Raw genomic sequence first — 57,671 nt, 5'->3', positions numbered from 1 at the left:
CTGCTCGGAAGATTGGACAGCGACTTAACGAACAGGCCCTGCGGGCAGGCACAACAATCGAGTGGCTGACCATGCAACAGTTCAGCGAATACGATTGGCGCATTATGCCGACAGATATTGATCTCTATAATGGAAACACTGGGATTGCGCTCTTCCTGGCTTATCTGGGTCACATCACACACGAGCAACACTATACAGCCTTCGCACAGGATATCCTGGCTGCGACCCGCGAGCAGTTCCAGAATGTCCTACAACATGCAGAGCGGTATCGTATCGGAGCCTTTACTGGCTTGAGTTCTTATGTCTATCTCTTGCTACAACTTGGCTCGCTCTGGCAGGACCAGACACTCCATCAGGAGGCCGAGGCGCTGATCCCACAACTTGCAGCCCTTGTCGAGCAAGATCAATTGTTGGATATCGTTGGCGGGACGGCAGGTTTTCTAGCTATCCTGACCAGCTTTTATACAGTGTTGCCGTCGTCAACTATCTTAACGGCGGCTATCCAATGTGGGGATCATTTGCTCGCGCAGATGCAGCATACCAGCGAGGGAAGCGGATGGCTTTCCCGTCCTTATAAGCTCCCTTTGACTGGATTTTCTCAGGGGAATGCAGGGATCGCGTGGAGCTTGTGTCAACTCTTTGAGATCAGTGGGAAGGCACGTTTCCGCAGGAGCGCGTTTGTTGCCTGGGAATATGAGCGCAAATTGTATTCACAGGAGAAACAAAATTGGCCCGATAGACGCAAGGTTGCTTTGTCCAACCATGAAACTGAGTTGACAGGCTTTGAGGATGAGGAATATATGACCACCTGGTGCCATGGCGCAGCTGGGATTGCGCTGGCTCGTCTGGGTTCCCTGGCTACCTGCGATGATGAGAAGATTCGAGAAGAAATCGAGAACGCCCTGCAAACGACTCTTACCGATGGTTTTAGCGCCAACCATTCCCTCTGCCACGGTGATCTGGGCAACCTGGATATCCTGCTCACTGCACAACACTTGCTTGGGGATGAACACTATCAAACACATATTCAACATCTTTCCTCTATGCTACTCTATAGCATAGAAGTTCAGGGCTGGATTACGGGAGTCCCCCAGGGCATCGAAACACCCGGCCTGATGACTGGCCTGGCAGGTATTGGCTATGCGTTACTGAGACTGGCTGCACCCGATCAGGTTCCATCCATCCTACTCCTCGAACCCCCCATCAACACAACGCAAGGATGAGGAGCATGCAGAACCATGGGAGCAAGGAAGCGTACGCTTCCTCTCCCATGGTTCTGTATGGTGCGAGGGACGAGATAGTCCTTAACAAAGTGTTTGATTCCCGCTCCCATCTGGTTTTTGTGGCTCACCTGCTGGCAGGCGCCGACGCGCCTGCCAGCGAGTCAGCAGCAAGATCTCGATGGTACTGGGAGTTTGGCACTTTGTTAACAAAAGCACATCTGTTACGTTAAATAAGGAGAGGGTACATGGATATGTAGTGATTTTCCTGAAGGTAGCGGGCATATTGATTGTTGCGATGCGCTGCTAACTGATAGGTAGAAGGGGTGATGTGATGCATGTCCTTTTTATAGCGCGCTATTATTATCCCGAAAAGGCGGCTGCTGCGGTTTGTGTTGGTGAAACCGCGCAACGTCTCCTGCATTATGGTCATCAAGTTACCGTTCTGACCACCGTCCCCAGCTATCCAACCGGACATGTTCCCCGCCGCTATCGAGGCCACATTTTACAGACTGAGATAATTGAGGGTGTGCGGGTGATACGTACATGGAGCTATGCCAGTCCTAACACAGGATTTTTCAAGCGCATCCTCTCTTATCTGTCCTTTGGCTGCCTGACTGCCATGATCGGTAGCGCGGCACTGGGGAGCCCGGATATCATTATTGTCGAGTCTCCACCACTCTTTACCGTACTGGCTGCCCATCTGCTAAGCTGGCGTAAGCGCTGTCCTTATATTTTCTGGGTAGCGGATCTCTGGCCTGAATCAGCCGTACAACTGGGCGCACTCCACAATCCCCTGCTGATCAAGTTCGCTACATGGTTGGAATGGCAAACGTATCAGCGAGCTCGTCTGGTCTGGGCCGTTACAGAAGGTATGCGTGATACGCTGATCCAGCGCGGTGTGCCAGCCTCCAAAGTATTCTTGCTCCATAACGGCGTTGATACCGAACGCTTTCGCCCGCAATCTCAGTCTGAAGCCCGCCAGTTGCTCGGCTGGGACAATGCCTTTATTATTCTCTATGCTGGCACTCATGGTTTAACACATGGTTTACATACCATCCTGGATGCTGCCGCAGAGACGAGTAAGCAAGCAGATATTCGTTATGTGCTGATTGGAGATGGCGCGGAAAAAGCACAGCTCGTCGCCGAGGCGCAACGGCGACAACTACACAACATTCACTTTCTCGATCCTTTGCCGCATGAGCAAATGCCAACCATACTGGCTGCCGCCGATGTTTGTCTGGCACATACACGCAATCTGCCGCTGCTCTCGGCCATGCTGCCCATAAAAATGTATGAGGCCATGGCCTGTGGACGCCCGCTTTTACTGGCAGTCAATGGCGAAGCTCGACGCATCGCGGAACAAGAGGCGCAAGCTGCCATCTACAGCGAACCTGAAAATGCCAGTGCCCTGGCTCAAACTGTCCTCTATCTGCAAACGCATCCAGATATAGTCAAGCAGTTGGGACAGCATGGGCATAGTTATATTCAACAGCATTTCAACTATGACCTATTAACTGCTACATTGCATGCTCGCCTCCAACGCATTATCCCTCATCCAGCGGGCAAATGGACGCGCGCGATCGGAAGCCAGTACCAGGAATAATAGAGAATATTTCAACGGTATGCCCGGACCATCAAATAATGTCTGCATATGTATGCAAAATTGTGAACTATCCTGATGAAATAATCTGTACAGCTTATTAAATGAGAAAGAATCAGCGATGAAAATGCTTTTCCCTATTCATGATTCTGAAACTGAAGCGATTGTTCAGATAAGTCAGCCACTATGTATCTGTATGCATGTCGCGCGTGCGCTACAGGACGACGTGCGCTTACGACGCAATGCGGCAACACTGGCACAAGCTGGTTGCCAGGTTCTGGTCGTCGATGTCCAGGCTGACAAACCATCCAGCCTGGAGGAGAATAGTACCGAGATACAGCCATATATGCTCCAGCATATCGCGCTGCGGCCCAATTTTCAACAACGGCGTTTTGCGGATGGTTATGGCATCAACGCGCTGAACTGCTTTCTCATTGCGACCTCTATACTACTCAAGCAAGCAGCAGATATATATCATGCCTGCGAGTGGACTGCACTCCCGGCTTGCTTTGTAGCGGCGCTAATACGCCGAAAACCACTGATCTTTGAAGCCTATGAACTTCCCCTTGAGGATCGACCTTCCCACGCGCTCACACGTGGCCGTCGCTTCTTCTATATCTGGATGCGGGCGTTTTTGCGCTATGTCTTGCCACGTTGCGCAGCAGTGATTACCGTCTCGCCACCCATTGCCCGGGAATTGCAACGTAAATACCATATGAGCAACGTGGTACTCATACGCAACATCCCTCTTTATAAGGATAAGGATAAGGATAAAGGGAGCAAGATGAGCACAAGCGAACGTTTGCGCATCCATCTTGACCTGCCAGCGCAAACACGCATCGCACTCTATCAAGGCAATCTGCAACCTGATCGTGGACTCGAACGTCTGGTACGTGCGGCAGCCTATCTCGATCCTGGACAGGTCATCGTCTTATTAGGACAAAATATTGGGACCACACGAGCCGAACTCGAACAACTCATCCAGCTTCAGGGCGTGCAGGACCGCGTAAAAATCATCTCAGCGGTCCCTTATGAAACACTGCAAGATTGGACGGCTTCAGCCAATATCGGTCTGACCATTATCCCACTTGATTACACACGCAATATGAAAATGGCCTTACCCAACAAGCTCTTTGAATATATCCATGCTGGCCTGCCCGTCCTATCCTCCCCTCTGGAGGCTGTAGGCGAGATTCTCACTACCTATGACCTTGGACAGGTCGTACGCTCAATGGACCCGGCAGATATAGGTACCGCCATCAACGCTATGCTCAACGACCCACCAGAACTGGAGCGTATCAGTCAGCATGCCCGTCAGATCGCCCGTACCGAGCTCTGCTGGCAAAAAGAAAGCCAACAACTCTTACAGCTCTATCAGTACATCGCCGAACAAAGCAAGCAACTATATCTACAAATGGGAGTAAGGAGATTTTAATGGCAATTATCGAGAATATTCTTACAAATACCGGGGGACAAGATGTGGTAGTCTATATCGAAGTTGATGACGCACCCAGCGCCAATGGCTCGATGCACGCTGGCGAAATCCCCCGAGATCTTGCCATACCAATACAGGCACAGGATGCTTTTACCAAAGCGATGGATCTGATCCGTACCTGCGCTGAACAGGTTTCAAACAACGTCAGTAGCATCCCGGAGAGTATTCGACCCGCTGCATTTGAGGTCCAATTTGCCGTTAAAATCGATGCGGAAGTAGGTGCGGTCCTGGCTAAATCCAGTACAGAAGCCCAGTTACAGGTAAGCTTAATGTGGGGCACCAAACTCAGCAAATGACATCCAGGGATTGATTTAAACGACGCTGCGCCGTATTTTCCAGTTGCCACGCCAGAAGAAGGTGGCAACAATGATCATGACAAGGGCCACCAGGATGCCCGATTCTCCTATCCAATGGGAGGTATCACCACCGCCGGAAAGGGAACTGAAAAGCTCGACAATCCAACTGTTCCAGGCGGCATGCAGTACAATCGAGGGCCAGATACTCCCTGTCTGGAGGCGGAGCCGCGCTTCAAGATAGCCCAGAGAGGTGATGGTGGTCAGAAAGATACAGGCTGAAAAGATGAGCGGAAGGCCAAAGTGCGGGGCCGTCAGGAATATCAACGGCCAGTGCCAGAAAGACCAGATCAAGCCACTGACCAGGACGGGCCGTGGAACTCCGGCATCGATCAGCCGTGTTAACATATAACCGCGCCAGCCAAGCTCTTCGCCAGCGGCATTAAACAGTTCAGATACCAGCATCGCCAGCAACAAGAAAAGGCTCACCGGCCAGGCGGGATTTTTTCCCAGGAAGGTCAGAGCTACGGTCATATTAGGGGATGCATGAAAGGGGACCAGCTGTGCCAGATGCGTCAGCCAGGCTGTGCCATAAGCGATCAACGCTACGATAGCTGGTATAATCGCAGCAAAAACGATGGCAAAGCAGCTGCGGCCTCGACCGAAGCGCAACGAAATATCATCCCAACCTTCGCGCCGAAGCAAACGAGTCAATAGGGCAGCGATCCCTGGCGACCACATGATGAAAAAGCCAGAAAATGAGCTCCGAGAGATCAATGCAAAGCTATTGGAGAGGACAGAGCAGACAAGCAATAAAACAAAATAGAGCATCAATCCACGACGTGCGCTCACTTTCACAGATAGAGAAGCATCGCCAGAAGCAGGTTGACCCCCTTCCTCCGCATCAGAAAAGAGCACGCTGGCATGACGAAAAAACATGAATCATATATCCTTTGATGCAATTTGAAATCCTATTTGCCGTCAGTATAACATAGCTGAGTCTATTTTATGCGATATACATCATAGTTTTGCAGGGTCCGAATACGTCGGGCCAGGCGATCTAGCGTGCTAAAGGATTGATGAGATCCGCCAGGTTGTTCATCACCTGGGCTGACGTGTGCATCGCACGGGTAGCAACATGGCGAGCCTGCTTGCCCAGGGTTGTAATCTCCAAGTGCTCCCGCAGGGCAACATGGTAGCGCTGGAGGGTCGCCGGGGAAATATCGGGCACCAGGTCCGCTTCCAGCTTCATGACCGCACGGATATGGCTGATCACCGCTCCAGGAATGGTTTGCGGCTCTGGAAAGTAATAGAGACGCTGATACACTTTGAGCAAGATCATCAGCGCAAACTTTTGGGATGGTCCACGTGCTTTGGTGGCTACAAATGTAAATTTGCGAATGAGATTGGCGGATTCTTGCTGAATCCGCCAATCTCATTCGCAAATTTACAATACATTAGAGTGTGTCGGACTCCCATGCTCTCCATAATCTCTGTGCATGATTTTTCGCACCTGCGGTGCTCAAACATCTTTTTAGTGTGTGGTGTCGGAAAAAGTTCGAAGAACTTTTCCGACACCACACACTAAAAAGGGCGCAGGCGCGCATGCGCCTGCCAGCCGGTCAAACAGTAAGATCCCGATGGGACTGGAAGTCCGACACCTTCTTAAGCCATGTCTATGTTATCATTACATGATTGGGCCATATTTTTCAGGGCTGCGGCTGCTGTGCTATGTCCGTTCAGGACGCTGACATAATTAGTCGTGATATAGCCGATGCACTCATCCCAGATAGTAATAGTCGAGGCTACGTAGGTATGCGACATTTGCGTCAGGCCAACCTTACTGGCAGGATTCTGAGCATAGTAGCTCTGCAAACTCTGACTATTGAAGGCACTCTGCCGTATGGGTATAGAGCCTGTCTGCTGCACAAAAGAGATGTTCGACGTGGTACTCACAAGGAACTTCATGAAGTCCCAGGCGGCGTTGCGTGTATCGATGCTAACTCCACTGAGCAAGGCTAAGTTGCTTCCTCCATAGAGTACGGTGAACTGACCAGCTGGACCTCCGGGAAAGGCGGCGTCATTAAAGTCAAATTTGCTGCCGCCATGTGCTTTGAGAAATGGATAACTGGCGCTTGTACCTAATGCGAAGGCTGCTTTCTGGCTGGTAAAGTCGTTCTGCCAGTTATATCCGGTGGTGACATGTACGGCACCTGTTTTAGCCAGTGGTGCGAACAGCTCAAGTGCCTGCTGAGCATATGGTGCGTCACTACCCTGATCGAAGAGCACATGCTGAGAATCTGGCGAGATGAAGTTTTTACCACCCAGATCCTTGAAGATCGTGGCCCATTCATCCACACTCGGAGTCAGAGACAATCCCCACTGTGAGCCATCGGCTTTCGTGAGTATCTTAATATCGGCGACCAAATCAGTGAGCGTCGTCGGCGGCTGCAAGTTGTTTTTCTTCAGCAGAGTGGCGTTATAGTAAAGAACTTCATCACTTTTGTTAAAAGGCAACGTAAATTGCTCACCATTGATCTGACCCTCTTTCAGAAGTGATGTATAGAAGTCTGACAGGTCCGACTGACTCAGCCCATTTTTCCCGGTAATATATGGTTTTAGGGAAGCGAGATTGCCCTCCCCCTGATACCACGTAGCATCGCTGTCATCGGTTTGTGCGATGGCAGGAGGCTTGTTGGCTCTGAAGGCTGCGGCTAAATTTGTCTCCAGCGTGCTATAGGAGTCGTACGACTGCAAGTTGATTTTGACATTTTTATGAGTATCTGTATACTGCTTCACTAGATTAGTCAGGGCTGTTTTATTGGCACCTGTGTCAAAGGTTTCCCAGAAGTTGACTGTGTACTGTTTGTGGGGGTCCAGAACACCAGGATTGGTGCCAGGATCGATATTCGTGCTCGTGGTCTGAGCGCACGCTGACAAGATAACGAGCATGATCACTGCATATGCAGAGAGCAAACGAGACGATTTATACGTCATAAAAACCTTTCTTTTAGGAGCAACTATTTCCTTGATTTTAAGGACACTTTCAATGAAAATGCAGCAATGAAATGAAAGGAAAGTCTTAATGGGACTCTACCTTGATTATGAAATTCGTGTATTCCAACATCTTGCTAAACCTATCTCTTTTTTTCAAGGAAAAAAGCAGCAGGCCCCTGCTGATTGCGAATAAAATCGAGCAGAGCATAGAGCAGATGGATATTGGGAACATCTTTATCTGAGATCTTGGCCCATGACGAAAACATACCATCACTCTGTTGATTGATCTTAATCACCCAATTACAGTGAACTTCTTTCACTGCCTGCCAGGGGAGAAGTTGTCCAGCGTAGCGGATGCCATCCAGGCTTAGGCTGATCGTACCGAAGGTTACGAGATGCCCACGCTGATAGGCATCAACAGTCGAGGGCCAGAGGTAGGGAAGCGTTTCTTGCTCGACGATTTTACCCAACTTATTCATATTGAACTCAAATGAGTTCCCTCCGAACAGAACGCCTTGCTTGTTTTGTATTTTGTAGATATCTATGATCGCGCCGGTCTCTTCAGGACCGCTTTTCTGGTGGACCTCATGCCAGATCAGAGCAACGTTTTGCCAGTGAAGCACATCAGAAAAAACAACTCGTTGCTTCTGATATTGCAGTAATATAAGGCCATAGGTATAGAGTAGAAGTGCTGAGCCGCGCCTATGATAGACATGTATCCACCCAACAACGATTCTGATTATCATAAAGAGGCCAGCACCTGGAAAAAGCAGAGCAAGCAGTAAGAGCAGGAATGATGAAATATCCATTTTTAATTGAACAGATTGAATGGTTGGTAATAACCAAAAAAAGGGCAAGAAAAAAAGTGAGGCAAATACAATTGCAAAGATATGTCTGCAAAAAGAGGCATGAACGAGATCATAGGCAGTACGCAAGGAGCCAAGTTTATATTTATGAGCAAGCATATCTGCATCTACCTGACGGGTTGTCTGTTGTTGCATCTGTGTTATATTCCTTTTAACCTGGATGTTCCATGATTGGACACCGCCTGTTTGTTTCTCCTGACCGACTATTTACGCTGTAATCCAAGACTGTTTGCTATCAGTGTATCCACAAGTCGTTTAGGAAGTAACAAAGGAATCGTCCAGGTGATGAAACTATGGGGTACAACAGCATAGCGAACACGTGGATGAGGAACCGTTAAGGCTTTCCAAATTTTCTTGCCCAGTCGCTCTGGTGAATACCCTTTGCGTCCTCCATCGATCATAAAGCGAGTATACTTTTCCAGTGCTGGCGCATATTCTGTTTCCTCATAACGAGAGACGTCAATCTCCTCTGCTTTGTCCCACGTTGCTGTCGCAACTGATCCAGGCCCAATGACAATGACATCGATGCCGTACAACAGTAATTCACGACGAAGACTGTCCGAAAATCCTTCCAACCCAAATTTAGACGCATGATAAGCACCAATAAATGGTCCACCAAGCTTTCCACCAACAGAGCTAATATTGATGATACGTCCGGGGTTGCCCTTGAGAGAACGGTCCATGCCAAGTAATGGGACAAAGGCTTGTGTTGCGATGAAAGGCCCGACCAGGTTGACCTCAAGTTGATGTCGATATTGGTCTACAGGCAGATACGCAAGTGGACCCTGAGCAGAAACGCCAGCATTGTTTACTAGTCCGAAGAGGGTTTCGCCATGCAGTGAATCACGAACCTGCTGAGCTGCTTCGTGAACTGCACGTTCATCGGTGATATCAAAGAGAAGCGGTGTAAACGCATTTCCCAACTCATCTGACAATCGTTTGGCATCCTCTGCTTTTCGCACACTTCCAAAAACGTGAAATCCCTTTTCGACTAAAACTTTTGCCGTACCTCGACCGATACCGCTAGACACTCCTGTAACTACAACGCTTTTCATGCATTCTACTCCTCATTGCCTACTATTTATGACACCTTTTCGTTGATACCTTTACCATTCCAGGGGAACATGCTTGAGCCCATAAATGAAGTAGCTTGGTTTGAGTTCGAGTGGCATGCTGCGTCTGCGTCGAATGGTCGGGAAGCGTTCGAGCAGCATTCCCAGCGCGATGCGTGCCTCCAGACGTGCCAGAGGAGCACCCAGGCAGAAATGAATGCCATGACCGAAGCCCAGATGACGATTGGGGCTGCGTCGGATATCAAAGATCTCAGCATGCGGGAACTGCCGCTCATCCAGGTTAGCAGCTGCGAAGAGCGGTAAGACCAGGTCTCCAGCCTTGATCTGCTGACCAGCCAGGACCGTATCCACCAGAGCGACGCGAGCGAGTGAATGGACAACGCCTCGATAGCGAAGCACTTCTTCAATGGCCGATGGCAAGAGTTCTGGGTGCGCAAGAAGCTCTTGCAGGCTCTCAGGATGCTCATCCAGACAGACCAGCGCGTTGCAGATCAAGCCCACCGTGGTTTCATGGCCTGCAATCAAGAGCAGCATACAGGTTCCCAGCAGTTCCTCTTCTGAGAGGTGCCCGCCATCGACTTCTGCTTGGAGCAATGCTGAGACCAGATCTTCACGGGATGCTTGCCTGCGCTGTGTGATCAGCTCACGAAAGTAGTGCGCTATTTTTTGCAGCGCAGCCACACGATGAGCCAGATCTGGACTCACAGCCTCCGCTGACCACGTACGAAAAAGTTCACGATCACTACTGGGCACCCCTAATAGTTCAGCGATGACCTGAATGGGCAGTGGGAAGGCCAGTTCATCCACCAGATCCATCTCTCCTCTGGATGCAACCTGATCAAGAAGAGCCTGCACAATGGCCGTAATGCGTGGTTCCAGCTGAGCCACCATCCGTGGAGTAAAGCCCTGGGAAATCAATGTGCGCAGGTGTCGGTGGCGTGGGGGGTCTATGCCAAGAATCCCCATGCCCAGAAATGGATCGACATTCCCATCAGCGTTGACAGAGCGCTGAGAGGAGAAGGTCCCTTGATCGAACAGGACGTGTTGGACCTCCTCGTAGCCAAAGACGAGCCAGGATGCACGCGCCGGATCGAACATCACGGTATGGGATTGCAACATCTGCTGATACCACTCATAGATATCCAATGTCAGAGGGACGGAGACCTGCTGTGCCCTGCGGCGGGTCAGGTCTTCATAAGAAAAAGAAACGCTCTTGCTCATCAAATTGCTCCTTGTCAAGACACGTTGACGCGAATTTTGCGACCGCTCAATTCGACCGTCCAGGTACGAGCGAATGATCGTACAGCAGCTTTGCTCGCACCATTGATGGTACCTCCTCCCTGCCCTTTGGAGACCCCGATTGAGGCGGTGAGAATAATCGATCCTCCATCTTGCAAGAGTGGAAGCCCTTTTTGCCAGGGCTTGCGAATTATTGCAGAGAGGAAAGAGTCATGGATCTCAAAGTGTCTGGCTTCCCCTTACGCTTCTTAGAACCATACGGCTTGTGAACAAGGCCCGTTCAAAGACCTCGTATGAGGGGAAGAACTCAAGGATAAACTTGCTGCAGGAAAGCGGCAACGTCACGGTTGAATTGGGAAGCCTGCTCTAAAAAAGGAGCGTGACCACACTGATCATATACAATACGCGAAGTATGTGGAATATAGCGAGCGATATAGTCTGAAGCAGCAGACAAAATCACACGATCGTTTCGCCCGTGCAACAGCAATGTAGGAATAGTAATACTCTCTAAGACGGCTCGATTATCCATTTCACGCATGAGCATGCCCTGACGTGTGGCAGGCAAGGTCACTGCGCCAAAGCCAACCATCTGGTAAAAAGTCTGTGGATCGACCCCTTCGTAGGTCATCAGATCCACGAATTGTTGCAAGGCCGTCATCCATTGGGCGTAATCGGGAAATAAGAAACCCGGAATCAATTGGAGAAAATCTCCGCCAAAGAGAGGCAGCACCTCCTCTCGGCCTGCATCCGAAGCAGCATCCACAAAAATCAGCCCGCTCAGGTTGTCCTGTCCCCAGCATTGGACGTAGTCACAGAGGATGTGACCTGCGTAGGACCAGCCTACCAGGAAGGGCTTGTGCAGATGCAATGTGTCGATGACGGCTTGAATGTCATCAGCCCAGATTTTGCTATTTTGGTACTCTCTCAGATCGGTCGGCTTGTCAGAGAGTCCATGCCCCCGTAGATCCAGACGAATCAGATGGTACTGTGCACTCAAATTCTCGTCCTCAAATTGCCTATCCCAGGCGAGACGACTTTGACAAATCCCATGAATCCAAAGGATCGCCGGTTTGCTTGGATCTCCATGCTCTTCCACGAAGAGCCTGGTCCCGCCCACACCTTCAATAGAACGTCCTTTATACTTAGGAGCAAGTTTCATAGTAGACCTCTTATAGATTGATAAACATGAATGAAATGCAAAGAAAACCGTATCACCTTCACAGGTGGCTGCCACCCGTCGCCATTTTGCCTCTCATCCTCACAAAGCTTTTGCCTTAGTACCTCTCCGTTTTGATACTTTTTCGGTACGTGTCAAATCACAACGTGCTCTTAGTATAGAATCTTCTCGAGGTGCAAACTAGTAAAATCTTGCGGTCTTGCGATAGGCCCCTGGTGTGATGCCAACGTGTCGCTTGAACTGCTTGGCAAAATGCGTTTGATCAAAAAAGCCGGTTTCATGAGCGACGTAGCTCACAGAGAAATCTTGAGCCAGCAATTTTCTGGCATGCCACAGGCGTACCTGAATTTGATAGGCATGAGGCGGTAAGCCAACAACGTACCGAAAGAGACGAGCCAGGTGGAACTCGCTTAGATGAGCCATGCTGGCGAGCGTTTCCAAGGAGACATCCTCGGCATAATGTTCTGCTAAGTAATCCTTCACACGCTGGATAACAGAGCCTCCCCCTCTCAAGTCAGCTGCTCCTCGATCGAAGGATCGCGAGAGAAGCAGCTGAGACACTCCTTGCAGCAGCAGATCCTGCTGTTCGAGCCGAGATGTGGACACAGCGAAGCGAGCAAAAAGATGTTCGAAGAAGAGGCTGAGAGTGGTATCGTGTAGCCCTGGGCCGCTTTCGCGTGACCAGGGTTTCTCATCTCCAACCATCTCTGCCGCAAGGTGTTGCAGGAATGTGGGCTCCACTAAGACATGAGAAAAAGTCAATGCCTCAGCCTGGCAGCTCCAGGCTTCTCCAGGCTCAATGACATAAAAGGCTCCTCTGGTAAGCTCCTGTTTGGTATCCCGATACTGTAAGATCCCCCTGCCCGACTGGATCGTCCCAATCACATAGGACTGAGCAAACTGTTGACAACAGGGATTGGTGACACTGGTCCCCTGAAGCAATTCAAACTGCGAAAGCTTCCACGGACGCCAGAACTTCAGCCTCTCTTGAGCGTCATTCATCTTCTCACACTTTCGTTTCATTTTTAAAAGTCTTTCAACATCACTTAAATTTACGCCACTCCCCCATCGACGAACAACTCGATCCCGGTGACAAAACTGCTGTCGTCTGAGGCCAAATGGGAATGGGCAAGATCACGATCCATGATCGCAGCAGACAACGGTATCGATGTAAGGTCTGCAATTCGCCAACAGTATCCGGAAGGATGGAGAGCCAAAATTTTTACGACCAATTGTCCTTGCCAGAAGAGTCCTCTCTGTAGGCTCATTCATGTTGATCGCTTGCTCACCAGTTTCATTGTCAAAATTCAGCAAGAATCCGCCAATCTCATTCGCAAATTTACAACAAACGCGACATCCCCAGGCGTTGGAACTATAGATATCACGTAACTCCTTGACTGAGGGAGCACGGGTAAAACGAGGATAGGCTGTTCGCTCAATGGCAGTCATGAATGCATGCCTCCTACCCACCTAGATTTCTATGAAGAGCATCATCTCCCATAGAGGCGGGTCAATGTCCTCATCCTAAAGGAGTCAGGGAGCAAAGACAACGATAGGACATCACGATAGGACAATTGGCTCCTTCACTGGTTTGGGCAGGAGATTTCTTAGGCATCCAGAAAACGAGGAATTTCCATCAAGCTTGACGGAACTTCCTTTCTTCCCCCGAATACGTTGGAGTTGGTGGCTGGAGGCGCGTCGTTACAGGGTGAGGCCTGAATCGACGGTGATTATCTGGCCGGTGATGCTCTCGTTGCGGGCTAGCATGACGTAGGCGGCGGCGACGTCCTCCAGCCTTGTGGCTTGCTTGAGTGGGGCTTGCTGTGTGGCCGCCTGGATGTATGCCGCGCTGAATGTGTCGTTCCAACGTGTCTCCAGAAAACCGGGTGCGACGGCGTTGACGCGAATGTCGGGCCCAAGGGCGGTTGCCAGACATTTGGTGAGATGAATGGTTCCGGCTTTGGAGACCGAGTAGGCTATATTGCTCCCTCCACTGGCGCGGATACCAGATATGGAGGCTGTATTGATCACGTGTCCTCCACCATTTTGTCGCATGAGCGGAACCGCCGCTTGCGTCGTAAAAAAAGGAGCTTTGGTGTGTACGTTCAAGACGGTATCCCAATCCATTTCTGTCAGCGCCTCTATCTGAGAAAAAGGAACAGCTCTCGTGGTACCAGCATTATTAATCAACAGATCAAGGCGTCCGAAGTGCTCTGCGACATCTTCGACCATACGCTTACTTTCGGTCACGACACTTGGTGCGTTTAAGTCTGCCTGAACAGCCTGCGCTTTGACACCCAGGTCCTGCAACATCGTGACAGTCTCAAAGGCGTCACGCTCGGAACGTGAATATCCGACAGCGACATGCATCCCTGCCTCTGCCAGGTGCCGGGCAATGACGCGCCCAAGGCCAGTGCCTCCACCTGTGATCAAGACTACTTTTCCTTGTATATCCATATTTTCTCTCCCGCTGACTTTGAATTTCCGACGAACCATAAAGCTTTGCCACACATCTGGAATCATTGATAGCTATCCAAAAGTCGTCACACGGATAATTTGCTTGCGCTCCATCAGCATAACAGAGTATGATATATCGAACAACACAAAGTATTCGAAGCAAACATTCATCTTTACTGATAGGTTGAGGATTATGGATCTACGACATTTACAAACGTTCAAGGTGATTGCGGAGGCAGGTAGTTTTGTCCAGGCTGCCGAGCGACTGCAATATGCGCAATCAACGCTCACATTACAAATTCAGCAACTTGAAGCGGAGCTCGGAATCGAACTCTTTGATCGCCGACGGAGAAAAATCCAGCTTACCGCCGCAGGACACACACTCCTCATCCACACGCAGCATATACTCAATCAAGTCGAGCAAATGCAGCAGGATCTCTCAGACCTGGCGGCCGGCGAGAGCGGATCGTTACGCGTAGGCATGATCGAGCCCATAGCCCGCCTCTATCTCATCGATGTCATGCACGCCTTCCGTGAGCGCTATCCGCGTATCCGTCTCACAATCGAGATCCTGAGCACCATCCGCACGCACGAACAACTCACAGCCAATCAGATTGATCTCGGCATCTCAACACCACCACCCGCCAACGTAGGACTCATCTTCGAACCCATCCTGACCGAAACGCCTGTCCTACTACTCCCCAAAAACCATTCTCTACAGCAACAAGACGAGATCTTGCTGAGCGATCTATGCGCTGAATGCTTGCTGCTCACGGAGTCGCCCTGTGCCTATCGCACGGCTATCGAGCAAGCCTTTATGGCACGCGGGCTTCCACTGGCAATTGGCATTGAGATCGGTAGTCTCGAAATCATCAAGCAAGCCGTCCAGCAAGGAGTGGGAGTCGCAATCATGCCTAAAATCGCCACATACCATATTCCAGACGATACAGTTGTCCGACACGTCAAAGACTTGAATCTGCATATGCCTCTTGGTCTCATCACCAGAGAAGTTCCGCTCACACAAAGCAAGGCGGTACAAGCGTTTAGCTCCCTGTTCAAACAGGCCGCCGCAGACGCTTGAGTAGCGGCTTGATATCTACCAACAGCACACTACCGCACAACAGAAACACGGGAAGTAATTTGCTGACAACCATCTATTCCCACGCCGGCTCATCTGGCAACAGCCCTAATCCTGTCACGTTTTGCACATCAAAGTGGAGCAGACTCAGCAGCAGAAAGCAGCCTGGTAAACAAATAAGTAGACAACAGAAGATAGAGAAACGTGTCTGAATTTAAACTGAGGATCGGACATCAATACTCTCTCCTCTATTCCGCATCACATTTTAAACACCTCTCTGGCTATTAAGCGGTTCCCCTTCCTATGCTGACATATCAAGCTCTGGATAGGCAAGCAGAGGCAGAGCATAGCCAGAAATATCTCTATCCAGCCAATCAACAAGCCATGGATCATCTTTATCTGGAACTCCTACAGGATATACTCATGGACAAATATGATACACTGGATGAGTTACAGAGGTCTATTCTGACAACAATAACAAATTTTATCCAGCATGAATTGGGAACGCTCTATACAGATATCAGCCTGCCGACACAACACAGCAGCAAGCAAGTGATGATAAAAGGTGTAACTATTCAGCAAGGGGGTCGAGGGGGCCTGCAAGGCCCCTTCGCGGGGTGCGGGGTGTCCCCGTCCCCCTCTCCTTCGCCGCCGCAAGGCGGCTTGAGAGGTACTGGGTACCTGAATAGTTACTAAAAGGTAGGCATTCAGAAATATCTTTATATAAAGGAATAAAGCCAGCAATGACAAAAAAGACCACACTTTATATCACACGGCATGGACAGACTGAATGGAATGTAGAACGAAGAATACAGGGCTACACCGATTCTCCTCTGACGGCAACCGGTAAGCTACAGGCCAGTTGGCTCGGCGCTGCTCTGGAGGATACTGAATTTACCACTATCTATGCCAGTTCCAGCGGACGTACGCAACAAACAGCCGAAATTATTCGCGGCACACGTCAGTTACCAATCATCGCCTCAGACGACCTACGCGAAATCGGCCTCGGCTCCTGGGAAGGAAGACTCACGGAAGAGATTCAACTTGAAGATCCAGAGGAATATCAAGCCTACCGGGACACTCCGCATCTGTATCAGGCCAGGCATGGAGGAGAAACATTCGACCAGATACGGCAACGCGTCGTCACAAAAATCCACGAGATCGTCACCCACCACGAAGGACAGAACATCCTCGTCGTCACCCACGCAGTAGCCATCAAAGCCCTCATGAACGACCTTGAAGAGCGACCACTGGCACGTTTCTGGGAACCACCCTTCATCCATCCCACCTCCCTCAGCAAAATCATCTACAGAGATCGCATCCCAACCATCGAACTCTATGGAGACATCTCGCACTACCAGATCCCTATTGAAACGCCTGAACGCAAACGGTAGCAGAGAACGAATTCAATAAAAGAAGAGAAAAAGACAAAATAAGAGGCCCACCATCTAGAGCAGACTAGATTACGGCGGGCCGCTTCATTATAGGCTAGCACAATCTATTGTACTATTAATCAAAATGTGACATATTTCTGCTCCTTTCTATAATCCACACACATGATATACGCAAATCCCCTCCACAAGAGGACAAGTTGACCGGTGTTACGGACGTATGCACGTCACTCTATGCTAAAGCCAGGGATAGGACATGCTTGGTTTAATAAGAGTCTGCCACAAATTGATATGAGCCATGTTTAAGGCAACAAAGCTGATAGCTAAGAGTGAAAGCACGATCAGGACGAAGAGAATGAATACCTGTTTGTTGCGAAGTGAGAGAGTCATGTGAGTGATCCTTCCTGCCAGTAAGCTGGCAATGTTCCTGAATATCAGGAACAAAAATTAAAATTGGGCTAGCGTCAAGGAGACGCAGATAAGTAACATATCTACAGGAGTGAGAAACATAGGCATAAGTTACCTGGTCTCTTGCATCTCAGTTGCAAGACTAACTTATTTTCGTTATGCCTCTACCTCCTGATGTATACAGCTTCATCTGTACGCTAATTGCTTTAAATAACTATCAAGCATTAGCTTGTGATAAAAATATACACTACTAGAGGGAAAAACATGGCTGTTTTTATCCATGTTCTGAGGTACTGCATCAATACGGAAGAGGAGAAAGCCATCGCATATTGATTGGGGCGTCAACGAGGATGTTAGTAGGCATACCAGTCTGGGGTACATGTATCAATTTGAGGCGGGCATTGCAGAAAATTTGGACGTGACACGGCGTAGAGGAATGTAAGCAAGAGCGATATTATTTTCACAACAAGAGTTACTAATCATTGCAAGCATAACAGATTAATTCGATACTACAAAACAAAGATCTACAAGCATATCAGGCTTTTGTCATAGAGGATTTATGACTGAGAATAACTAGGCTGACTTCATTCAAATCCACCATGGCAGAACAATCCTCAAAGATTTTATTTGCTTCTTTTAAATCTAATACTCCTTCTTCATATTTCTCTAAATTCAACAAAGACAATCCATAGTGATGCAAAATTCTGCCATATTCCAATCTCATACCTTTTCGTTGTGCTAGCTTTTCAGCTAGCTTATAATGAATTACAGATTGGTCATATAAGCCCTGTGCCACAGCAACATTACCTAAAGCGTGATGAGATCGGGTAATTAGCCATTCTAAGTTTAGTCTTTCTGCTTCTTCTAAAGCTTGCATAGAATAGTTATAAGCACCTTCAATATCGCCCAATTGGATCAAAACTTCTGCTAATATAACTTTTCCCTCTATCCTTGTTTCGGCTTCAATACCTTTAAATGCGATAGCATGCATAAGGGTAGTTTTAGCTTTTTTTAATAACTTTAAGCTTAATTCTTTAGAGCCTGTTAATATCATTTGCTTACACTGTATAAACCGCATATAACCTAATGTAACCAATGCATTTCCAATATAGATAGATACATGAGTTTTCCTTCCAATATTTAATGAGTTGTACAAAGCAGTCTTAGCATCTGAGTCTTGACCTTGTTCAAGTAGAGCGTATGCCAAATAAGCATAAAATAGGCTTATTGAAGATTTGTCCTTTATAATCTCAGAAATTGTAATTGCTTTTGTTACTTCATCAACTGCTTCCTTCAAATTACCTGTACGAATATAGATTAAACCCATATTAAATAGATTAATCACTTCTACAAGTTTATCATTAATACTTTCAGCTAAACTATAAGAACGTCGCAAAGCAGCCTGGGCGCGAGAATATTCTGCGGTTCTAATATAGATATCACCTATATTGCAATTAATAATAGCAATTTCTTTTTTGCTGCTATGCTGTTCAGCTATAGCAAGAGCCTTATTCAAATAAGGTAATGCTTCCTCACAGCGACCGCTAGCAGCTTCAACATTGCTTAATAAAGTATGAATTTTGCCAACATCAACTAAATTTCTATTTAAAGCACGTTTTGTCAATGAAAGATACGATAAACTGTTATTATCATAATTAGGGATATGTTGTTCTAATACATCCATAAATAGTTCTAACGCTTCATTAGCCGTACGGCGTGTTTCATCATAGTTTCCTTCACGCCATGAAACGTAACTTTGTTGTAACTTAAGACTTGCCCATGCCAGGCCATTAGTAATGCCAACTTTTCTTAAAACCTGCTCTCCCTGTTCAATGTAAGATTTAGAGTTTGTTAAATCTCCCTGATTGTACCAAGTTGCGCCTATGCCCCATAAGAGCATAGCTTGAACCTGAACTTCTTGCTTGTAGTCTACAGATAAGGAATTACTATGCCTGAGGTGTATGGCAAGTGCTTGTTCATAAAATTTACGCGCTGTCTCAAATTCACCTCTAATACGTGCACACTCACCAAGACGCTCAAGTAAAAATGATATGCGTTGCCAATCAGTGTAATCTGTCCCTAAATGTTCAAACGCAATACGATAATTTTCTTCAGCTTCACGGTATGAGGAAAGGGCCAAAGCATTGTTACCAGCTAATTCTGCAAAGTGTGCTATAGTCTCATCATCTGCGCCTCCGTTAACGAGATGGAAAGTGATGAGGGCGGCTTTGGCTTCGAGGTTTTTTTTGTACATTTTTTGGAAGACGGCGGCGGCGCGGCGGTGCTGACTGGCTCGCCGCGCCGCCGAGAGCTTCTCTTCATATAAAAAACTTGCAAGCAGGGGGTGCCAGAAGTGATAGGTGATCCTGGTGCCGCTGCCTTCTTCGGTGAGCATGCCGGAGCGCAGGGCTTCTTCGAGGAGGAGTAGAACTTTGTCTTCGTCGTAGTCGGATTTGGCAGCCTCCATTTCGCTGATGACCTGGAATTCAAAAGATCCTCCCAGGACGGCGGCTTTCTGGAGGAGGAGCTGGCATTCGCGGCTGAGGCGCGCCATACGCAGCTCAAGTACGGCGTTGATGGTGTCCGGCAATAACTGGCTTTCCGGGTCCATGAGCGGCAGGGGCTGGCTCTCAACAATGGTGCGGGCCAGTTCTTCGGCAAAGAAGGGATTGCCACCCGCACGCTCGGTGATCTTTTCGATGATGGGCTCGGAGGCGTGCGAGACTTGCTCTACGAGCGAGGTGATCTGGTCCTGGCTCAAGGGCTCAAGCCCTATCACTTCGACGGCATTCTCGCGGCGTAGATCGGTCAGGAGGGGACGCAGGGCGTGATCGGGGGCCAGTTCGTTCTCACGGCAGGTGCCAATGATGACAATGGGATAACCATAAGTGCGCCGCGCCAGATAGGCCAGCAGGTCGCAGCTACTACTGTCAGCCCATTGCAGGTCGTCCAGCGCGATGAGTAAGGGGGTGCTTTCACTGATCAGAGTCAGTAGCTCACGGGCCGCTTCCCAGAGGCGCAGTTGCTCCTGCTCGGGAGAGAGCGAGGTGGGGAAGTTGACCGCTGGCAAGAGATCGTGGATCTCCGGCAGGAGCGTTCCTAAGGATTGGAAGACAAGTGGTCGGCGTTTCACCTCTTGCCGTTGCCAGATGCCTTGCTCCATCGCCTTGCGCAGCACCTCGGTCCATAAACGATAAGGGATTGTTCCTTCCTGAGCATAGACACGGCTCCAGGCGACCGCCCAGTTGCGCTTCTTTGCCTCACGGCCCAGCTCTTCCGCCAGACGCGTCTTACCAATCCCAACGTCTCCCATCAGCAGGATGCATTGCGGGCGGCGATGCGGATCAAGCGTAGCTACCGCCGAACGGCGCTGTGATCCCAGGCGGAAACGCGCCGCTTGCTCGGTTGATATAATTAGCTCGCGTAACTGGACCAGTTCCTGTTCGCGTCCAACCAGCGGGCTTTGGTGTGTACGCCCAATCTGGATCGCAGGTGCCTCACTACCGCTACCACTGCTGGCACTTGTGGTAGTTCCACGCGTCACCGGCTCGCTTGTCACCTCAGTGGAGCGCTCCGTCTTATCCGTACCGCGCAACAAATCCTCATAGAGCTTGCGGGTATCTGGCAAAGGAGCAATATTATATTCCTGTTGCAACACATGGGCCAGCTTTTTGTAAGAGCGCAACGCCTCACCACGTCGTCCCAGCTTCTCCAGCACAATCATCAAACGCTGTACGCCAGCTTCATTGCTGGGATCTGCATATATCAATTTATCCAGGGGATCAATTGCGCTGGTCAGAGCATCGCGATCAATCATCAGATCGGCCAGTTCTAGCTGCAGGCCAATCCAACTGCGTTTCAGTGACTCACGGCGCGCCCGGGTCCAACTATTGCGCTGATCCTCAAGCAAAAAATCGCCACCATAGAGATCCGCCGCCTCCTTTAGCAACTGCTCCTTCTTCCCGAGATCCTCTCCACCATCCTTCAGCTCATGGGCCTTCGCAATCAATACCTCAAAAGCATCGGCATCCACCCAGATATGGGAGGTATCGGCAAGGGTGATCACCTCACGCTCGGTCTTGAGCAAATCAGAAGTTGCGGGTCGGGCGCGGGAGGGTTCAAAGACCTGACGCAAGCTATAGACAGCGCGATCCAGACGGCTACCAGCAGTCTCAGTGTCCAGATCGGGCCAGAGAGCATCCATAATCTGTTCTCGGCCCAGTTTGCGGCCTCCTACGCTTACCAGACAGCCTAAGAGTGCTCGCACGCGCTGATGCTGCCAGGATGCCTCATTGACAGGATGCCAATCCAGTGCATCTCGCTGCGTATCGCGGCGCTCCAGGCGGAACTGCCCCAGCGTATAGACGCGCAATACTGCTTGATCAAGCTCGGTCGCCTGATTCGTCGTAGCAGTTTGATTGCCCAGCACATTCTTTTCAGCCTCAGGAGGTAAATGCTTCCCAATATATGTGCGGCTCGTACGCCCATCGATTGTTTGATATGCATACCAGTAAGGTCCATGCCCGATGCCTTCTCGACAGCGCTTACAACGAGGCTTCCCACAATAACTTACCTGTTGATGATAGGTAATCTTATCATTCATGCACATACTCCTGATATCACAGCCCAAAAGTCCCGAGATCAGCACTAGCGTCATTCTTCTACAGCGTTGCTATAAAGAAGAGAGACAGAAAATCGCAACGCAGAAGGCGTATTGCTACAAGGACGGTCACAGTCATTAAAAGGACGAACAATTATACTGCTACATCAAATTACCATCTATGAAGTAGTATATAGCACATTCAAGAAAACTTCATCTTTACCTAAAATTCGCATCAAGAAATGGCGACAATGTCCTGCATTTAAGATCAGTCTGCCGAGACATTGTAAGCTGTTTGTAGACAAAGTGGAGGAGAGCCTGTCGAGCAGCACGAGATAGATAGATAGACAGATAGTTGTAGGTCACAACGCCGCTAAAGAGGCTCTCACAAAATCAACCCGTGGGCCACTGCTTTTTAGTGCATCAAGTGTCGAAATTTTTAATAGTAGCACTTGAAATCGCATAACCAAATAGTACCTGATTTAACGCCATTCTTCAACAGATTGCAGCAAAGCAGACAAGGGTCATTGCAAAACAGAAGGGAACGTACGCAGAAGAGACAGGCACAGAGCAGACATATTATGCTAAAACGGCTACATATCTTCCCACAAAAGACACGGCATGGACATCACCCTCAAGCACCTCAGCATGCAACTCAAGCCTTCCTTTGCCATAGGAGTACAACATCTTATTAAAATGGGATAACTGATCCTCCGCCGGTCGATAGCAAAGCGCGGAAAAATCTCGCCGTACCGGATGAAGATATTTACAGGTACTATCCTGAATTACAATCTCGCCTTGCAGCGACTGCTCTTTCAACAGAAACCAGACCATACTCCAGCCCGCCAGGGTCAGTAGCGCGCTCAGGCTACCTCCGAAGGCGGTACCACTATGGTTCACATTCTCAGCCAGCGGTGCATCCAGGCGTAAGTAATGCTGATTGTACTCTGCTACCTGCAAGCGAAAATGCTCTGTGATGGGGATCTCTCGCGTAAGCAGGTGCTGCAACTCATGTAATTCATCAATCATAAAATCAATTATTCCTCACAAAAATAATAGTGGTGTCATATCCATTCTATACTATACCCCATTCTCTCGTGGGTTCAAACAGCAATCCCGCTAGAGAGCCATCCATCAAGCCGCCAGAGTATTGGCATAGTATATAATGTTACGAATCATCGCCGGTATCCATTGTTGGGTTTCAGGGAGCATATAGCGGGCTTCCGTCAGGGTCCAGCGAATACTGGTAAGCAAGATACACACGGCACCAAGGGCAACTTGCCACGTGATAGGGCGTTCACCCAATACATGTACACACGCATAGTCATGTCCCCAGACACGCAATTCATCCTCATAGGCGGCAGTGAGCAGTTGCGTGTCCACCTTGCGAGCGGCCGCGGCATGGAGCAGACTAAACAGATCTCCCAGATAAGGACTAAAGTAGGCCATAGCCCAGTCAATTGGCGTCATGATGTCCTCACGCAAAACGAGATTCTTCACATGGTAATCATTATGGCATAAGGTCATCGGTATCTCTGCATATAAATCCTGCAATTGGGCAGGCAACCAGCCAGCGATAGGTGCCAGCAAAGCCTTCTTCTCAGCATCTAACTCTGCGCAATGCAAGAGATACTCCAACGCCTCTACATAATAGGAAGGCTGGATCACCAGCTGTGCGGGCGGCTGAAGCACACCAGCCTGTAGACGAATAAGCGCGCTACAGCGTACATATGCCAGCAGGCGAGCTGCCGTCACAAAATGCGACAGGGAGGGCTGCTGATCCAATGTGTAAGGTCCAACATCTTCTAGAATAAAGAGATTTTCAGCAGGCGTTTGCCAGTATGAATGTAAGGCTGGCCGTGGTATGTCCAGAGGTTGCAAAAGCTCGCGATAGATTCCTAACTCGCCCATCATTGATCCCGTGCAGCGCTTGGCGATCCAGCTCTTTCCCTCTGCCGACGTAATGCGCCAGACTTCAGAGAGCCCCCATTTTCGTAAAAGTTCCCAATGCACGGCTTGAGTCAATAGAGGCAGATGTGCCCTATACTCAGACCATGGATGAGGTATGATTTCTGACATATGCTTACATTTTCTTATTTTGTATCATAAAAACACATAACGCTATCAGCACAGTATAGTCAATAATTAAAGAGAATGGCAAGTTTAAGCCGCCTCCGGCGGCGCGGCAGGAGAAGGCCAGGAAATGGAAGCAGCATACACTCTTCCCATCTTCCTTATTCAAGAGGTACACTATCTGGGGATAACCTGTAGCTTGCGTGCCATTTTTTGCGGCATCTGTCAGAGAGTCAGATTCCCATGATCTCCGCATTCTTCGCACATGAGTTTTCGCACCTGCGGTGCTCAAACCTCTTTTTATGATGTGTTGCAGAAAAGGTGCTTTGCACCTTTTCTGCAACACATCATAAAAAGAGTGCAGGCGCGGACGCGCCTGCCAGCAAGTGAACAGCAAGATTCCGCTGGTACTGGGAGTCTGACACATTCTGACCTCGACTTTGTACAATTTGAAAATGTGAGCTCAAAAATGCGTTGCACTCGCCCTTTTTCGCAAGCTCAAAAGCCTAAAAATGTACAAAGTCGAGCTGACTGGCAGTTATACGTAACAGAAGGAATAGCATGAATAAACAGATATATAATACACACAATAGAGATGATCAACCATTTATCCATGATGGCAACCATGCATCTGATGGGTCCGAGCCAGCGCTGGCTTCCTGGCGGGACGGTCCAACGAAACGCGCCATCCTCCAGTTTGTAGAGCAAGTTACGGATCGCAATAGTCCAACCTATGTCGCACCGGCTAAACGGATCGCAGCCTTCGACAATGACGGCACGCTCTGGTGTGAAAAACCATCCTATACCCAGGAACTCTTCATTATCCAACACTTTCGCCACTGTGTTGAGGCCGATCCCCAACTACGTGAAGTGCAACCCTACAAAGCCTTCTGGGAAAATGACCGCGCCTACTTTAAAAATCTGACCATTCAGGAACTTGGAGTCATCATTATCCAGGCGGTCTCCTCCAGTCTGCAGGCTGACTATGAAGCAGAGATCCATGATTTTTTCGTGCACAATCAACATCCAACCTATCATAGACCCTTTACCGAAACCGCCTACGTTCCCATGCTCGAACTGGTATGTTATCTGCAAGACAATGCGTTCCAGGTGTATATCGTGACCGGCGGCGATACAGATTTCGTACGCTCCGTCAGCGAGATCATGTATGGCATCCCACGCAGCCATGTCATCGGAACATCCGTAGAAATCAAGCTAGACGTACGCGATGGACAGCCGATACTGGCGCGGCAAAACAAAATAATCGAACCTTTTAACGAAGGCACAGGTAAAGCCATCAATATGCACTTACACATCGGCCAGCGTCCAATTCTTTCGGTAGGGAACTCAGATGGAGACATCGACATGTTACACTTTACCACCCATCCAGACCACCCAACGCTTCCCCTCTTAATTCAACACGATGATGATGAGCGTGAGTTTGCCTATGACACGGGAGCCAAAAAAGCGCAAGAGATGGCTCGTGAGCGAGGCTGGCATATCATTAGTATGAAAAAGGATTTTCAACGCGTCTTTGCTTTTGAGGACTGAGGGATAAAATTACCAGTAATCAGGCAGATAAAAAGAAGTGTATACAAAAAGATCTGCCCTCTTGTATAAGTTGGTGGATCGGGATGGAATGGTGAATGGAAGAAACGTTATCCAATACGAACAACCTGCATACAGTAGAGCCAATGATGGCTGAACTTGCGGCCCTTTATCCACAGGCCAGATATGATCTTAACTTCAGCACACCACTGGAGTTATTGGTAGCAACACAGCTCGCGGCACAATGTACCGACGAACGCGTCAACGAGGTAACGATCAATCTGTTTCAAAAATATCGAAGTGCTGCCGACTATATAGCAGTCAGCCAGGAAGAGCTAGAGCAAGATATTCGCCCGACCGGCTTCTATCGCAAGAAAGCCAAACAGCTCCAGGCGGCCTGCCGCTATCTCAGCGAACATCATGCAGGCGAAGTTCCGCGCACCATGGCAGAGATGATCAAGATACCCGGAGTCGCCAGAAAGACGGCCAATGTCATCCTCGGCAATGCTTTTGGGATATCTGAAGGATTCATTGTGGACACGCATGTCGGTCGTCTGGTACAACGCTTCGGCTGGACACAGCAGACCGATCCGGTCAAAGCTGAAAAAGAACTCATGCAACTCATTCCAGCTTCAGAATGGCTCAATCTAGCCCATCGCATTATTTATCATGGACGTGCTACCTGTCAGGCCCGCGTTCCGCACTGTGCTGACTGCACGCTCGCTCAACACTGCCCATCCGCGCAACTACAAAAATAGCCTCCAACGGGCCCAATACATTGTGATCGGGCCCTTTCCCTCTTCACCAATTGTTATGATGTGGTTGATCTACTAAATGCCATTAGCAAACTTTTCACGCCGTTGCATTCTTTATCTCGTCAGTATAACACGCTCCTCTGCTCACCTGTAGTCGTACAAAACGTGCCACACCCCCATGGCCTTCACGATCTTCGCATTCGAATCGGCAACTTCGGCAACTATAGAGTTTAATGATAAATGACTGAACGCAAATGGGCGCGCTCAAGCAGTGAAGAGACCTGCTCTACAAACGTCCAGAAAAAGGAAAGGCGCGAGATTGAATGGGTTAGATCTGCTTCCATACGTTCCGTACTGTCGAACCAGGGCGCAGGATCGGTAATATGCAAACAGAGGACGCCAAATGTTTGCTCATCCGCTTTTAAAGGAAGGAAGCGCAGAATAGTAATGGGCCTGACTTTCTTATACAAGCGCATGTGTGAACCGCTATCCAACTCATCGGGAGTGGCTGCAAAGCGTTTCTCTAACATTTTCCCCTGCACCATTGCCGTCACCGCCAACAGTCGCTCCTCATAATCCAGCGTAAACTCATTAGCAAGAGCGGTTGTGACTAACTGCTTCAGCGCCCCTTGCTCATCAGGCAACAGGATCGCGCAATGTCGCACGCCCCAGGCCGCAAACACACGGGTAAACGCCAGGGCAATAATTTCTAGTTGATCATTACGGGCCTCATGTGAATTAGTCAGGCGGATCAGTTCATAGAGAATACGTGCCTCGCGTTCACGTACCCGGGCAAGCGCCGTGCTCTGGCGTAGCGTCAGTGTCAATTGGCTGGTCAGAAGAGCCGTAATCAGAAAGACAAACAGGGCCACCCATTCTTCCCAGCGATTAATGGTAAAGAGATACAATGGTGGAACCAGGAAAAAGTCAAAGGCGAGAAACGCAACCACTGACGCCAGTAAGGATGCATAGCGTCCATAGAGGCTGGCAAGCACAAGAATGAGCAGCAAATAAATAATCGAGATATTGGGAATGCGGGGATAGAGCTGAAAGAGCGCGATAAAACCAGTCACACCTGACGCTCCGCCAATCGCAAGCACACTTTCCCATACAATGTGCCACCAGCTCAAGGATTTCGTATCCTGCAATACAGGAATAATGTCAATATTTTGCATATCTCATCTTCTTCGCGACAGCGCAGATGTCAGCAACGCACCAGTGAATGCAACCAGAGCAAATTCACAGAATGTGTATACCTGTGCTCTAAATCTATCCATAGCGTACGTCAAAAAAACTCAAAATTTGCTCAATACTCGCATCCAAACCATCAAAATCCACTCACGAAGCGCACAACGGCCACCGATAGCTACTATACGATAAGCTTCTTTACTATCCCTTATCTCATACATCCTTAAAAAAGTCCATTGAAAAAGCAGAAAAAGCATGCTATAACAGAATAGCACTATAGGACGAAAACTTTCTTTAAAGAAATACGTCATTATCCGCAGGAGAAAGGAACAGTTTATGACCTCACACATGCCTCCGCGCCTGATTGACTTTCACAGCCATTACTATGATGAAGGCTGGCTGCCCATTCCTCCACCGCTGGGAACAAGTAATCTGGCCCGTGCCTGGCCCCTTCTGACGGATATTGAAGCGCAACTCGCCGCTATGGAGGTGGCTGGTATTGATGCAAAGGTTGTCAGCGCGCCTGTCAGTACGATTGTGTCGCCAGTAGAACAGCTACCTCCGATCTTGATGGAGCGCATCAATGATCAAATCGCTACCTTAATTGCCAGATATCCTGAGCGCTTGCTGGGAATTGCCACTATCGATGCTTTTCAGGGAAAGGCGGCGGCTCGTGAAGTCGAGCGTGCGGTTCAACAGCTCGGCTTGCGTGGAATTTGCGTGGATTCGTCACAGGGAGGACACTATCTGGATGCGGCAGAAGCGCGTCCTACGTTGGAGGCGGCAGCAGCACTGGGTGTGAGCATCTTTGTACATCCTGTCAATCCATCGGGACTGACAGAACGATTGGCTCCCCTGGGCGGTCTTGGTGGCTTATTGGCACGTGGCACCGAGAATGCTGCCAGTATCCTGACCCTGCTACGTAGCGGCATCCTGGAAAAATTACCGACATTGCGCCTCGTTCTCCCCATGATTGGCGCGGGCGCACTGCTTTTCGCCGGGCTGGCTGATATGGACTATGAACGCGACGATAGCTGGAAAGGTACGCCGCCAAGCGAATTACGCCAGCGCCTCTACATTGACACAATGGGATTTGATCCCGCGGCGATCCGCTTTGCACTTGAGGTTGTGGGGTCAGAACATGTCGTGATTGGAAGCGACTGGCCGGTCATGCCAATTACAACCCGCCGCCGTATTGATGATCTACTGGCTGCCTTGAAGCTCACTGAAGAACAAAAGGCATGCTTGCTGAGTGGGAACACCGAGCGCCTGCTAACCAGTTCCGTCGAGCAGCTATAATTGACGGAACTGATAGTAATTACTTAGTCAGCTTTAATTTCGCCATTTTCTAACTGGCTCTGAATCAGTTTAGCATAAAAGCCACCCATATTGACCAGTTCACGATGGGTGCCACGCTCTACAATTTTGCCCTGGTCCAACACAAAAATCTGATTTGCATTGCGAATCGTACTCAAACGATGAGCAATAATGATCTGGGTGCAGGCAAACTTACGCAAATTGCGTTCTACCGCAGCTTCCGTAACGACATCCAGACTACTGGTTGCTTCATCGAGCAACAAAGCGGTGGGAGCAGTAGCGATGGCGCGGGCCAATGCGATGCGTTGTCGCTGTCCTCCTGATAAGGCACTCCCACCTTCAGAAACAAATGTCTCATATTCCATCGGCATCTGCATAATATCATCGTGTAACGCAGCGATCTGAGCTACTTTTATGACCCGCTCCATCCCTATCGTTGGATCATTAAACGCAATATTCTGACGCACCGAGCCGCTAAATACGGTCGCTTCTTGCATGACAACACCAAATTGCGCACGGACAGCCTGATAATTTAGCGCGCTCAGTGGAATATTGTCATAATAAATCTCGCCCTGCGTAGGAAGATATAAACCCAGTAACAATTTACCCAGCGTCGTCTTTCCCGATCCAGATTTTCCCACCAGGGCCACCTTTTGGGCCGCCGCGATATTGACGTAAATAGAGCTTAAAATAGGAGGTGAATGCACATCATAGCGAAAGGACACATTTTCTAAGCGTATGCTGCCACGCAAGCGCGGAGGTTGCTTCACCGTTGTTACATCCTGCTCAGGAACAGCATCCATTACATCCGCGATGCGCTCCAGATGCGCCTGTACATATTGAAGCGTCTGGCCGCTACTGATCAAGGATGAGAGGGGCAAGAGTAGTGAGATTGCCAGCGCATTGAGAGCCAGCATAGAACCAACAGGTAGGCTGCCATTCAAAACCTGGATCGTACCCAGCCAGAGTAACAGGAAAGGAGCCAGTGCCGACAACGATCCCATGCCGGTTGAGATAAGTGAAGAGAGGTAAAAGCGCCGATTAGAGACATTCATCTGTTCATAGAAGAAGTTGGACCAGGTGGCGCGCGCCCGCTGTTCCGCACCGGCAGCCTTTAACGAGACAATACCTTTAAGCACTTCAGAGAAATATCCCTGCGCCTTCCCGCTAGCTATCAATTCGCGGCGTGAGAGATCGCGCATTGAACGGGCGGTACTGAATAGCAGAATAGCCTGTAAAACGCCCAGTATCACAACAAGCAACGTCATAATTGGCGAGACACAAAGCAGAATGATAAAGTACACCAGAACAAAAGCGCCATCCAAAATCGTCGAAATGAGTTGATTCCCAATCGCATCCCGGATCACCAGATTACTACTGAGGCGCGAAATAATATCTCCACTTGAACGTTGCTGAAAAAATCGCAGGGGCAATTTCAAAAGATGGTCGAAAAAGCTCAACATCATCTCCATATCTAAACGTGACTGAAGATAGGTGAGCACGGTAGCACGCAGGAGCGTAGTAACCGTTTCGGAGATAATGAGCAGGAGCAGACCAATACTAAGCAATGTCAGCGCATCATGCAGTTTAAAAGGAATTATTTGATCGACCACGACCTCAGTAAAGATCGGAGTGACCAATCCAAACAATTGAAGAAGCAATGAGGCAAGGAGGATCTGTCCCAGTGCTCCTGGAGCCAGATGCAGATATTGGCGTACATACGCACGTAGATTGAGACGTTCCGCAGCAGGATTCGCGGTGGAGAAATCCACATCTGGTTCTAGCATGATCACGATACCAGTAAAGCTGCGGTCAAACTCTTCGGCAGTCACCCGCCGTCGACCTATAGCGGGATCGAGCAACTGTACTATTTGTGGCGTCCACTTTTCGACAATCAAGAAGTGATTGAACTCCCAATGGACAATCGCCGGTAACGTCACCCGACTAAGATCATTCTCCGCCAACGAAATAGAGCGCGCCACCAAATGAAAAGCGCGAGCAGCCTTCACCAGTTCCAGAGCATTCAAACCGTCACGTCCCACACCGCAGAACTCGCGCATCTCCGCCACACTCGTTTTACGGCGGTAATAGCTCAAGATCATCGCCAGACAGGCGGCACCGCACTCCACAGCCTCCATTTGCAATAAGGACGGCGCCTGTCGCCGATGCTTATGCTTCTGTGTCCGCGCCCGGGTTGGAGGTGACGGCGACTGTGACGACATGTGCGGAGGAGGAGTCTCGCGTATCTTTTCTTGAGCCTGCGCCATCTGCAAGGAAAAAGCCTGGGTAAGCATTGTCTGCTCACGATGATCGATCAAAGCCTGAACCTCAGGCGCAGTTGGTTGATCAACAAATTCCAGATCAGACAGATAGGCACTACGGCGTCGGCCAAAACGTAGGATCGAAGCCTCTAATTCATCAGGTTTCTTATTCACTTATTTCCTCCCAGCAGTGAACCAATACCAGGCAAAAGCGCCAGGACAGGATGAGAGCCGATTTGAATACGTGCATTTAATACACTACCTGAGAATTTTTGTAATGAGAAACCTGCTACAGCCCGAGCTTCAAGCACCAGCGATGGCTCTGTAATCACGCCCCAGGCACTACTCCCCAGACCAAATTGTTGCCGCGCAACCGTAGGACTGATCGCTTTCCCTTGCACCGATGCGACACTTGTCGAAAAGGAAGGTCCCATACTCCCAACCTGTATCTGAATTGGATCTCCTTTATGCACCGCAGCGAGCTGGTCAATCGGGAGAAAGAGATAGATGCCCGCTGCATAGCTCGCATGCTTCTGACTTAACACAATGCCAGAACTGGTGGTAAAAGAGGGCACCTGTCCCAACCAGGCAATCCCAACAACAATCAAGAGAGCAAGCAGCATACCCCAGAGATAAACCGTATTCCGCAGCGAAACAAAGCGTGGTAAAGTCGCCACAACATTGTTTTGAGAATAATGCTGTAATGCTCGTTCCCGATAAGGTGAAAAGCCAGCCATACCATACCTCCCTCTCATAGCACTGACATCCAATTATTAAACGCCTGAATTACCAAAAATTTGCTGAAGACTATTCTAGACCTTAGATATATAGCTTTATAGCTTTAATCTCTATTTCATTCGATTATCCTTCAGTAAATGTGGCAGGGGCCGAATATATATAGTGGTGAAGCAATGACAGTGCTAAAAAGAGCTTTTGTGCAGACCAGAACAGTTCTATACATGTTCCTTTTACCTGTCAAACAGAAGGATTATCCTGTGCGGGACCAGTCCTTTAAGATACGTTACAGTCATTTATAATCGTTCAATCCTGTTAACAGGCAGATTGAACCACAGAGGAGATTTATCATGGCTAAAGCTGATTCAATGAACATCGAGAGCTATCTGAAGGATATGAAGTATCCAGCCAATCGTGAAGAGATTGTCAAACATGCTCAGCAACAGGGTGGAGACGATCAGATGTGTAGCATGTTGCGCCAGCTTCCTAACCAGCACTACCGCTCGGTAAATGAAGTGAGCAAGGCTTTAGGCAATATCTCAGGTGGCAACCGAGCTGACTACGAGCGTGGCAGCAACGATGGCAGAGCCGATCATGAGCGCAGCAATAATGACAGCAGAGCTGATCATGAGCGCAGCCACAGCCATAATTAACCCGAACCATTGCGGTCAAAGAGCGCAGAGATGAAAGGCAGCGTTGCGTTTCTCTCGCGTGTTGTTCTACACACTGCAAAGAGGAAGAAGCATGTATTCTCTTCCTCTTTGCAGTGCATTTTTTACCTAAAAATTTGCAATACTGGAATGATAAAGCAACGTCCGGGGGTCCTATGGTGATAATAACTACAAATTTCACCAAAAATCTGTAATCTATGTGAGCTAGTGGTCTAGACATCTTGACAATTACTACAGAACAGCATATAGTATTTGCATGAGCTATTTCACATTCATGCGTTTCATAGATTACCAATGAAGGTTTTTCTTAAACGCTTGAAAAGGATAGCATGTCCGCTTTAGTAGAGAAAGTTATAATACACGGACATACTTTTAACTCGTCTACCACATGTCCATACAAGGGCATGGCTGTAATTATTCGGAGCAACCAGGAGTAACAGCGGCAAATGCGTATGGGTAGAGCTGTTCTCCATGCCTTTTTTTTATGAAATAGGGTTTAAAGGTTGAAATAGTTACATTTATTTTTGGGAAGCCTGCATCGTAGCAGGGACCTTTTGCCAGAAGTAACCCTTTAGTAGAGGAGAACTTACAATGAGTTCAGTAAGCACCACATCCAGCACAGGCGAGCGTGTTCTTGGATCATTACAAACAGTTGGCCGCTCACTTATGCTTCCCATCGCAGTCTTACCAGCAGCCGCGCTGTTACTGCGCCTGGGTCAGAGTGATATGTTAGGTCAATTCCATTGGAGTGTCATCCACTGGGATTGGCTGGCATCTGCCGGCAATGCTGTTTTCAGCAACCTTCCACTTATTTTTGCGATTGGTGTCGCGCTTGGTTTGACCGGTACAGAGGGAACAGCCGCCTTAGCAGCAGTGGTTGGCTATCTCGTCTTTAATGCAGTATTTCAAAATATTATTCCACAGGTCAAGGCAGCGGACGGTACATTTTCGCCAGATCCTAATATTACAATGGGTGTGCTTGGCGGCATTATAATCGGTCTGACAGCGGCTGGTTTATACAAGCGCTTCCACGACATCCGCTTGCCAGATTATCTGGGCTTCTTTGGCGGTCGGCGCTTTGTACCAATTGTCACTGCGCTAACAGCAGTTATTTTAGGCATCATCTTCGGTATTATCTGGCCGCCAATCAACACCGGCCTGGACGCGTTAGGTAAGGGCATCGTTTTTCTAGGACCGCTGGGAGCTGGCATCTACGGCTTCTTAAACCGCCTGTTAATCCCCCTTGGTCTGCATCATATTCTGAACTCCTACTTCTGGTTCCAGCTTGGCACCTATAAAGGGGCCACCGGCGATCTTAACCGCTACTTTGCGGGTGATCCTACTGCCGGACATTATATGGCTGGCTTCTTCCCAATGATGATGTTTGGCCTGCCTGCCGCCTGTCTGGCAATGATCCGGCATGCGAAATTCTCCAAAGTAGCGGCTGGTATCTTGCTCTCAGCGGCCTTTGCTTCTTTCTTAACAGGTATCACAGAACCAATCGAATTCGCCTTCATGTTCGTAGCACCGGTACTTTTCCTCGTACATGCTGTCTTAACAGGAACGTCACTGGCTGTCTGTTATCTCCTGAACATCAAGATCGGTTTCGGTTTCTCGGCTGGTTTTATTGACCTGGCGCTCAACTTTAATAAGTCGAATACGACCAATGTCTGGCTCTTAATCCTGGTAGGACTTGTCTACGCCGTTATTTACTACTTTGTCTTTAGCTTCTTCATTGTACGCTTCAATCTGGGCACACCTGGACGTGGTGAGGCTTCAACCGGCCTGAGCGCGGACTGGATTCTCCCCGAGAGCCAGCGTGGACCGAAAAAGGTCAAAGGAGAGACGGCACCCGTAGCAAATGAGGCACCAGTTGCAACGGCTACGGCTGAAGCTGGAGCGTTTGAAGATAATGATACCCGCCTGGCTCGTGAAGTCATTAAGGCCCTGGGCGGCAAAGAAAATTTACAAAGCGTTGAGGGATGTATTACTCGCCTGCGCCTCTTTGTGAATGACCCCGATCAGATCGATGAGCCTCGTCTGAAGAGCCTTGGCGCTTCGGGCGTGCTGAAAAAGGGCAAAGTGGTTCAGGTTGTGATGGGAACGCAATCCGACCGCATTGCACTACGCATCAATCGCATCCGCAAAGAAGCGACACCTGACGATGTCAACGTATAGGTGCAGGAAAACTAGAAAGTAGATAGACTATTATGACAAGGATTAATGTTATCGCCCCAATTGATGGGATTGCGGTGGATCTGACAACCGTTCCGGATGAGGTATTCGCACAAAAAATGGCTGGCGATGGCGTAGCAATTGAGCCAACTGGATCAGTTGCCGTGGCGCCGATCAGTGGTGAACTGGTCAAGCTGTTTCCTGGCGGACATGCCTTCGGAATTACCACAGCCGGAGATGTGGAGTTGATTGTCCATATTGGACTCGATACCATTGAACTCCATGGTACTGGATTTGAGAATATTGCGACTGAAGGGCAACACGTTGACGTTGGAACACCAATCGTACGCTTCCAACGCTCAACTATTGAGGGTCAGGGCAAGATTGTGATCAGTCCAGTTGTTTCCAGCGGTGGTGGAACTGTGATCGAACATGCCACTGGACCCGTCAAGGCAGGAAAAGATGTACTCTTTGTCATAGAGGTATAACTTTCAGCCAGCCCAATTTCTTACTCATTCTTAAGCAGATGATAGAGTTGGGCTGGCTTTTTTTTGGGGAATTTACCCATTCTGGAACAGCAGCATAGCATGAATAAAGGATAAGGAATCATGTCGGAACGAACGGTCATACTTGCCAGTACATCAGGTTTACATGCCCGGCCAGCCGCCGTATTTGTGCAGAAGGCTAAAGGCTTTCAGAGCCAGATCTCACTCTCAAAAAACGATAAAACGGTCAATGGGAAATCTATTCTCTCCATTATCTCGCTAGGAGCTTTACAGGGCGATGAAGTAACGATTAAAGCCAGCGGTGCCGATGAGGAAAATGCTCTGTCTGATCTGACAACGCTGCTTGAACAAGATCTAGGTTAAGAATATATCAATTCTTGGATGGTTCGTTCGCGACGTTTATCTGGCCACACGACAAGGAGCGCAAGAGATGGTATGAGTCGATATTTCCGGATAAAAAGTGAAAGGTGTCTGAATATATTTTTGTAAAAAAATAGGTGCAAGAATAAGAAACTATTTTTAACGCTGATACGTCTATTTAATAGGAGTAATGAAACATTTCGATACGTCAAAATCATAGACTCACTTTCATCACTACTTAACAGGGTCTACATCCTTTAAGGTGAAAACAGGGTGCAGGGGCTGACGTCCCATAGGGGCGAACGTAAGGCTTTTCAAGCGGGATTGCAAAGGGCGGCCAGCCCTTAATAATCCCGCTTCTGTTCGCACCTTCCCTCTTCCGCCACCCGGAAGGACAGAGAGCCACTTAACATTGTAATGAAGGGCATTAATTGCAAGGAGTAGTATCTATGGCTACAGCGGTACAACAACCAGACTCAGGTAAAATTGCCTTCCGACAAGGACTTATCTATGGCATAGCAATTGCCGTCATCAATTTTCTGCTGGGCCTGGTGGCCAGTTTTGCACATGTATCCGTGCTAAGTTTCTTTACCTATCTCATCTCGCTGGTTGGTTTTTTCGTCGTAGGTTTCCAGTCTGCCAAAGCTACTGGAAAGGTAAGCACCGGCACCCTGGCTGGCTTATGGGCAGGTTTAATTAGTGGTCTCATTTCACTCATCATTGGAATAATCAGCCTCTTTACAGGTGGCACAACAAGCTATCAAAATATCATCAATCAATCGGCATCTCAGTCACATGTCTCATCCTCTACCATACAATCAGCACTCATTATTGTTGGAATTGTCGTGTTAGTTATTGGCTTAGCAATAGGCCTGGGCATCGGTGCTGGCCTTGGTGCGCTTGGTGGCCTGGCAGGCAAAAACCATTCTCGCGTCGTAGCTGCGCCAGCAAATTATCCTGATAGCGGCGCTTATCCCAACAGTACGCCCTATCCTGATAGCAATGCTGATCCCAACGGCGGCCCCTATCCTGCTAGTACTCCTGATCCCAACGGCGGCCCCTATCCTGCTAGTACTCCTGATCAGAGTTAAAAGAAGCAGTAACGAGAAAACGAAGCATGGCTTCCGCCAATTAGTGGACGCCATGCTTCGTTTTCTTCTATAATAGAAGCAGATGAAATTGTAATTCTATAGGTATCGTTTACGTTGAAAAAATTCGATGCTTCTGGAAGAAAACGCTGCTTTTAGTAAGGAGCACCTTATGCAGCCAGTTAATAATCCGCCGGATTCAGGAAAAACATCTTTTCAATATGGACTCATCTTTGGTATTAGCCTGTTTGTAATTGCGACATTACTTTCAGCTTTGAATACCTTTGCATTAAAAGGCAATACTGCTTTAAATTTAATTATTGTCGGTTTCATCTGGTTACTTGATCTGGGCGCTTTCTTTGCCGTTGGGGTCTTCGCAGCCAGAAAGACCGCACTGGTCAAGACCGCTACAATGGCTGGTTTGTGGATGGGCATTTTTGATGGAGTGCTTAGCGCTATTTATGGACTGATTATATTTTTCAGCTATTCGTTGAAAATAACAGAAGACGCAATGTCAAAAGCAAGCTCCACCTCCAGTTCAACAATGACTCCTGCAACAATGCATAGCTTTCTAGTGGTTGGTGGGATTGGCGGCCAGGTATTCGCTATTCTCTTCACAATTGGTATTGCAACAGGCATGGCAGCACTGGGTGGCTTGCTGGGACGTAAGCTCTCAAAGGTTGTCCGACCAGGATATGGTCCCGCATTCTATCCTGGAGCGCCTTTCCAGGGGCAACCTTATCCTGGCTATCCAGGGCCAGGGCAACAGCCTTCCCCCAATCAGCCCTATCCAGGCTACCCGGGCCAACAGCCCTACATGGGACAACAACCTTATCCCGGTTATCCAGAACCGCAACCGCAACCTGAACAACAATATTCAGGGCTACCCTTCTATTCAGGAGAAAATGCTGACACATCAATTCCAGCTACGGAGTTGTCAGATAAACCTGCGAACCAATCAGAAAACGAGAAAAATTAATCCTGCGATCCCGATCAAAAATTGTCATGAGAAAAGCACTAGGCAGCCAGCCTGAGACGGTTGCATAGTGCTCTTCTTTATGAAGGATAGGGGCTACAGTTGAGTTCATGATATGATGATAGTAATAAAATATTCTGCTATCTCTTCAGGAAGGTAACTATGCGTATATTTGTAACCGGTGGGGCAGGATTTATTGGTAGCAATTTCGTACATCATCTATTGAATAAGCATACTTCTGATGAAATCATTGTATTTGATACGTTGACATATGCAGGAAATCTTGCGAATCTTCCTTCTCTATCGACAACGGCACGCCTCTCTTTTATTCAGGGTGATATCTGTGATGAGCGGAGCGTATTGCAAGCGCTGGCTGGCTGCGATGCAATAGTGCACTTCGCCGCCGAGACGCATGTTGATCGCTCACTCGTAGAAACTCAGAATTTTATCGCTACGAATGTTCAGGGAACATATGTCTTACTTGAAGCGGCTCGCAAACGACATCTCCAACGCTTCCTCTACATCTCGACAGATGAGGTTTATGGCAATGCTTGTTCGCCAGCAGGTGTAAGCCGTCCTTCGCTTGAGAGTGATAGTTTGCGTCCACTCTCACCCTATGCCGCCAGTAAAGCAGGCGCCGATACGCTGGCCTTCTCCTACTGGGCAAGTTATGAATTACCAGTAACCATCACGCGTTGTAGCAACAACTATGGTCCCTATCAATATCCTGAAAAACAGATTCCACTCTTTATTCTCAATGCTCTGGAAGACAGGCCATTGCCCATTTATGGTGATGGTCAACATTCACGCGATTGGATACATGTCTATGACCATTGCGCTGCCCTTGATCTACTGCTCCATCATACAGAAGGACAACCAATAGCTGGTGAAATTTTCAATATCGGGGCTCACCAGGAGCGTTCGACACTGGAAAACGCAACCACTATTCTGAAGGTGCTTGAAAAGCCAGGTGAGCAGATAAGCTTTGTGAAAGATCGACTGGGACATGTACGTCGACATGCCGTTGATACAGAGAAAATCTATCAGCAATTGGGCTGGCAAACACAGATCCCTTTCGACGAAGGCATCAAGCAGACTATTGATTGGTATCGCAACAATACAGCCTGGCTGGCAGATCTCAAACAGAAAAACAACGAGTTTCTACAAAAGGCGCTGAACCTGGGACTCTGATAGAGAACGCCGAGCCTCTTGTGATCCTTCTAGATTGATATGTAGAAAGTTTATTTCTTTACAGTTTTAAGCATTCTCTGCTATAAGTGGCATAATCCTGGTTTTACTGCCCATGTCTTGCTGGCCCTACTTCCCTTCCGGGGTTCGTTTGCCAGTAGAGATTGTGCACATTTACTTGTCTTAGAAAGCAGAGGATTTTTGTATGCCACGATGTTGTTTTGTGAGGAAGCTACTGCACTTAAATGCCCTTATAACACTTGTAATCCTATTATGGATGCCACAAGCTGTACTGGCAGCACTACATCCATCAATTATAGTCAACAGTACAGCGATCAAATTAGATGCACAACGTTGTGTGAGCGTGCTCGTTAAGGGACAAAATTTCTCTTCTACTACAACCAAAACCAGTTTCGCCAGTTTGAGCGCGCATGATCCAGCCGACAAGAAGTTGCCGGTCACGCCAGATCGTGTTGCCCTCAGCAGTCACGGAACATTTGCACAGATAGTGAAAATCTGTGATTTGCTTCCCCTCCCGTTCGAACATACCGTACTGACAGCCACAGATACGCTAACGGGCATCAAGATTAAATCTACAACGCTGGAGATCGCAGTACCTGAGCCAGCAATCGCAGCGACACCGCTCAAAGTACAACTATTCAATGGCTGTGCGACAATCACGCTTACTGGTACCCACTTCATTCCATCAAATATTACTGTCAATTATGCGATTATTTATGGTATTCATGCCAAAACTCTCCAGCAACTTCAGTTGAGCCCGCATAAGATCAACGTACTGGGCGGTGGCAATATTGCCTATTCAGCTCAGTTCTGCGGCCTCTCAAAACATCAAAAATTTGTGATAATTGCCAGCGATAGCGCTGGAGATCGCTTTTCAGCGGCCCAACCTATTGAAACTATCTAAGTTTCAAGCAAAGATTACCAGTGTCAGCTATATTGAGCAGAACGATGGCTCCTTGAGCGTCAAACTGGAAATTCATGCGCTTCAAGCCTTTGTCTTCTAACGCGCGGGTCACTTCGTCTTGCAACTCCTCATGGCAATAGAGCAGCAAGAAACCACCGCCACCCGCGCCTGTAATCTTGCCGCCTGATGCGCCGTGCTGACGAGCCAGAGCGTAACACTCATCAATAAAAGAGGTTGCCAGCCCGGGAGCCAGGTGGCGCTTTTGCAACCAGGAATAATGGAGCAGACGCGCAAACTCATCCAGATCACCCCGGCAAAGGGCTCGCCGCCCTTTGCAATCCCGCTTGAAAAGCCTTACGTTCGCACCTATGGGGATTGCATCCCCTCGGCACGCACCTACACTTCTCCATCATCATTGCAGGTATATGAACCATATTTTGGGGACACCCCAAACCCCGGCAAAGGGCTGGCCACCCTTTGCAATCCCCGCTTTTCAAATGAAGAGTAACAGAGTGCTACCTCCCCATAGGGATCATGATGCTCGCCTGCAGACGGTACTGACACACTGCACCTTTTGTGATTATGTGATGAGAACACACATGTGTGAAGATCACGAAAGATAGAGGAATCTAACCCTTCTAGTGTGAATACAAATGCGTCCTGGCTGCAGCAGACAGAGGAGCCAGGCGAGCCCGCTCACTTGTGCGGACAAAGGCTCGCATATGTCGCGTCAACACATGGGTTAAAATCATATGCGCATCCTCCTCCTGCTCAATATTTTGTCCTGGAGCAAGCACATAGGCATCCACCAGGTTTTTTAGCTGGCCGCCCTGCGATCCTAACAAACCAACTGTCATTGCGCCTACCTGCCTGGCAAAATGCACTCCATTGATGATATTGGCCGAATTTCCACTCGCGCTAATCCCAATCACCACATCGCCTGCTTCCAACAAGTTTACCAGTTGTTCAGAAAAAATATGCTCATAGGCTGTATCATTGCTCCACGCCGTAATCAAGGGAATATGATCCGTCAATGAGAATGCCTTAATACGTGGTGTACCCTGGACAATTGTATTCTTGGCAAGATCAAGGGCAAAATGGGAAGCGGTAGCGGCGCTCCCACCGTTTCCCATGATAAAGATACGTTGATCATGGCAATATGCCTGTTCGAGCAGCACAAAAACTCGTTCCAGATGTGGCTGCGAAATCGCCTGTAACATAGCTGTTACTTCCGCAAAGTACCTTGTCGTGGTTGTCAATGTAATACGTCTTTCTGTACAGATTGTGAGAGAGGTCATGCTCTCCCTCAGATCGTTGCTCTCCAATAATCAAGGGTTTGTTGCAGGGCCAGATCAAAATCCAGTACCGGCTTCCAACCGGTATGCGCAAACAGCCGCGAGGTATCCGCTATACTGATCGGCTGATCGGCTGGTCGCAAACGAGTCGGATCTTCCTGAATAGCGATGGGTACGGTCGCATAGCGCAACAGCCGCTGCACAACCTCACCAATGGAGCGCGCTACCCCCGAACCGATGTTATACACATCTCCAGGTTGACCATAAGCCGCAACCGCCAGATAGGCACCAACAACGTCCTCAACGGGCAAGAAATCGCGTTGTGCCTGCAAATTTCCGACCAACAAAACTGGCTCGGCTCGTCCCGCCTCAATCAATGCGATCTGACGCGCCAGATTAGCAATCACAAAGGTCGGAGTCTGGCGTGGACCAAAATGATTAAACGGCCGCACACGTAGCGTGGGCAGGTGATACGCGACAAAATACTGGTATGCATACAGGTCCTGCGTCGCTTTGGACACGGCATAGGGATTGAGTGGACGAAACGGCTGCTCCTCATTAATTGGATTTTCTGTCGCAGGCACCAGACCATATTGCTCACTCGAGCCTACCACCAGGATGCGCGGCATCTGTTGTGTTAGTCGTACAGCCTCACAGAAATGGTACAATCCCAATGCATTAACGCGTAAAGTTTGCTCTGCATCAAACCAGGACGCCGCCACCGAGGATTGGGCAGCCAGGTGAAAAAGCAGATCTGGTTGTACCAGCTCCATGATCCGCCGTATATCCCCCTGGGACAGCACATCCCCAACCACAGGCCTGATAGAGCTTAGTTCAGCAGTATGATCATCTCTCTGCCGATATAAACCATAGAGGCTGGCTGCTGGATACTGACGCTGACACTGACGGGCCAGATACTTCCCAACAAAACCAGAAATTCCAGTAATCAGGATGCGCACAGGTACACTCATGACCGCCATCCCCTCTTCCTATTATATAATGCCCTATAAGCATAAATAGAGCCACTTTAACGTGCTGGATTCGTAATTGCATAACTCCCTTTTTTCAGCGCTTCTCTGGCCTGAGCTAATTGCTGGATATCATTTTCAACCATATCGCGAACCAACTCTTCAAAACCTTTTGTCGGGGTCCATCCTAACTGTTCAGCAGCTTTCGAGGCATCACCTAATAGCTGCTCCACCTCGGCGGGCCGGAATAACTGCGGTTCAACTCGCACATACGGCGACCAATCCTCGATGCCAACACAGGCAAATGCGGCATCGACAAAATCGCGCACACTATGAGAGACGCCAGTTGCAACCACATAATCAGATGGCTCATCCTGTTGCAGCATACGCCACATTGCCTCGACGTAATCCCCGGCAAAGCCCCAGTCGCGCCGCGCCTCCAGATTGCCCAGACTAAACGACTGCAGTAATCCCAGGTGAATCTGTGCCACAGCATGCGTAATCTTGCGTGTCACGAACTCTAAGCCACGCCGTGGCGACTCATGGTTGAAGAGAATACCGGAGCAGGCGTACAGTGAATAACTTTCGCGAAAATTGACCGTCATCCAATGAGCATAGAGTTTCGCTACACCATAGGGGCTGCGTGGATAAAAAGAGGTGAGCTCATTTTGTGGGATAGCCTGTACATTCCCGAACATTTCAGAGGTGGAAGCCTGATAGAAACGGACCGACCATTCTACTTGCCGGAGTGCTTCCAGCATACGTGCGACACTTAAACCAGTATACTCGCCAGTGGCGACTGGCTGTACAAACGAGGTTGCCACAAATGACATCGCCGCCAGATTGTAGACCTCATCGGCATGAGAATGGCGCAGGGCCTGCAATAAAGACATTTGATCCAGCAAATCTGCGTCGATAAACTCAATGTCATCCAGAATATGGCGAATACGCTCACAATTAAATGTGCTGGCACGTCGGACCATCCCATAGACACGATAGCCTTTTTGTAGCAAAAGCTCCGCCAGATAGCTCCCATCCTGGCCTGTGATACCAGTAATTAATGCACTTGGCATGCCCCTTCCTCTCTTTCAATCATCTTTCATGACAATGCCACATCTCATGCTCCAGTATGTACTATAAACACTTTTACTGTCTTGCATAAAATGTATAGATCCAGTAATAGTGTTCTTGTATCAATATAATGCATATCAAATACAATACGGGCATCATATGAAGTGTACCAACGACAGCAAATCTGCCATAAGCCAGTCATGCCAGGCTTCACAGATAAACGCTTATTGGCATAGTGACCATAGCGAACCAGTTCGTCAGGATGGATCATACGAGGTCCAACCAGAGACATTTGCCCCAGCAATACATTGACTAGCTGGGGCAGTTCATCCAGGCTAGTCTTACGCAGAAAGTGACCGATCTGTGTGACGCGGGGATCATGCATCAGCTTCATATTTTTTTGATAAAGTTGCAGCAAATCAGGATGGCGCTGTAAATACTCGTCGGCGTCCAGGATCATGGTGCGGAACTTTAGCGCAAAAAAGTGTTTCCCATTGAGGCCAACAATCTCACGCAAGTGTAGAACCGGGCCACCATCATCAAGTTTTATCGAAAGCGCGATCAGTATCAGTAGAGGAAAAAAGAGACACAAAGCAAGCGCGGCCCCGAGCACATCGATACAACGCTTGGTCAGGAAAAAAAAGCGCGAAGGATGCCGGATAATATCAGGACAGACATCATCCAGGAGGGGAGAAGTATGCTCAAACTCAATCTGAGACGCTCTGTATTTCTCCGTCTGGTTCATCGTTTTCTCCTACAAAATGTATTGGAGTCGAAGCCATCCGACCATCTTCACAACAGCATTCGTGCATATCGCTACAAGCACATATCTAAGCGCATACATACTTCTGGACGGGTGCACACGAACCAAAGCGTCCAAACGTAGCTATCAACCAGAGAAATGGTGTGCAAGCACGCGCGGCGAGCGCACACGATACAACATACGCTCCAAAGCAGAGCGCGTAGTCATGCCCCAGAGATCCCAGTTGAGACGTTGTTCAAAGGCATCGCGACTCGTCTGGATTAGTTGCTGATAGCGGACCGGATTCTGATAGACACGTGCAATCAGAAGCGCATAATCCTGTCCACTGGCATCATAAGGTAATGTAAAGCCATTTTCGCCATTGCGCACAACTTCAGGAACACCACCCGTATGGGTCGTCACTACTGGCAAGCCAAAGGCACTGGCCTCACAGGCCGCAATCCCAAAACATTCGTTACGCGTCGGCAATAACAAAAAATCCGAACGCAGATAGAGTGCCTCCAAGCGCTGGCATTGCTCCTGATCATTCTTATCCAGAAAAGGAATCACCAGCATACGTGGATGGCGTACATTGCGCGGTGGCATACACCCACAGACAGTCAGGGTTGCATCGATCCCCATGCGTCCAAGCTCACACAGTGCATCAAAGGCGATCTGTCCACCTTTGCGCTCCCAATTCACACCCACAAATAACAGAGAACAATACGCAGATCTTTTACGGGTTAAGACCTTTTCTCTGTCAGGAATGCGCTCAATATTGGCCCCAAATGGGACGACCTGAATTTTCTGTGGATTAACATGGTAATAGTTGACCGCGGACTGCGCCGCCCATGAAGTTGAATACAACACCAGATCAGCCCGCGCCAGCCCACGAGCCTGAATTTCATTGACCTGCTGCGCGGAAGAGGTCAGTAAAGAGGAAAAATGTTGATGGTAGCCATGCAATAATGGAAAATTGGCATCCTCCACCAGCACCACAGGCAAGGCAGTCTGTAAATAGGCAATTTCAGTTGCTCCACTTAAAGCGATCACTACATCAAATGACTTATCTGTCAGACGTTTCTGCGCTATCCGGGCATACCGTTTCGCCACCGCTCGCGAATGCCGAAACAAAAAGCGCTTTCCCGTTACCAGTTGTGCACTGGTATGAAGTGCCCGTCCCAACAACATTTCGCTCCCCCCACTCATGGGACCAAGGTAAGAGACATCTCCACAATATTTTTGTAGCGTTTGCGCGATAAAGTAAAAAGTACCGGACCAGGAACGGCGATCTTGTGCGTCTAATGCAGTCAATAAAGCAATATTGGGACGCTTCATTTGATAATCCACAAAAATACTCCTTAAGTGTGGACGAAGTGAACATTGGTCAGGCAGAGTATGAAGCTAGCATAAACAAGACACAAATTCAGGATGAATGCATGTTTTTATAGCTGCTATGCTCTGGCGCTGGTGCGGTAGTCTTACGATCATCACAAGAGATAGCTCGTTGATAGGTCTGCAACAGTTGCCGGGTCAGGGTGGGCCAATGGTGATAGCGTTCAACGTATTGGCGAGCGCGGTGGCTGACACTATCGCGCAACGTCTTTTGTCCCATCAAGAACAGAGCGGCATCAGCGAAGGCATGAGATGAATCGGCTACAAACACATCCTGTCCAGGCTGCACATTCATCGAGTGGGCCGAGTGCGTTGAAATCACCGCCGGTGTCCCCAGGGCCATTGTTTCCAGGACTTTATTTTGAATGCCCACACTATAGAGCATCGGGCTTAGCATGACATGGGCGCGACACACATAAGGGCGAATATCCTCAACATAGCCAGTAACCTCAACACGCCGATCTATCTGTAAAGATTGAATCGAATGGGGAGGGCTGCTCCCAACAATAGTCAGGGTTGCATCAGGCTGCTCAATCCAGATTAATGGCATTACTTTACGATAGAGGTAGAGCGCCGCCGCCACATTGGCGTGATAACTCATCTTGCCCGAAAAGACAATATTATAAGGACGATACTGCTGATTGGTAGGCACAAAATACTCAAGATCCACACCACCAGGGATCACATCAATATGCGGGGCTTCAGAATAGGGCACAGCTGGTTGGGAGAGAGCTAACAGGGCAGCACGGTCAGCGTCCGAAGTTGTGATTATATGCGCCTGCTTTTCTTGCAATTTACGTTCATACATCTCTGTACGTTTATACTCAAGCAACGCAATCATACGCACAAGCATACCGGGCCCATATTGAACGGTTTGACGCCAGAGATCGCTGATACAATCTACCGCATCCCAGACCAGTGGATATTCCTCGGATAAAAGATCCATCGAGGCAATACCGCGCAGATGTTCAACATGGATCACGTCAAATTCCCGCTTCAGGCATAGAAGGCGAGCCTGCTGCAAGAAGCGCTTTGAGCGAGCATAGGCAACCTGCAATGGCAATTCGCTTAAAAGTGCCAGCCCACTACGCCAGAGCGCAAGATTCTGCGACTCAGGCACCGCTACCACCTCGAAGCCTTGCTGACGTAACAGTTGAATATCATGCCATTCTGTCCGTGATGAAACCTGAGTCAGAATGGTAATCTCATGTTCGCAGCGGAGATTCTGTACAAAACCATATCCACGTACACGTATCCGTGATGGAGGGTACGGAGAGACAAAAAGGATTTTCATATGGGTCACGCATCCCTTCCAACAACATCGTCCTACCGCTTATAGCATGCATGCTATTATAAGGATACACTCTTATCAGAAATGTTGTCACACAGTTGCGGTACAGTTAATTATCGATAGTTATGGTTAAACTTTTCGATACGCTCATATTATCTCCTTATTGACATGATATTGCTAAGCAGCTATTACTTAAGAACTATGACAACACAGGAGTGGCTGATATAGCTGCTGTTACTTTCCATCTATCCATACGTTTTATTTTATGTTCTATCGGCTTCCTTCATTTCGTACAATAGAAAAGAGCAGTGAGGAAGGACTAAAAAATGCATGGAAATACGCAACTGGAAAAATATATGAAAGAATAAAATAGAATCAGAGCACAGCAAATGGATAATATTCCGGGTGGAAAGGTGGCAGGGAAATGTATCGAGGAACCAGTATCGGACACTATGCAACATTACTCTACAGGTACTTCTGGCTGATTGGCCTGGTGGTCTTACTCTGTACGGGAACAACCTATGTCATCAATTATTTTATGGTGCCGGTCTATGAAGCAACTGCCTTATTAGAAGTTCATGATGCCAGCACAAATGGTAGCAATATCTTCAGCGATCAGGCGCTGGCACAGAGCGAAGCCCTCTTAATCAATCGACCCGATGTGTTGCAGGCGGTAACGCAAAAAATACCAGCCATCACGGTACAACAACTCCAGAAACAAGTCAGCGACTCCCCATTAAATAATACCCCTATCATTCAGGTATGTGCCCTTGCCGAGAGTCCCACGCAGGCGACCCGCCTCGCTAACACTGTTGTGACCACCTTCATTCAATTGCAAAATACGCATATTACCCAACAGCTCAAAATAGAAGCGCGTAAAATAGCCAGAAGCGTACAGGATGCCAAACAGCAGGAGGACAACGCTCAAGAGCAGCTTATCAATTTACAAACGCTGCATGCCTCAGCAGCGCGTATCGCCCAACAGAATGATACGATTACAGCGCATCAAATCAATTATAATGCGCTCCAAACAAGCTATAATCAAATTCAACAGCAACTATTGCAGAGCGGGAATATCCTGACGATTGTGCAAATGGCAACCCCACCAACCACTCCTGTCAGTCCCAGGATAGTGCTGAATACGCTGGCTGCCGCAGCCTTGAGCCTGCTGATGATGGTCGTATTTGTGCTTGTGTGGGATTGGATGAATACAACGATTAAAACAGTGGATGATGTGGAAGCTCTGGCCCAGCTCTCCGCTCTGGGTAGCATACCATGTGTAAAAGAGGGCGAGAAAAAAACACATGACCAGCTCCCATTAGTGAATATTGAACCTGTCGAGCAGGCATTCTCCACCATCAGCACCAACCTGGCGATGAGATATAGCGAGGCCCACGCGTTACTGGTCACAAGCCTCAGTCCACGCGCAGGTACCTCTACCACCGCGATCAATCTAGCCCTTGCGCTGGCCCGAACGGGTTCGCGGGTGCTCCTGATTGATGGGAACTTGAAACGCGGCACGCTCCATAGTATCTTCAAACATCCTAACAACTATGGCCTGACCAACGTATTGACCGAGAGCGAACTTTTTCAGGAAGGACCAAATGCTAACGTTGCGCATTGGCTCAATCAACAGAAAACATCCATTGCTAATCTCTGGTTCTTGCCCACGGGACCATTGCCAAAACAAAAAGCCAGCATCCTGCGCACGCCAGGATTACCCATCTTCCTGAAATGCCTGGTACAACCTCCGTCAATGACGTTCGATAGCGATCCCGTCCAGTTGATCGATATCATTATTATTGATGCCGCACCCCTGGAAGACGGCCCTGACTGTGGGGCACTGGCCTCCTGCACAGATAGCGCAATTATCGTCATTGAAGCGGGCAAAGAACAGGCTAAACCATTACAAAAAGCCAGTAAAATACTCCAACGGCTCTATTCACCAGTGCAAGGCGTTGTGATTAACCGTCAGAAACCACATCATCAATCCTATCTCTACATCAACCAGCACAATGATCCCGGCGTGGAAAAAGGCGCTAGCTATCCAAACAAGGAAAAGTTGAGGATACAGGGTCCCTGGCTGGTCCTGCTCGGTGCCTTTCTGTGTGCAGGGCTACCCGCACTCCAATTGCCCATACCCGGCCATACAGTACGGCCAGTCGAATTGGTGCTCTACCTGAGCCTGAGCTATATTCTGCTCTTTCGGCCCACGTGTAAGCTTAAAATATCCCATGTATACGCCTTGTTATTCTTCGCTATCGCTCTCATTTCATTTCTGCATGTGCCAGAATTTAGTACCCGAAATATTATTTTCGGAGCCAATAAACGTGTCTACGATCTCGCCCTGTTACTGTTAGCGCTCTTCTGCGGTACATTTTTAGCCCCATATATACGCAGTATCTCAACCTTTTTTGTGCTGGTACTGCTAAGTAACCTGCCTGTGTATGGAATTTGTCTGCTGCAGGCCATGGGATACTCCCTCCCAATCTTTCTTGTGACCAATACAAATCCAGCTTTAACTGGTGACAAAGGTCGCCTGGTTGGTCCCTTTGATGGAGCAGCCACATTGGGAATTTATATGACCGGACTCTTCGCTGTCGCGCTATCCTGCTGGTTACTGAGCAAGCGGCGACGGGATCGCCGCATCGGAGCAATCATGACGCTGGGAACGTTACTGGTCATCGTAGGATCGGGAACGCGAAGCGCACTGGCAGCCACAGGAGCAATGCTCTGTCTGGCCTTCATCTTTACCAGACGTTACAAGCTTTTCGCTGGCGTCGCCATCCTTAGCATAGGAGGCTTCATCATCTTTCGAGATGGTATCTTTTCACTGTTCACACACGCCGCCACCTCCACCACCAATCGCCTCTTTTTATGGCATGAGGCTATCAAACTCATCATTGCACATCCAATCCTGGGGATCGGTATGGAGCAATTTCATTATTACTATCAACGCCTGATTATCAGTCAGGCTACCCAGCTGAACGAGCATGGCATCAGCATCCACAATCAGTATCTTGAATGGGCGATGGAGAGCGGTATACTCTGGCTGATCCTCGGCGTAGGCTTCTTCTTGAGCTTATTTTTTACCTGCATGCACGCTTATCGCCACATGTATAATGCTGCATCTTTACGGCAGGCCGAAGCGTGTCTTCCGCTATTAGCCACCATGCTGGCTGTGTGCGCCACAATGAGCATCAGTTGTCTCGATGTGCCGTTCGATACAGTGGAAATCGGCTCCTTTCTGTGCTTGCTCGCTGGAATAGCGTTAAGCAATACTCAACGACCCGCGCAACCAGAGATACAGATCTCCCAGAACATGTATGCCCGACAGGAGGATTTATGCGTATAGCAATTGATGTTGTAGCTGCAGAGTATGAGCCTGGCGGTATGCTACTGGCGGCGCGTACCCTCTTGCAAGGACTGGCCCGCATTGATCAGTCTAATGAATATATTGTGTTAACAGTCCGTCCTGAAGATTATCAGGATCTACTCGCGTTCCCACAGATGCATGTGCAGGCGGTAAGATTGCCATCTCGACGCGGTATCCTTATCCAGCATCAACTTTTTATGCCTGCTATTCTCAAAAAAGTGAAACCGGATATGTTGCACACCCCGGCCTTTGCGACCCCGCTCAGCTGGCGTGGTCCATTGGTTAATACCATCCATGACCTCGCATTTTTGAAAGTACCAGAGCAGTCATCCTGGTATCCACGTTACTATCATATGTACGTACAACGGGCAGCAGCGCGGCGTGCGCAGCGTGTAATCGCCATCTCAGAACAGACCTGTGAGGAACTCACAACCTATTGGTCGATTCCCACTGCCCGCATTCGCCTGATCCATCATGCCCTGCGTCCATCCTTAACCGAAAACCCGATTATGAAAACAGACATCCAGGCCATGCAAGCCCGCTACGGACAACGCTATCTCTTACATGTGGGAAGAATTATGCCGCGCAAAAATGTCGAACGCTTGCTTGAAGCGTTTCATCTACTGGCAGGACGTTTGCCGGATCTTCATCTTGTATTAACTGGTGGCGTGGGCTATGGGAGTGAAAGAGCGCTCCAACTCATCGAAACCTCGCTGTATTATAAGCGCATCCATCTGGCAGGTTGGGTCGCGGATGAAAAGATGGGAGCCCTCTACGCCGGGGCCAGCGCCCTGATCTTCCCCTCCAAACATGAAGGACAGGGGATGCCATCGTTAGAAGCCATGGCCTGTGGCACTCCAGTCGTCGCCAGCTATGAGGCAGCCAGCAGTGAAATCGCTGGCGATGCCGTTCTACACGCCGACTGTACTAATACGCAGTCATTAGCCGATGCTATTCTGTTGATACTAAGTGATCACACATTACGCCAGCGCTTGATCCATCTGGGATGTCAACGGGCACAATTATTCCACTACGAAACCTGTGCCAGAGCGACCGTACAGGTCTATGAAGAAGCCTGGGCCGAAGCACACAGCTCTTTATCTCAAGGAGCCACGGCATGAAAGAAAAATCCAAGCAAGCCATGCGCAGATGGAAAATCATCGCTCTATGCTTCCTGATCGGCCTATTACTACTGCTCGCAATACTCACACTGGAAAAATGGCTCTTCTCTGGACCATCAGAACAACAAATAATGCAATGGGATCATCCATATGGCATCACGGTTTATCAGACTTTTCGTCCTCAAACAATAACAAATCTGAAACAACTCAATATACATTGGATACGTTATCAATTGAATTGGAGCACTATCGAGCCTCAACCACATATCTATCATTGGGAGATCCTGGATGCCGCCGTCAAACTGGCGAATGACAATCATATTCATATGACTTTCCCCTTGCAGGCGGCGCCATCCTGGGCATTGCGCCAGATGTGTGCCGGACGTTTGCTCTTTCCAGGGCCCGCTGAAATGGCAAACTTTGGACAGAGCGTGGCACAACGCTATAATGGAAAGAGTGGGCATGGCTACATTGAGAGCTATGAGGTCGGCAATGAGGAATTCGATAGCCTCTGGACCGGCAACTGGAGTGAATCTATCGCCTGCCGCATACCAGATTACTATGGACCAATCCTACAGGCCACCTATCCAACAATTAAGGCTGCCTCCCCGCAGGCGCAGGTTGGGATGAATAGTATCTGGTGGGTCAATGGTCCTCATATAAAAGACTATATGCAGTGGTTATATCAACATCATGAGGGAAAATACTTTGACTTCGCCAATTTCCACTATTATAGCTGTACCAGAGATCCAGCAGTCGGGCAGGCAGATAGTCCATCTTTTCATCAAGAGTGGCAAACCATACATGCTGTCATGCAAGCGTATGAAGATCAAGCCAAACCTATCTGGGTGACCGAAGTGGGCTGGAATACGAGCGCGATACAGCAAGATCCACATTGTACTATCACGCCACAAACGCAGGCTCAGTACATCATAAAAACAGCAACTGACGCAATGCGCTCGCATGTCATCCAGCATATCTTCTGGTATACCGTAGATCGTGGCAACGATGGAATGAGCCTGACGCAGCCACAGGGTCAACTTCCCGCATTTTACGCCCTACAAAACTTTATCAAACAACATCCAAGCTGGCAACCATAATACACACCATCCAGGAGAAATGATGAATAAACACAGAGGTATATTTGTATCCCAACCAGATCGCAAGGGTTCGGACCTTCGTTCCCCGGTGAGTTGGTGGGATAAGATAGAGTATTTGAGAAATAAATACAAAGAATGATATAATTCAATCATAGCCATAGTTTAAACTGCTCAACGACTAGAATAAGTTAGGGATAAAAATAGAGAGAAGGGGATACTATATGCCAACCCATGCAAAAAAGCCGCTGACATTGATTCCTCTGTTTGAAGAGTTAATTGGAGAGCGTGTTGTGGTACGTCCCTATCGCGAGAGCGATGCCCAGGCAACATTTGAGGCTCATGTGGAATCACGCGATGCACTACGTCCCTGGGAACCTTTCGCAGACTGGCATCAGACGGTGGATGAGAAACGCGATCTGATCCTGCAATGGATGGCTCAATGGTTGCTCCGTGAGAATCTCACCGTGGGTATCTGGGATCGTGCTACAGGGAGATTCCTTGGCAGTAGTGGTCTGCGTCCTCACAAATGGGAAATCGGCTATTTTGAGATTGGTTACTGGATACGTACATCCGAGACGGGAAAAGGCTATGTCACGGAAGCGGTCAAACTACTCATCGATTATGCCTTTGAGCAACTACAAGCGAATCGTATCGAGATACGCTGCGATCCGCTGAACGAACGCAGCGCAGCGGTGGCACGTCGACTGGGTTTTGTACAGGAGGGAAGACTGCGCAATAACAAACTAAACACCTCGGGTCAGTTACGCGACACATTGGTATTCTCCCTGACACCCGCAGATCGACAAAGCCAATCCTGATACGTTTCAGAATAAACAGAACACGACTCAGGATGTACCACATACTCAGGCTTTTCTGTACAGAAACTTTTGCCGGAAAGCATCCAACACAATGGCATCGTCGGGGCTACTTTTGAATAGGAACAGGCAACCGACATAGCTGAACATAAATACCGGGATCAAGAGAAGATGGATCAACAGGTTGCAGTGGACGCACACAAAAAGCAAGCTGCCAGTAAAGAGAACGCTGAATAGTCCTGCTCCCAGAGGCTTGAGTATGTGCCAGTTATAGGGCTGGAAATGCAGTAACTTGCGCACCTGGATATAGCGTATAATGTTGATGATCAATAGTGTCATAGTTGTTCCAATAGCGGTACCCATCGCCCCATAGTGAGGGATAAGTAATATGCCCAGCACGATGTTTAGCAAGACGGAAAGTAGTGAGTTAATAAACGAGATTTTCTGATGTCCGGTCATTAATAGTACATAGCCAACGCTGCCGGTGCCTGCATTGATCATGCTGCCAACAGCTGAAATGACCAGGAGAGGCCAGGCAGCAAGGAAGCTGCGACCTGACAATAACAGAAGTGGTTGCGCGAATAAGGAGGCGATGCAGAAAATGGGCAAGCTTAATAGAATCGTCCACTTGTTAACGATTTGATACATCATAGCGAGACGCCGCATCTCTCCCTGGCTATGAAGTTCGGCGATAGTTGGAGCAAACATTGTGTTAAGTGAGAATAAAGGCATCGCAATAAAATCACTGATCTTCACCGCAGCATTATAATGACCGATCTGAATATCCGTAACAACGAACACAACCAACAACAGAGTATCAATCGATTCAAGAAGCACCTCGGTAACAGAGGTCAGGAAGTTGAAAACAGCAAAACTCATCCATTCCTGGATTTCGTAGCTGCGCCTCCGACGTTGGGAGATTGTGACTGACCGATACAGGAGATAACCACAGGTACCTGCGCCTGCCAGAGTGCTTAGCATAACGGCGCATGCAACCGCGAATAGGCCAGGCCGCAACCAGAAAAAGAGCACAATCAAAGCTAATAAGATGACAGGAGCGATGATACGTTCCGCCAGCGCGCGCCACTTAAAGAGCTTGAGTCCCTGTAATGATCCCAACCAGACGCTTTGCAAGCAGAGCAGAGGCACCAGCGGAGCCATCAATTGCAGCAAAGGAGCCAGTCGCGGCTCGTGTTTGAGGATGGCGACGAGCGTTGAAAAACGAAAGATGCAGAGCCCACCAAGCAGCCCCATGAGACCAGCGATACAGGTACAGAACATCAGTAAGCCAGCCAGTGAGTGGATCTGCCGTTTCCGCTGGTAGATCGCAGTATAGCGAATCACGGTATCGCTCAAGCCAAGATTACAGAGCGAGGCCGTCAATTGTACCATCGAAAAACAGATCGAGTACAGGCCATAAAGAGCTGCTCCAAAGCCAACCTGAAGTAGATAGTTACTCCCAAACTTAAGGATACTGCCGACAATATTGCCGAGACCCACAATGGCCGCGCCGCCAGCCGCTCCCGAAAGCTCAGAGCGCATGACAGGCACCGCATCACCCTGCTGACCGGCAATACCTTTCAGCACCATCATTGGCAACGTATCAAGTGTAGAAATATCAGCAGCATCCTGCTGGCTGGTCAGCAAAGATTGTGGCAAAGGAAAGCTCTTCTTCATATCCCCCATCCTCGCCAGCCGCTGCGTATTCCACCCACAAGAATTCTCTCCCACCTGGCACATATCCAGCCAATGATGCGTATGCAGCAACATATAGGAGCCGCTGAGATCACCTACTCCAACAAATGAATGGAAAGAGGGAGCATGGGGAACGCCGATGCATCCGTAGGAACCACCCTTCACGGGTGGAGGGGCATTGCCATTGCGCCCCAAAGCCCCACCAGTGCAGGCGGGAAGTCGTGGCCCTCCACCCATAAAGGGTGGTTCCTACGGATGGCTCCCCTCGCCTTCATTCCTCTTCATGAAGCGGTATGGTAGTGCACCCCAAAAAAACGCTTGCAAACACGCCAGGATCCGTACCCAGACTCCGTCAGCAGGCAGGGAGTTCTTGCTTCACCTCCATTTGTTGGAGTAGGTGCCGCTGAGATGCACTTTTACAGACAAGACGCTACTACCTGTTCAGTATAACATAGCTGATATGAAACATAGCCTGCAAGCTTAAATGATACAGGATCTTTATAAGTTTCTATTTCTAACCCTCGAAGCCCCATATCCATTTGATCGATACATCTATGATAAAAGATGTGGAAGATGTAGACACGGCATGAAGCGTAGTACAGGCCCGTGCTCCATGCATCGTACAGGCATCCCACCCGTAGGTGGTAAATGCCCTGCAAAGTGAGCAGGTTTGGCCCTCAAATGTGAGCAACTGCCCGAATGTTGAGCAATAGGATCATGAACGACTGGAAAACAGCTCTAGAAACGAATCGCCACATACCATTTTTGTAAATTCAGTGCTCATTATGCGCCACAAATATGGACACATGAAGGGAAAGTGTGTTACTCTGGATGGCGATGTCCCATCCAATGTGTGATGGCGAACATCAGGAAACACGTGAAACCCGCTCTGGGAAAAGAGACATCCATTCACCAGGGATGACAGTAGAAAGCGCAACTGAATGCCAGATGGACACATCCGTCAAAATATACGTTCGGGAATTATCGTGTCAATCGTCCTCAAGCAAGACCAACGAACAGGAAAACTAACCCGAGGAATCGTCAAGGACATTTTAACGAACTCTTCTTTTCACCCACATGGGATCAAGGTACGGCTGGTCGATGGACAGGTTGGGCGCGTACAGAAAATCGAGGAGTAGTATGTCACACCTCGAACGCATTTCCAGAAGCGGCAAATTTGGCATTGAAGATTCGAACGCAAGCCCGGTCTGGAAGAATTGTCCGAACATGGAGGCTCATTTTCTTGCGGTTTTGGCCGGGAATTCCGATCATCTGTTCGTGTCCGCTTTGATGATAACAAACGCTCCACAAAGCATGATGCCACCAGTGATCGACTTCCCGGCCCAGAGGGGCAGTATGTCCATTTTCGGGAATGCTTATCACAATACGCAGCACAAACATTGACCACACGCTTTTAGCGCACATTCTCGACCGTGGGCCTTACTGAGAATGTCTGCCTGCGGCTTTTTGTTGCCTGCTCAAGCACCAACCAACAAGCTGTATTCACCCTCATCATATGACTATGTTTACTGTGCCTGCTTGCGCCTTGATGGATGGATAATCCCATCTAATTGATAGAAACGAGGTTCTACTATGTCTATCACAACCACAACTAATAAAGCAGCCGCTGAGTATCGACAGGAACTGGAAGATGGTTTGATTATCCGCTGGTCCACAGCGGCTGATACTGAAAATATTGCCCGCATAACCGGGATAGTCTTTCGCGAGAAAGCAGAAGATCCGCCTAATAAAAATATTCAAAAGAGGGTACGCATGCTTATGCATGGTCTAACACCAGTAATGGGGCCAGATGACTATGCGATTGTAGAAGATCCACGCCAAACAGATAATCCTGTTGTGGCCGGTATCAGTTTACAGCGTCTGGATTGGCATTATGACAACATTCCCATTCAGGTGGGTCGACCAGAAATCGTCTTTACACATCCTGACTATCGCAATCGTGGCCTGATTCGCCAGCTCTTCGATATGGTGCATGCACGTAGTGCCGCTGAAGGGCGTCTGCTGGAAGGTATTACCGGCATCCCTTATTTTTATCGTCAGTTTGGCTATGAATATGCCATAGAGTTGGAAGGCAATCGGGAGGTAGCCTTAACGTCTATCCCTAAGCTCAAAGAGAGTGAACATGAAGACTACACGATACGTACAGCGATGATTGAGGATCTACCACGTATTCAGGAACTGTATCATCAACTGATCCAGCGCTATCTGGTTGCGACACATATTCCAGAGGCAGATTTGCGCTGGTTCATTGAAGATTGGCAAAAGTATCCAGCATATCCAAGGCGTTTTGTATTTCAGGTTATCGTCGATGCTACACAGATCATACGCGGCTTTATGTTACTCCCCACGTTGCGCCGTTCACCACAGATGAATGTCTGGACAATGGCAACTGATCAAGAGAGTAACACACAGGCGATGATGACTGCTATCCTACGCTCCTTGCAAGTATATGGACAACAACTACCGACCGAAAAACCAGATATGGAACCTGTTAGTGCCATCCGCTTCAACCTGGGAGAGGATCATCCAGTGTACGACGCGCTGGGAAGCCTGGCACGCCAGATAGAACCATCCTATGGTTGGTATATCCGCGTCCCTGACCTGCCCCGCTTACTACAGCATATCGCACCAGCCCTGGAACGGCGTTTAGTCGGTTCAGTAGTTGCGAACTATAGCGGTGAATTGAAGCTCGATTTCTATCGCAGCGGTCTACACCTGGTCTTTGAACAGGGCAAGCTTGTCACCGCTGAAAACTGGCGCTCTACCGTCCTCGACTACGCAGCAGATGGAGGATTTCCCCCACTGGTTTTCCTGAAGGCCCTCTTCGGCTATCGCAGTCTGGCCGAGTTACGCCATATGTATCCCGATGTCTGGGTCAACAACGAGGTGCTGTTCAACACCCTCTTCCCAACCAAACCATCTTATGTGCTCTCATTATAGAAAGAGGGAATAAGACAGGGCAGGCACAACACGCTGTGATGTACCTGCTCTATCTCTCTTGAGAGTGTCAGCCTCCCGTGGTCTCCACAGTCTCTGTGCATGAGTTTTCGCACCTGCGGTGCTCAAACATCTTTTTATTGTGTAGTGCAGCAAAGGTGCTGTGCACCTTTGCTGCACT

At 48.8% G+C, this 57,671-nt stretch carries 51 protein-coding genes and 1 pseudogene (1 of these 52 running past the window's edge); 26 read left to right on the top strand and 26 right to left on the bottom strand.

Going from position 1 to position 57,671, the window contains the following annotated elements:
* The 4 genes from F1593_RS02470 to F1593_RS02455 form a co-directional block, all read left to right on the top strand.
* Positions 1–1,223: the 3' end of a type 2 lanthipeptide synthetase LanM family protein gene (locus tag F1593_RS02470; RefSeq protein WP_172631804.1), read on the top strand. 2,083 nt of this gene lie to the left of the window's left edge; 1,223 of the gene's 3,306 nt are visible here — the last part of the coding sequence; the start codon falls outside the window, past its left edge; its stop codon occupies positions 1,221–1,223.
* Between the two features lie 331 nt (positions 1,224–1,554).
* Positions 1,555–2,826 (top strand): glycosyltransferase family 4 protein, encoded by a 1,272-nt coding sequence (locus F1593_RS02465; protein WP_149399981.1) that lies wholly within the window; start codon positions 1,555–1,557, stop codon positions 2,824–2,826.
* Positions 2,827–2,944: 118 nt separating this feature from the next.
* A complete protein-coding gene (locus F1593_RS02460) occupies positions 2,945–4,258 on the top strand; it encodes a glycosyltransferase family 4 protein (protein WP_149399980.1) in 1,314 nt (437 codons plus the stop codon).
* Positions 4,258–4,614, top strand: coding sequence for a CU044_2847 family protein (locus tag F1593_RS02455; protein ID WP_149399979.1), 357 nt, complete (start codon positions 4,258–4,260; stop codon positions 4,612–4,614). Before F1593_RS02460 ends, F1593_RS02455 begins: the two co-directional genes overlap by 1 nt.
* 15 nt (positions 4,615–4,629) lie before the next feature.
* On the opposite strand, the gene F1593_RS02450 is transcribed toward F1593_RS02455, so the two are convergent.
* The 11 genes and pseudogenes from F1593_RS02450 to F1593_RS02400 all read right to left on the bottom strand — a co-directional run bounded on the left by F1593_RS02450 (position 4,630) and on the right by F1593_RS02400 (position 14,420).
* Positions 4,630–5,550: a CPBP family intramembrane glutamic endopeptidase gene (locus tag F1593_RS02450; protein WP_149399978.1), complete on the bottom strand. Its 921-nt coding sequence runs from the start codon at positions 5,548–5,550 to the stop codon at positions 4,630–4,632.
* Positions 5,551–5,671: 121 nt separating this feature from the next.
* Positions 5,672–6,013 (bottom strand): DUF4158 domain-containing protein, encoded by a 342-nt coding sequence (locus F1593_RS02445; protein ID WP_268907001.1) that lies wholly within the window; start codon positions 6,011–6,013, stop codon positions 5,672–5,674.
* 263 nt (positions 6,014–6,276) lie between these two features.
* The gene (locus F1593_RS02440) at positions 6,277–7,608 is read right to left on the bottom strand and encodes an extracellular solute-binding protein (protein ID WP_149399976.1); all 1,332 of its coding nucleotides are present in this window, start codon (positions 7,606–7,608) and stop codon (positions 6,277–6,279) included.
* A gap of 140 nt (positions 7,609–7,748) precedes the next feature.
* Positions 7,749–8,609, bottom strand: coding sequence for a DUF6585 family protein (locus tag F1593_RS02435; protein ID WP_149399975.1), 861 nt, complete (start codon positions 8,607–8,609; stop codon positions 7,749–7,751).
* A gap of 68 nt (positions 8,610–8,677) precedes the next feature.
* Positions 8,678–9,529, bottom strand: a complete 852-nt coding sequence (locus tag F1593_RS02430) for an SDR family oxidoreductase (RefSeq protein ID WP_149399974.1) — start codon at positions 9,527–9,529, stop codon at positions 8,678–8,680.
* Between the two features lie 51 nt (positions 9,530–9,580).
* Positions 9,581–10,768: a cytochrome P450 gene (locus tag F1593_RS02425; RefSeq protein ID WP_149399973.1), complete on the bottom strand. Its 1,188-nt coding sequence runs from the start codon at positions 10,766–10,768 to the stop codon at positions 9,581–9,583.
* Between the two features lie 23 nt (positions 10,769–10,791).
* Positions 10,792–10,962: pseudogene (locus F1593_RS02420) on the bottom strand (SDR family oxidoreductase); the annotation flags it as partial.
* A 131-nt stretch (positions 10,963–11,093) separates the two neighbouring features.
* The gene (locus tag F1593_RS02415; protein ID WP_149399971.1) at positions 11,094–11,945 is read right to left on the bottom strand and encodes an alpha/beta fold hydrolase; all 852 of its coding nucleotides are present in this window, start codon (positions 11,943–11,945) and stop codon (positions 11,094–11,096) included.
* A 198-nt stretch (positions 11,946–12,143) separates the two neighbouring features.
* Positions 12,144–12,965, bottom strand: a complete 822-nt coding sequence (locus F1593_RS02410; RefSeq protein WP_172631803.1) for a helix-turn-helix domain-containing protein — start codon at positions 12,963–12,965, stop codon at positions 12,144–12,146.
* A 132-nt stretch (positions 12,966–13,097) separates the two neighbouring features.
* Positions 13,098–13,412, bottom strand: coding sequence for a hypothetical protein (locus tag F1593_RS28140; RefSeq protein WP_172631802.1), 315 nt, complete (start codon positions 13,410–13,412; stop codon positions 13,098–13,100).
* 252 nt (positions 13,413–13,664) lie between these two features.
* Positions 13,665–14,420, bottom strand: a complete 756-nt coding sequence (locus F1593_RS02400) for an SDR family NAD(P)-dependent oxidoreductase (protein WP_172631801.1) — start codon at positions 14,418–14,420, stop codon at positions 13,665–13,667.
* 193 nt (positions 14,421–14,613) lie between these two features.
* Between F1593_RS02400 and F1593_RS02395 the strand changes: the two genes are divergently transcribed.
* The 3 genes from F1593_RS02395 to F1593_RS02385 all read left to right on the top strand — a co-directional run bounded on the left by F1593_RS02395 (position 14,614) and on the right by F1593_RS02385 (position 16,892).
* Positions 14,614–15,501 (top strand): LysR family transcriptional regulator, encoded by an 888-nt coding sequence (locus tag F1593_RS02395; RefSeq protein ID WP_172631800.1) that lies wholly within the window; start codon positions 14,614–14,616, stop codon positions 15,499–15,501.
* A 300-nt stretch (positions 15,502–15,801) separates the two neighbouring features.
* Positions 15,802–16,194: a hypothetical protein gene (locus F1593_RS02390; protein ID WP_149399967.1), complete on the top strand. Its 393-nt coding sequence runs from the start codon at positions 15,802–15,804 to the stop codon at positions 16,192–16,194.
* 47 nt (positions 16,195–16,241) lie between these two features.
* Positions 16,242–16,892, top strand: a complete 651-nt coding sequence (locus F1593_RS02385) for a histidine phosphatase family protein (protein WP_149399966.1) — start codon at positions 16,242–16,244, stop codon at positions 16,890–16,892.
* A 234-nt stretch (positions 16,893–17,126) separates the two neighbouring features.
* Here the strand turns inward: F1593_RS02385 and F1593_RS28135 are convergent, their stop codons facing one another.
* From F1593_RS28135 to F1593_RS02370, 4 genes are all read right to left on the bottom strand, one after another.
* A complete protein-coding gene (locus tag F1593_RS28135; RefSeq protein WP_172631799.1) occupies positions 17,127–17,279 on the bottom strand; it encodes a hypothetical protein in 153 nt (50 codons plus the stop codon).
* Between the two features lie 553 nt (positions 17,280–17,832).
* A complete protein-coding gene (locus F1593_RS02380; RefSeq protein ID WP_172631798.1) occupies positions 17,833–21,900 on the bottom strand; it encodes a DUF6788 family protein in 4,068 nt (1,355 codons plus the stop codon).
* A gap of 576 nt (positions 21,901–22,476) precedes the next feature.
* Entirely contained in the window at positions 22,477–22,926 is a 450-nt protein-coding gene (locus F1593_RS02375) for a YiiD C-terminal domain-containing protein (RefSeq protein ID WP_149399964.1), read from the bottom strand.
* A 105-nt stretch (positions 22,927–23,031) separates the two neighbouring features.
* Entirely contained in the window at positions 23,032–23,976 is a 945-nt protein-coding gene (locus F1593_RS02370; protein ID WP_149399963.1) for a phosphotransferase, read from the bottom strand.
* A 555-nt stretch (positions 23,977–24,531) separates the two neighbouring features.
* On the opposite strand from F1593_RS02370, the gene F1593_RS02365 reads away from it, so the two are divergent.
* Positions 24,532–25,521 (top strand): HAD family hydrolase, encoded by a 990-nt coding sequence (locus tag F1593_RS02365; RefSeq protein WP_149399962.1) that lies wholly within the window; start codon positions 24,532–24,534, stop codon positions 25,519–25,521.
* Between the two features lie 95 nt (positions 25,522–25,616).
* Positions 25,617–26,276, top strand: a complete 660-nt coding sequence (gene nth, locus F1593_RS02360; protein ID WP_149399961.1) for an endonuclease III — start codon at positions 25,617–25,619, stop codon at positions 26,274–26,276.
* A gap of 227 nt (positions 26,277–26,503) precedes the next feature.
* On the opposite strand, the gene F1593_RS02355 is transcribed toward nth, so the two are convergent.
* Positions 26,504–27,448: a DUF4118 domain-containing protein gene (locus tag F1593_RS02355; protein ID WP_149399960.1), complete on the bottom strand. Its 945-nt coding sequence runs from the start codon at positions 27,446–27,448 to the stop codon at positions 26,504–26,506.
* A 349-nt stretch (positions 27,449–27,797) separates the two neighbouring features.
* On the opposite strand from F1593_RS02355, the gene F1593_RS02350 reads away from it, so the two are divergent.
* Positions 27,798–28,760: an amidohydrolase family protein gene (locus F1593_RS02350; protein WP_149399959.1), complete on the top strand. Its 963-nt coding sequence runs from the start codon at positions 27,798–27,800 to the stop codon at positions 28,758–28,760.
* Positions 28,761–28,783: 23 nt separating this feature from the next.
* Here F1593_RS02350 and F1593_RS02345 read toward each other — a convergent pair whose 3' ends face one another.
* Positions 28,784–31,213, bottom strand: a complete 2,430-nt coding sequence (locus F1593_RS02345) for a peptidase domain-containing ABC transporter (RefSeq protein WP_216368750.1) — start codon at positions 31,211–31,213, stop codon at positions 28,784–28,786.
* Positions 31,210–31,776: a hypothetical protein gene (locus F1593_RS02340; protein ID WP_149399957.1), complete on the bottom strand. Its 567-nt coding sequence runs from the start codon at positions 31,774–31,776 to the stop codon at positions 31,210–31,212. Before F1593_RS02340 ends, F1593_RS02345 begins: the two co-directional genes overlap by 4 nt.
* Before the next feature lie 348 nt (positions 31,777–32,124).
* On the opposite strand from F1593_RS02340, the gene F1593_RS02335 reads away from it, so the two are divergent.
* The 8 genes from F1593_RS02335 (at position 32,125) to F1593_RS02300 (ending at position 39,663) form a co-directional block, all read left to right on the top strand.
* On the top strand, positions 32,125–32,427 hold the full coding sequence (locus F1593_RS02335; protein WP_149399955.1) for a DUF2795 domain-containing protein: 303 nt from the start codon (positions 32,125–32,127) through the stop codon (positions 32,425–32,427).
* Between the two features lie 609 nt (positions 32,428–33,036).
* Entirely contained in the window at positions 33,037–34,623 is a 1,587-nt protein-coding gene (locus F1593_RS02330; protein ID WP_149399953.1) for a PTS transporter subunit EIIC, read from the top strand.
* A 32-nt stretch (positions 34,624–34,655) separates the two neighbouring features.
* A complete protein-coding gene (locus F1593_RS02325; RefSeq protein WP_149399951.1) occupies positions 34,656–35,108 on the top strand; it encodes a PTS sugar transporter subunit IIA in 453 nt (150 codons plus the stop codon).
* Between the two features lie 120 nt (positions 35,109–35,228).
* Positions 35,229–35,489, top strand: a complete 261-nt coding sequence (locus F1593_RS02320; protein WP_149399949.1) for an HPr family phosphocarrier protein — start codon at positions 35,229–35,231, stop codon at positions 35,487–35,489.
* A gap of 446 nt (positions 35,490–35,935) precedes the next feature.
* Positions 35,936–36,577 carry a hypothetical protein gene (locus tag F1593_RS02315; protein ID WP_149399947.1) on the top strand — a complete coding sequence of 214 codons (642 nt, stop codon included), beginning with the start codon at positions 35,936–35,938 and terminating at the stop codon, positions 36,575–36,577.
* Positions 36,578–36,746: 169 nt separating this feature from the next.
* Positions 36,747–37,553: a hypothetical protein gene (locus tag F1593_RS02310; RefSeq protein ID WP_149399945.1), complete on the top strand. Its 807-nt coding sequence runs from the start codon at positions 36,747–36,749 to the stop codon at positions 37,551–37,553.
* Positions 37,554–37,712: 159 nt separating this feature from the next.
* Positions 37,713–38,741 carry a dTDP-glucose 4,6-dehydratase gene (gene rfbB / locus F1593_RS02305; protein WP_149399943.1) on the top strand — a complete coding sequence of 343 codons (1,029 nt, stop codon included), beginning with the start codon at positions 37,713–37,715 and terminating at the stop codon, positions 38,739–38,741.
* A gap of 274 nt (positions 38,742–39,015) precedes the next feature.
* A complete protein-coding gene (locus F1593_RS02300; protein WP_149399941.1) occupies positions 39,016–39,663 on the top strand; it encodes a hypothetical protein in 648 nt (215 codons plus the stop codon).
* Here F1593_RS02300 and F1593_RS02295 read toward each other — a convergent pair.
* A complete protein-coding gene (locus F1593_RS02295) occupies positions 39,656–39,931 on the bottom strand; it encodes a hypothetical protein (RefSeq protein WP_235932465.1) in 276 nt (91 codons plus the stop codon). The two genes, F1593_RS02300 and F1593_RS02295, sit on opposite strands and share 8 nt — an antisense overlap.
* 9 nt (positions 39,932–39,940) lie before the next feature.
* On the opposite strand from F1593_RS02295, the gene F1593_RS02290 reads away from it, so the two are divergent.
* Complete coding sequence (locus tag F1593_RS02290) at positions 39,941–40,171, top strand: hypothetical protein (RefSeq protein WP_149399937.1); 231 nt, start codon at positions 39,941–39,943, stop codon at positions 40,169–40,171.
* A 130-nt stretch (positions 40,172–40,301) separates the two neighbouring features.
* On the opposite strand, the gene F1593_RS02285 is transcribed toward F1593_RS02290, so the two are convergent.
* From F1593_RS02285 to F1593_RS02260, 6 genes are all read right to left on the bottom strand, one after another.
* Positions 40,302–40,961 (bottom strand): D-sedoheptulose-7-phosphate isomerase, encoded by a 660-nt coding sequence (locus F1593_RS02285; RefSeq protein WP_149399935.1) that lies wholly within the window; start codon positions 40,959–40,961, stop codon positions 40,302–40,304.
* An 8-nt stretch (positions 40,962–40,969) separates the two neighbouring features.
* Complete coding sequence (locus F1593_RS02280) at positions 40,970–41,929, bottom strand: GDP-mannose 4,6-dehydratase (protein ID WP_172631797.1); 960 nt, start codon at positions 41,927–41,929, stop codon at positions 40,970–40,972.
* 56 nt (positions 41,930–41,985) lie between these two features.
* The gene (gene gmd, locus F1593_RS02275; protein WP_149399931.1) at positions 41,986–42,999 is read right to left on the bottom strand and encodes a GDP-mannose 4,6-dehydratase; all 1,014 of its coding nucleotides are present in this window, start codon (positions 42,997–42,999) and stop codon (positions 41,986–41,988) included.
* A gap of 44 nt (positions 43,000–43,043) precedes the next feature.
* Positions 43,044–43,742 (bottom strand): sugar transferase, encoded by a 699-nt coding sequence (locus F1593_RS02270; protein WP_235932463.1) that lies wholly within the window; start codon positions 43,740–43,742, stop codon positions 43,044–43,046.
* Positions 43,743–43,886: 144 nt separating this feature from the next.
* Positions 43,887–45,089 carry a glycosyltransferase family 4 protein gene (locus tag F1593_RS02265; protein ID WP_149399929.1) on the bottom strand — a complete coding sequence of 401 codons (1,203 nt, stop codon included), beginning with the start codon at positions 45,087–45,089 and terminating at the stop codon, positions 43,887–43,889.
* 76 nt (positions 45,090–45,165) lie between these two features.
* Complete coding sequence (locus tag F1593_RS02260; protein WP_149399927.1) at positions 45,166–46,428, bottom strand: glycosyltransferase; 1,263 nt, start codon at positions 46,426–46,428, stop codon at positions 45,166–45,168.
* A 421-nt stretch (positions 46,429–46,849) separates the two neighbouring features.
* Here F1593_RS02260 and F1593_RS02255 point away from each other — a divergent pair, with 421 nt between their 5' ends.
* From F1593_RS02255 to F1593_RS02240, 4 genes are all read left to right on the top strand, one after another.
* Positions 46,850–49,780 (top strand): O-antigen ligase family protein, encoded by a 2,931-nt coding sequence (locus tag F1593_RS02255; protein ID WP_149399925.1) that lies wholly within the window; start codon positions 46,850–46,852, stop codon positions 49,778–49,780.
* On the top strand, positions 49,771–50,922 hold the full coding sequence (locus tag F1593_RS02250) for a glycosyltransferase family 4 protein (protein ID WP_149399923.1): 1,152 nt from the start codon (positions 49,771–49,773) through the stop codon (positions 50,920–50,922). The genes F1593_RS02255 and F1593_RS02250 overlap by 10 nt, the downstream gene beginning before the upstream one ends.
* On the top strand, positions 50,919–52,022 hold the full coding sequence (locus F1593_RS02245) for a glycosyl hydrolase (protein ID WP_149399921.1): 1,104 nt from the start codon (positions 50,919–50,921) through the stop codon (positions 52,020–52,022). The genes F1593_RS02250 and F1593_RS02245 overlap by 4 nt, the downstream gene beginning before the upstream one ends.
* Positions 52,023–52,243: 221 nt before the next feature.
* Positions 52,244–52,840 carry a GNAT family N-acetyltransferase gene (locus F1593_RS02240; RefSeq protein ID WP_149399919.1) on the top strand — a complete coding sequence of 199 codons (597 nt, stop codon included), beginning with the start codon at positions 52,244–52,246 and terminating at the stop codon, positions 52,838–52,840.
* Between the two features lie 45 nt (positions 52,841–52,885).
* On the opposite strand, the gene F1593_RS02235 is transcribed toward F1593_RS02240, so the two are convergent.
* Complete coding sequence (locus F1593_RS02235; RefSeq protein ID WP_149399917.1) at positions 52,886–54,769, bottom strand: flippase; 1,884 nt, start codon at positions 54,767–54,769, stop codon at positions 52,886–52,888.
* A 704-nt stretch (positions 54,770–55,473) separates the two neighbouring features.
* Here F1593_RS02235 and F1593_RS02230 point away from each other — a divergent pair.
* The 3 genes from F1593_RS02230 to F1593_RS02220 all read left to right on the top strand — a co-directional run bounded on the left by F1593_RS02230 (position 55,474) and on the right by F1593_RS02220 (position 57,493).
* Positions 55,474–55,671, top strand: a complete 198-nt coding sequence (locus F1593_RS02230) for a YwbE family protein (protein ID WP_149399915.1) — start codon at positions 55,474–55,476, stop codon at positions 55,669–55,671.
* 1 nt (position 55,672) lies between these two features.
* The gene (locus F1593_RS02225; protein ID WP_149399913.1) at positions 55,673–55,936 is read left to right on the top strand and encodes a hypothetical protein; all 264 of its coding nucleotides are present in this window, start codon (positions 55,673–55,675) and stop codon (positions 55,934–55,936) included.
* 189 nt (positions 55,937–56,125) lie between these two features.
* Positions 56,126–57,493 carry a GNAT family N-acetyltransferase gene (locus F1593_RS02220; protein WP_149399911.1) on the top strand — a complete coding sequence of 456 codons (1,368 nt, stop codon included), beginning with the start codon at positions 56,126–56,128 and terminating at the stop codon, positions 57,491–57,493.
* The last annotated feature ends 178 nt before the right edge of the window (positions 57,494–57,671 follow it).

This window comes from Dictyobacter arantiisoli (assembly GCF_008326305.1).
In the GTDB taxonomy this organism is placed as follows: domain Bacteria; phylum Chloroflexota; class Ktedonobacteria; order Ktedonobacterales; family Ktedonobacteraceae; genus Dictyobacter; species Dictyobacter arantiisoli.
The sequence above is the reverse complement of the archived record's forward strand: the minus strand, read 5'-3'. Positions and strand labels throughout refer to the sequence as shown.

Excerpts from the sequence above, each read along its gene's own strand:
- F1593_RS02325 (WP_149399951.1), top strand. The coding sequence starts at position 34,656 with ATGACAAGGATTAATGTTATCGCCCCAATTGATGGGATTGCGGTGGAT.
- F1593_RS02465 (WP_149399981.1), top strand. The coding sequence starts at position 1,555 with ATGCATGTCCTTTTTATAGCGCGCTATTATTATCCCGAAAAGGCGGCT.
- F1593_RS02455 (WP_149399979.1), top strand. The coding sequence starts at position 4,258 with ATGGCAATTATCGAGAATATTCTTACAAATACCGGGGGACAAGATGTG.
- F1593_RS02260 (WP_149399927.1), bottom strand. The coding sequence starts at position 46,428 with ATGAAAATCCTTTTTGTCTCTCCGTACCCTCCATCACGGATACGTGTA.
- F1593_RS02255 (WP_149399925.1), top strand. The coding sequence starts at position 46,850 with ATGTATCGAGGAACCAGTATCGGACACTATGCAACATTACTCTACAGG.
- F1593_RS02225 (WP_149399913.1), top strand. The coding sequence starts at position 55,673 with ATGTCACACCTCGAACGCATTTCCAGAAGCGGCAAATTTGGCATTGAA.
- gmd (WP_149399931.1), bottom strand. The coding sequence starts at position 42,999 with ATGCCAAGTGCATTAATTACTGGTATCACAGGCCAGGATGGGAGCTAT.
- F1593_RS02250 (WP_149399923.1), top strand. The coding sequence starts at position 49,771 with ATGCGTATAGCAATTGATGTTGTAGCTGCAGAGTATGAGCCTGGCGGT.
- F1593_RS02350 (WP_149399959.1), top strand. The coding sequence starts at position 27,798 with ATGACCTCACACATGCCTCCGCGCCTGATTGACTTTCACAGCCATTAC.
- F1593_RS02380 (WP_172631798.1), bottom strand. The coding sequence starts at position 21,900 with ATGAATGATAAGATTACCTATCATCAACAGGTAAGTTATTGTGGGAAG.
- F1593_RS02425 (WP_149399973.1), bottom strand. The coding sequence starts at position 10,768 with ATGAGCAAGAGCGTTTCTTTTTCTTATGAAGACCTGACCCGCCGCAGG.
- F1593_RS02240 (WP_149399919.1), top strand. The coding sequence starts at position 52,244 with ATGCCAACCCATGCAAAAAAGCCGCTGACATTGATTCCTCTGTTTGAA.
- F1593_RS02435 (WP_149399975.1), bottom strand. The coding sequence starts at position 8,609 with ATGCAACAACAGACAACCCGTCAGGTAGATGCAGATATGCTTGCTCAT.
- F1593_RS02375 (WP_149399964.1), bottom strand. The coding sequence starts at position 22,926 with ATGATTGATGAATTACATGAGTTGCAGCACCTGCTTACGCGAGAGATC.
- F1593_RS02335 (WP_149399955.1), top strand. The coding sequence starts at position 32,125 with ATGGCTAAAGCTGATTCAATGAACATCGAGAGCTATCTGAAGGATATG.
- F1593_RS02285 (WP_149399935.1), bottom strand. The coding sequence starts at position 40,961 with ATGACCTCTCTCACAATCTGTACAGAAAGACGTATTACATTGACAACC.
- F1593_RS02390 (WP_149399967.1), top strand. The coding sequence starts at position 15,802 with ATGCTGACATATCAAGCTCTGGATAGGCAAGCAGAGGCAGAGCATAGC.
- F1593_RS02230 (WP_149399915.1), top strand. The coding sequence starts at position 55,474 with ATGCCAGATGGACACATCCGTCAAAATATACGTTCGGGAATTATCGTG.
- F1593_RS02430 (WP_149399974.1), bottom strand. The coding sequence starts at position 9,529 with ATGAAAAGCGTTGTAGTTACAGGAGTGTCTAGCGGTATCGGTCGAGGT.
- F1593_RS02300 (WP_149399941.1), top strand. The coding sequence starts at position 39,016 with ATGCCACAAGCTGTACTGGCAGCACTACATCCATCAATTATAGTCAAC.
- F1593_RS02220 (WP_149399911.1), top strand. The coding sequence starts at position 56,126 with ATGTCTATCACAACCACAACTAATAAAGCAGCCGCTGAGTATCGACAG.
- F1593_RS02290 (WP_149399937.1), top strand. The coding sequence starts at position 39,941 with ATGGAGCAGACGCGCAAACTCATCCAGATCACCCCGGCAAAGGGCTCG.
- F1593_RS02355 (WP_149399960.1), bottom strand. The coding sequence starts at position 27,448 with ATGCAAAATATTGACATTATTCCTGTATTGCAGGATACGAAATCCTTG.
- F1593_RS28140 (WP_172631802.1), bottom strand. The coding sequence starts at position 13,412 with ATGACTGCCATTGAGCGAACAGCCTATCCTCGTTTTACCCGTGCTCCC.
- rfbB (WP_149399943.1), top strand. The coding sequence starts at position 37,713 with ATGCGTATATTTGTAACCGGTGGGGCAGGATTTATTGGTAGCAATTTC.
- F1593_RS02235 (WP_149399917.1), bottom strand. The coding sequence starts at position 54,769 with ATGGGTGGAGGGCCACGACTTCCCGCCTGCACTGGTGGGGCTTTGGGG.
- nth (WP_149399961.1), top strand. The coding sequence starts at position 25,617 with ATGGAAGAAACGTTATCCAATACGAACAACCTGCATACAGTAGAGCCA.
- F1593_RS02395 (WP_172631800.1), top strand. The coding sequence starts at position 14,614 with ATGGATCTACGACATTTACAAACGTTCAAGGTGATTGCGGAGGCAGGT.
- F1593_RS02415 (WP_149399971.1), bottom strand. The coding sequence starts at position 11,945 with ATGAAACTTGCTCCTAAGTATAAAGGACGTTCTATTGAAGGTGTGGGC.
- F1593_RS02365 (WP_149399962.1), top strand. The coding sequence starts at position 24,532 with ATGAATAAACAGATATATAATACACACAATAGAGATGATCAACCATTT.
- F1593_RS02400 (WP_172631801.1), bottom strand. The coding sequence starts at position 14,420 with ATGGATATACAAGGAAAAGTAGTCTTGATCACAGGTGGAGGCACTGGC.
- F1593_RS02340 (WP_149399957.1), bottom strand. The coding sequence starts at position 31,776 with ATGGCTGGCTTTTCACCTTATCGGGAACGAGCATTACAGCATTATTCT.
- F1593_RS02280 (WP_172631797.1), bottom strand. The coding sequence starts at position 41,929 with ATGAGTGTACCTGTGCGCATCCTGATTACTGGAATTTCTGGTTTTGTT.
- F1593_RS02370 (WP_149399963.1), bottom strand. The coding sequence starts at position 23,976 with ATGTCAGAAATCATACCTCATCCATGGTCTGAGTATAGGGCACATCTG.
- F1593_RS02315 (WP_149399947.1), top strand. The coding sequence starts at position 35,936 with ATGGCTACAGCGGTACAACAACCAGACTCAGGTAAAATTGCCTTCCGA.
- F1593_RS02460 (WP_149399980.1), top strand. The coding sequence starts at position 2,945 with ATGAAAATGCTTTTCCCTATTCATGATTCTGAAACTGAAGCGATTGTT.
- F1593_RS02310 (WP_149399945.1), top strand. The coding sequence starts at position 36,747 with ATGCAGCCAGTTAATAATCCGCCGGATTCAGGAAAAACATCTTTTCAA.
- F1593_RS02385 (WP_149399966.1), top strand. The coding sequence starts at position 16,242 with ATGACAAAAAAGACCACACTTTATATCACACGGCATGGACAGACTGAA.
- F1593_RS02410 (WP_172631803.1), bottom strand. The coding sequence starts at position 12,965 with ATGAATGACGCTCAAGAGAGGCTGAAGTTCTGGCGTCCGTGGAAGCTT.
- F1593_RS02440 (WP_149399976.1), bottom strand. The coding sequence starts at position 7,608 with ATGACGTATAAATCGTCTCGTTTGCTCTCTGCATATGCAGTGATCATG.
- F1593_RS02245 (WP_149399921.1), top strand. The coding sequence starts at position 50,919 with ATGAAAGAAAAATCCAAGCAAGCCATGCGCAGATGGAAAATCATCGCT.
- F1593_RS02450 (WP_149399978.1), bottom strand. The coding sequence starts at position 5,550 with ATGTTTTTTCGTCATGCCAGCGTGCTCTTTTCTGATGCGGAGGAAGGG.
- F1593_RS02270 (WP_235932463.1), bottom strand. The coding sequence starts at position 43,742 with ATGAACCAGACGGAGAAATACAGAGCGTCTCAGATTGAGTTTGAGCAT.
- F1593_RS02330 (WP_149399953.1), top strand. The coding sequence starts at position 33,037 with ATGAGTTCAGTAAGCACCACATCCAGCACAGGCGAGCGTGTTCTTGGA.
- F1593_RS02320 (WP_149399949.1), top strand. The coding sequence starts at position 35,229 with ATGTCGGAACGAACGGTCATACTTGCCAGTACATCAGGTTTACATGCC.
- F1593_RS28135 (WP_172631799.1), bottom strand. The coding sequence starts at position 17,279 with ATGACTCTCTCACTTCGCAACAAACAGGTATTCATTCTCTTCGTCCTG.